Source organism: Pseudomonas sp. E315, assembly GCF_055406205.1.
In genome coordinates this window covers 1-56,871 of record NZ_JBUZPJ010000014.1, presented here as the reverse complement: position 1 = coordinate 56,871, position 56,871 = coordinate 1, and the positions used below count along the sequence as shown (strand labels likewise).

General features: G+C 55.6%; 52 protein-coding genes (1 of these 52 only partly in view). 40 read left to right on the top strand and 12 right to left on the bottom strand.

Going from position 1 to position 56,871, the window contains the following annotated elements; all coding sequences use genetic code 11:
• Both ACZRJQ_RS18055 and purT read left to right on the top strand, forming a co-directional pair.
• A protein-coding gene (locus tag ACZRJQ_RS18055) for a preQ0 transporter (protein ID WP_463979692.1) crosses the window boundary here: on the top strand, window positions 1–117 show its end. It extends 354 nt beyond the left edge of the window; the window shows 117 of its 471 coding nt (coding positions 355–471); its start codon lies off the left edge, out of view; its stop codon occupies window positions 115–117.
• A 91-nt stretch (window positions 118–208) separates the two neighbouring features.
• Window positions 209–1,390: a formate-dependent phosphoribosylglycinamide formyltransferase gene (purT, locus tag ACZRJQ_RS18050; RefSeq protein ID WP_463979691.1), complete on the top strand. Its 1,182-nt coding sequence runs from the start codon at window positions 209–211 to the stop codon at window positions 1,388–1,390.
• 92 nt (window positions 1,391–1,482) lie between these two features.
• Here purT and ACZRJQ_RS18045 read toward each other — a convergent pair whose 3' ends face one another.
• The 3 genes from ACZRJQ_RS18045 to ACZRJQ_RS18035 all read right to left on the bottom strand — a co-directional run bounded on the left by ACZRJQ_RS18045 (window position 1,483) and on the right by ACZRJQ_RS18035 (window position 5,125).
• Window positions 1,483–2,799, bottom strand: coding sequence for an MFS transporter (locus tag ACZRJQ_RS18045; protein ID WP_463979690.1), 1,317 nt, complete (start codon window positions 2,797–2,799; stop codon window positions 1,483–1,485).
• Between the two features lie 259 nt (window positions 2,800–3,058).
• Window positions 3,059–4,300: a transporter associated domain-containing protein gene (locus ACZRJQ_RS18040; RefSeq protein ID WP_463979689.1), complete on the bottom strand. Its 1,242-nt coding sequence runs from the start codon at window positions 4,298–4,300 to the stop codon at window positions 3,059–3,061.
• Window positions 4,301–4,312: 12 nt separating this feature from the next.
• A complete protein-coding gene (locus tag ACZRJQ_RS18035) occupies window positions 4,313–5,125 on the bottom strand; it encodes a cytochrome C assembly family protein (protein WP_463979688.1) in 813 nt (270 codons plus the stop codon).
• 209 nt (window positions 5,126–5,334) lie between these two features.
• Here ACZRJQ_RS18035 and ffh point away from each other — a divergent pair, with 209 nt between their 5' ends.
• From ffh to ACZRJQ_RS18005, 6 genes are all read left to right on the top strand, one after another.
• Window positions 5,335–6,711 (top strand): signal recognition particle protein, encoded by a 1,377-nt coding sequence (ffh, locus tag ACZRJQ_RS18030; RefSeq protein ID WP_463979687.1) that lies wholly within the window; start codon window positions 5,335–5,337, stop codon window positions 6,709–6,711.
• Between the two features lie 249 nt (window positions 6,712–6,960).
• Window positions 6,961–7,212 carry a 30S ribosomal protein S16 gene (gene rpsP, locus ACZRJQ_RS18025; RefSeq protein WP_019411651.1) on the top strand — a complete coding sequence of 84 codons (252 nt, stop codon included), beginning with the start codon at window positions 6,961–6,963 and terminating at the stop codon, window positions 7,210–7,212.
• Window positions 7,213–7,217: 5 nt separating this feature from the next.
• Entirely contained in the window at window positions 7,218–7,757 is a 540-nt protein-coding gene (rimM, locus tag ACZRJQ_RS18020) for a ribosome maturation factor RimM (RefSeq protein ID WP_463979686.1), read from the top strand.
• A gap of 2 nt (window positions 7,758–7,759) precedes the next feature.
• A complete protein-coding gene (trmD, locus tag ACZRJQ_RS18015; protein WP_463979685.1) occupies window positions 7,760–8,512 on the top strand; it encodes a tRNA (guanosine(37)-N1)-methyltransferase TrmD in 753 nt (250 codons plus the stop codon).
• Window positions 8,513–8,557: 45 nt separating this feature from the next.
• Window positions 8,558–8,908: a 50S ribosomal protein L19 gene (gene rplS, locus ACZRJQ_RS18010; protein WP_003440273.1), complete on the top strand. Its 351-nt coding sequence runs from the start codon at window positions 8,558–8,560 to the stop codon at window positions 8,906–8,908.
• Window positions 8,909–9,003: 95 nt separating this feature from the next.
• Window positions 9,004–9,417 carry an acyl-CoA thioesterase gene (locus ACZRJQ_RS18005; protein WP_463979684.1) on the top strand — a complete coding sequence of 138 codons (414 nt, stop codon included), beginning with the start codon at window positions 9,004–9,006 and terminating at the stop codon, window positions 9,415–9,417.
• Window positions 9,418–9,480: 63 nt separating this feature from the next.
• On the opposite strand, the gene ACZRJQ_RS18000 is transcribed toward ACZRJQ_RS18005, so the two are convergent.
• Complete coding sequence (locus tag ACZRJQ_RS18000) at window positions 9,481–11,289, bottom strand: cation:proton antiporter (protein WP_463979683.1); 1,809 nt, start codon at window positions 11,287–11,289, stop codon at window positions 9,481–9,483.
• A 120-nt stretch (window positions 11,290–11,409) separates the two neighbouring features.
• Here ACZRJQ_RS18000 and xerD point away from each other — a divergent pair, with 120 nt between their 5' ends.
• The 6 genes from xerD to ACZRJQ_RS17970 all read left to right on the top strand — a co-directional run bounded on the left by xerD (window position 11,410) and on the right by ACZRJQ_RS17970 (window position 18,891).
• On the top strand, window positions 11,410–12,306 hold the full coding sequence (gene xerD / locus ACZRJQ_RS17995; protein ID WP_463979682.1) for a site-specific tyrosine recombinase XerD: 897 nt from the start codon (window positions 11,410–11,412) through the stop codon (window positions 12,304–12,306).
• Window positions 12,307–12,450: 144 nt separating this feature from the next.
• Window positions 12,451–13,182: a thioredoxin fold domain-containing protein gene (locus ACZRJQ_RS17990; RefSeq protein WP_463979681.1), complete on the top strand. Its 732-nt coding sequence runs from the start codon at window positions 12,451–12,453 to the stop codon at window positions 13,180–13,182.
• 136 nt (window positions 13,183–13,318) lie between these two features.
• The gene (locus ACZRJQ_RS17985) at window positions 13,319–14,623 is read left to right on the top strand and encodes a homoserine dehydrogenase (RefSeq protein ID WP_463979680.1); all 1,305 of its coding nucleotides are present in this window, start codon (window positions 13,319–13,321) and stop codon (window positions 14,621–14,623) included.
• Window positions 14,624–14,699: 76 nt separating this feature from the next.
• Window positions 14,700–16,109: a threonine synthase gene (thrC, locus tag ACZRJQ_RS17980; RefSeq protein WP_463979679.1), complete on the top strand. Its 1,410-nt coding sequence runs from the start codon at window positions 14,700–14,702 to the stop codon at window positions 16,107–16,109.
• Between the two features lie 118 nt (window positions 16,110–16,227).
• Window positions 16,228–18,330, top strand: coding sequence for a transporter substrate-binding domain-containing protein (locus tag ACZRJQ_RS17975; protein ID WP_463979678.1), 2,103 nt, complete (start codon window positions 16,228–16,230; stop codon window positions 18,328–18,330).
• 147 nt (window positions 18,331–18,477) lie between these two features.
• Entirely contained in the window at window positions 18,478–18,891 is a 414-nt protein-coding gene (locus ACZRJQ_RS17970) for a response regulator (protein WP_463979677.1), read from the top strand.
• 176 nt (window positions 18,892–19,067) lie between these two features.
• Here the strand turns inward: ACZRJQ_RS17970 and ACZRJQ_RS17965 are convergent, their stop codons facing one another.
• Together ACZRJQ_RS17965 and ACZRJQ_RS17960 are read right to left on the bottom strand one after the other, a co-directional pair.
• A complete protein-coding gene (locus ACZRJQ_RS17965) occupies window positions 19,068–19,883 on the bottom strand; it encodes a TIGR02285 family protein (RefSeq protein WP_463979676.1) in 816 nt (271 codons plus the stop codon).
• Between the two features lie 89 nt (window positions 19,884–19,972).
• On the bottom strand, window positions 19,973–21,172 hold the full coding sequence (locus ACZRJQ_RS17960; RefSeq protein WP_463979675.1) for a CaiB/BaiF CoA transferase family protein: 1,200 nt from the start codon (window positions 21,170–21,172) through the stop codon (window positions 19,973–19,975).
• A gap of 142 nt (window positions 21,173–21,314) precedes the next feature.
• On the opposite strand from ACZRJQ_RS17960, the gene ACZRJQ_RS17955 reads away from it, so the two are divergent.
• From ACZRJQ_RS17955 to ACZRJQ_RS17870, 18 genes are all read left to right on the top strand, one after another.
• Window positions 21,315–21,857 (top strand): YaeQ family protein, encoded by a 543-nt coding sequence (locus ACZRJQ_RS17955; RefSeq protein WP_059764439.1) that lies wholly within the window; start codon window positions 21,315–21,317, stop codon window positions 21,855–21,857.
• Between the two features lie 54 nt (window positions 21,858–21,911).
• Window positions 21,912–23,621, top strand: coding sequence for a single-stranded-DNA-specific exonuclease RecJ (recJ, locus tag ACZRJQ_RS17950; protein WP_463979674.1), 1,710 nt, complete (start codon window positions 21,912–21,914; stop codon window positions 23,619–23,621).
• Between the two features lie 191 nt (window positions 23,622–23,812).
• Window positions 23,813–24,919, top strand: coding sequence for an NADH:flavin oxidoreductase/NADH oxidase (locus ACZRJQ_RS17945; RefSeq protein WP_463979673.1), 1,107 nt, complete (start codon window positions 23,813–23,815; stop codon window positions 24,917–24,919).
• Window positions 24,920–25,076: 157 nt separating this feature from the next.
• On the top strand, window positions 25,077–25,796 hold the full coding sequence (locus ACZRJQ_RS17940) for a tellurite resistance TerB family protein (RefSeq protein ID WP_463979672.1): 720 nt from the start codon (window positions 25,077–25,079) through the stop codon (window positions 25,794–25,796).
• Window positions 25,797–26,000: 204 nt separating this feature from the next.
• The gene (locus tag ACZRJQ_RS17935; protein WP_463979671.1) at window positions 26,001–27,623 is read left to right on the top strand and encodes a methyl-accepting chemotaxis protein; all 1,623 of its coding nucleotides are present in this window, start codon (window positions 26,001–26,003) and stop codon (window positions 27,621–27,623) included.
• Entirely contained in the window at window positions 27,623–28,156 is a 534-nt protein-coding gene (locus ACZRJQ_RS17930) for a chemotaxis protein CheW (protein WP_463979670.1), read from the top strand. Before ACZRJQ_RS17935 ends, ACZRJQ_RS17930 begins: the two co-directional genes overlap by 1 nt.
• Window positions 28,153–29,433, top strand: coding sequence for a CheR family methyltransferase (locus tag ACZRJQ_RS17925; RefSeq protein WP_463979669.1), 1,281 nt, complete (start codon window positions 28,153–28,155; stop codon window positions 29,431–29,433). Before ACZRJQ_RS17930 ends, ACZRJQ_RS17925 begins: the two co-directional genes overlap by 4 nt.
• The gene (locus ACZRJQ_RS17920; protein WP_463979668.1) at window positions 29,430–30,113 is read left to right on the top strand and encodes a chemotaxis protein CheW; all 684 of its coding nucleotides are present in this window, start codon (window positions 29,430–29,432) and stop codon (window positions 30,111–30,113) included. Before ACZRJQ_RS17925 ends, ACZRJQ_RS17920 begins: the two co-directional genes overlap by 4 nt.
• A complete protein-coding gene (locus ACZRJQ_RS17915) occupies window positions 30,110–32,422 on the top strand; it encodes a response regulator (RefSeq protein ID WP_463979667.1) in 2,313 nt (770 codons plus the stop codon). The genes ACZRJQ_RS17920 and ACZRJQ_RS17915 overlap by 4 nt, the downstream gene beginning before the upstream one ends.
• A complete protein-coding gene (gene cheB / locus ACZRJQ_RS17910) occupies window positions 32,419–33,429 on the top strand; it encodes a chemotaxis-specific protein-glutamate methyltransferase CheB (protein WP_463979666.1) in 1,011 nt (336 codons plus the stop codon). The genes ACZRJQ_RS17915 and cheB overlap by 4 nt, the downstream gene beginning before the upstream one ends.
• Before the next feature lie 52 nt (window positions 33,430–33,481).
• The gene (locus ACZRJQ_RS17905) at window positions 33,482–34,483 is read left to right on the top strand and encodes a diguanylate cyclase (protein WP_463979665.1); all 1,002 of its coding nucleotides are present in this window, start codon (window positions 33,482–33,484) and stop codon (window positions 34,481–34,483) included.
• A gap of 271 nt (window positions 34,484–34,754) precedes the next feature.
• Window positions 34,755–35,850 (top strand): peptide chain release factor 2 gene (gene prfB, locus ACZRJQ_RS17900; RefSeq protein ID WP_463979664.1). Its coding sequence is split into 2 segments (ribosomal slippage): window positions 34,755–34,826 and window positions 34,828–35,850, totalling 1,095 coding nucleotides; the frame shifts between segments, so codons are not numbered across the junction.
• Between the two features lie 124 nt (window positions 35,851–35,974).
• Complete coding sequence (gene lysS / locus ACZRJQ_RS17895; RefSeq protein WP_463979663.1) at window positions 35,975–37,477, top strand: lysine--tRNA ligase; 1,503 nt, start codon at window positions 35,975–35,977, stop codon at window positions 37,475–37,477.
• A 146-nt stretch (window positions 37,478–37,623) separates the two neighbouring features.
• The gene (locus ACZRJQ_RS17890; protein ID WP_463979662.1) at window positions 37,624–38,340 is read left to right on the top strand and encodes a TetR/AcrR family transcriptional regulator; all 717 of its coding nucleotides are present in this window, start codon (window positions 37,624–37,626) and stop codon (window positions 38,338–38,340) included.
• A 12-nt stretch (window positions 38,341–38,352) separates the two neighbouring features.
• Window positions 38,353–38,901, top strand: a complete 549-nt coding sequence (locus ACZRJQ_RS17885; protein ID WP_463979661.1) for a hypothetical protein — start codon at window positions 38,353–38,355, stop codon at window positions 38,899–38,901.
• Between the two features lie 24 nt (window positions 38,902–38,925).
• Window positions 38,926–40,203 carry a flavohemoglobin expression-modulating QEGLA motif protein gene (locus ACZRJQ_RS17880; protein ID WP_463979660.1) on the top strand — a complete coding sequence of 426 codons (1,278 nt, stop codon included), beginning with the start codon at window positions 38,926–38,928 and terminating at the stop codon, window positions 40,201–40,203.
• Between the two features lie 120 nt (window positions 40,204–40,323).
• The gene (locus ACZRJQ_RS17875) at window positions 40,324–41,229 is read left to right on the top strand and encodes an alpha/beta hydrolase (protein WP_463979659.1); all 906 of its coding nucleotides are present in this window, start codon (window positions 40,324–40,326) and stop codon (window positions 41,227–41,229) included.
• 2 nt (window positions 41,230–41,231) lie between these two features.
• Window positions 41,232–41,558: a hypothetical protein gene (locus tag ACZRJQ_RS17870; protein WP_463979658.1), complete on the top strand. Its 327-nt coding sequence runs from the start codon at window positions 41,232–41,234 to the stop codon at window positions 41,556–41,558.
• 75 nt (window positions 41,559–41,633) lie between these two features.
• Here the strand turns inward: ACZRJQ_RS17870 and lptF are convergent, their stop codons facing one another.
• Complete coding sequence (gene lptF / locus ACZRJQ_RS17865; RefSeq protein ID WP_463979657.1) at window positions 41,634–42,413, bottom strand: lipotoxin F family OmpA-related lipoprotein LptF; 780 nt, start codon at window positions 42,411–42,413, stop codon at window positions 41,634–41,636.
• Window positions 42,414–42,478: 65 nt separating this feature from the next.
• Entirely contained in the window at window positions 42,479–42,892 is a 414-nt protein-coding gene (locus tag ACZRJQ_RS17860) for a DUF4398 domain-containing protein (RefSeq protein WP_048363326.1), read from the bottom strand.
• A 428-nt stretch (window positions 42,893–43,320) separates the two neighbouring features.
• Here ACZRJQ_RS17860 and ppc point away from each other — a divergent pair, with 428 nt between their 5' ends.
• The 5 genes from ppc to ACZRJQ_RS17835 all read left to right on the top strand — a co-directional run bounded on the left by ppc (window position 43,321) and on the right by ACZRJQ_RS17835 (window position 49,043).
• A complete protein-coding gene (gene ppc, locus ACZRJQ_RS17855; protein WP_463979656.1) occupies window positions 43,321–45,951 on the top strand; it encodes a phosphoenolpyruvate carboxylase in 2,631 nt (876 codons plus the stop codon).
• Window positions 45,952–46,237: 286 nt separating this feature from the next.
• A complete protein-coding gene (adk, locus tag ACZRJQ_RS17850) occupies window positions 46,238–46,885 on the top strand; it encodes an adenylate kinase (protein WP_463979655.1) in 648 nt (215 codons plus the stop codon).
• A 93-nt stretch (window positions 46,886–46,978) separates the two neighbouring features.
• The gene (tsaB, locus tag ACZRJQ_RS17845; RefSeq protein ID WP_463979654.1) at window positions 46,979–47,656 is read left to right on the top strand and encodes a tRNA (adenosine(37)-N6)-threonylcarbamoyltransferase complex dimerization subunit type 1 TsaB; all 678 of its coding nucleotides are present in this window, start codon (window positions 46,979–46,981) and stop codon (window positions 47,654–47,656) included.
• A 216-nt stretch (window positions 47,657–47,872) separates the two neighbouring features.
• The gene (locus ACZRJQ_RS17840; RefSeq protein ID WP_463979653.1) at window positions 47,873–48,169 is read left to right on the top strand and encodes a hypothetical protein; all 297 of its coding nucleotides are present in this window, start codon (window positions 47,873–47,875) and stop codon (window positions 48,167–48,169) included.
• Between the two features lie 4 nt (window positions 48,170–48,173).
• Window positions 48,174–49,043 (top strand): DUF72 domain-containing protein, encoded by an 870-nt coding sequence (locus ACZRJQ_RS17835; RefSeq protein WP_463979652.1) that lies wholly within the window; start codon window positions 48,174–48,176, stop codon window positions 49,041–49,043.
• Here the strand turns inward: ACZRJQ_RS17835 and ACZRJQ_RS17830 are convergent.
• On the bottom strand, window positions 49,040–49,660 hold the full coding sequence (locus ACZRJQ_RS17830) for an energy transducer TonB (RefSeq protein WP_463979651.1): 621 nt from the start codon (window positions 49,658–49,660) through the stop codon (window positions 49,040–49,042). The genes ACZRJQ_RS17835 and ACZRJQ_RS17830 overlap by 4 nt on opposite strands.
• 93 nt (window positions 49,661–49,753) lie before the next feature.
• Between ACZRJQ_RS17830 and ACZRJQ_RS17825 the strand changes: the two genes are divergently transcribed.
• Window positions 49,754–50,536 (top strand): class I SAM-dependent methyltransferase, encoded by a 783-nt coding sequence (locus ACZRJQ_RS17825; RefSeq protein ID WP_463979650.1) that lies wholly within the window; start codon window positions 49,754–49,756, stop codon window positions 50,534–50,536.
• Between the two features lie 41 nt (window positions 50,537–50,577).
• Here ACZRJQ_RS17825 and ACZRJQ_RS17820 read toward each other — a convergent pair whose 3' ends face one another.
• On the bottom strand, window positions 50,578–51,219 hold the full coding sequence (locus ACZRJQ_RS17820; RefSeq protein WP_463979649.1) for a TetR/AcrR family transcriptional regulator: 642 nt from the start codon (window positions 51,217–51,219) through the stop codon (window positions 50,578–50,580).
• A 90-nt stretch (window positions 51,220–51,309) separates the two neighbouring features.
• On the opposite strand from ACZRJQ_RS17820, the gene ACZRJQ_RS17815 reads away from it, so the two are divergent.
• Together ACZRJQ_RS17815 and ACZRJQ_RS17810 are read left to right on the top strand one after the other, a co-directional pair.
• Window positions 51,310–52,410, top strand: coding sequence for an efflux RND transporter periplasmic adaptor subunit (locus ACZRJQ_RS17815; RefSeq protein WP_463979648.1), 1,101 nt, complete (start codon window positions 51,310–51,312; stop codon window positions 52,408–52,410).
• Window positions 52,411–52,415: 5 nt separating this feature from the next.
• Entirely contained in the window at window positions 52,416–55,481 is a 3,066-nt protein-coding gene (locus tag ACZRJQ_RS17810) for an efflux RND transporter permease subunit (RefSeq protein WP_463979647.1), read from the top strand.
• A gap of 124 nt (window positions 55,482–55,605) precedes the next feature.
• On the opposite strand, the gene ACZRJQ_RS17805 is transcribed toward ACZRJQ_RS17810, so the two are convergent.
• Window positions 55,606–55,980 (bottom strand): YbaY family lipoprotein, encoded by a 375-nt coding sequence (locus tag ACZRJQ_RS17805; protein ID WP_463979646.1) that lies wholly within the window; start codon window positions 55,978–55,980, stop codon window positions 55,606–55,608.
• A 184-nt stretch (window positions 55,981–56,164) separates the two neighbouring features.
• Entirely contained in the window at window positions 56,165–56,566 is a 402-nt protein-coding gene (locus ACZRJQ_RS17800) for a YbaY family lipoprotein (protein WP_463979645.1), read from the bottom strand.
• Between the last annotated feature and the right edge of the window lie 305 nt (window positions 56,567–56,871).

Genomic DNA, 56,871 nt, shown 5'->3' with positions numbered 1-56,871 from the left:
GACGCCTTCACCCCAGGTGTGATTCTCACGGCGATGGCTTCTAAGTTCGCCGGAGTGACCTGTGTGTGGCTGGCAATGGCCTGGCGTTTGCGCAAAGCCAACCAGGTGAAGGTCTGAGGCGTCAGATCATGTAAAATGCCGGCCTTTCTCCCCAGCAGGCGCTGGCTTGGCGAGCGCCTTCGATGATTTGTTTCCTTGAGGACCTGAAATGACCCGTATCGGAACTCCACTGTCGCCGACCGCGACCCGCGTATTGCTGTGTGGCTGCGGCGAGCTGGGTAAAGAAGTCGTCATCGAATTGCAGCGATTGGGCGTCGAAGTGATCGCCGTTGATCGCTACGCAAACGCGCCAGCCATGCAGGTTGCCCATCGCAGCCATGTGATTAACATGCTCGACGGCGCGGCGTTACGCGCAGTGATCGAAGCGGAAAAACCGCACTTTATCGTTCCCGAAATCGAAGCCATCGCCACGGCCACGCTGGTTGAGCTGGAAGCTGAAGGCTTCACTGTCATTCCAACAGCCCGTGCAACCTCATTGACCATGAACCGCGAAGGCATCCGCCGTTTGGCTGCTGAAGAGCTTGACCTGCCGACCTCGCCGTATCACTTCGCTGACACCTTCGAGGACTACAGCAAAGCGGTGCAAGACCTCGGTTTTCCGTGTGTAGTCAAACCAGTCATGAGCTCGTCAGGCAAAGGTCAAAGCCTGCTGCGCAGTGCTGACGATGTGCAAAAAGCGTGGGATTACGCGCAAGAAGGCGGCCGCGCGGGCAAAGGTCGAGTCATCATCGAAGGCTTCATCGACTTCGACTATGAAATTACCTTGCTGACAGTGCGCCACGTCGGCGGCACAACGTTCTGCGCGCCAGTGGGGCATCGTCAAGAGAAGGGCGATTATCAAGAGTCCTGGCAGCCGCAGGCGATGAGCCCGATTGCACTGGCTGAGTCCGAGCGAGTGGCTAAGGCGGTCACTGAGGCGCTGGGCGGTCGTGGTTTGTTTGGCGTTGAGCTGTTTATCAAGGGCGACCAAGTATGGTTCAGCGAAGTGTCGCCGCGCCCTCATGACACAGGCCTGGTGACGTTGATCTCACAAGACTTGTCGCAGTTTGCCTTGCACGCACGCGCTATTCTGGGCTTGCCAATTCCATTGATCCGTCAGTTTGGCCCGTCGGCCTCGGCGGTGATTTTGGTTGAGGGGCAGTCGACCCAAACGGCATTCGCCAACTTGGGTGCTGCATTGAGCGAGCCAGACACCGCTTTGCGCTTGTTCGGTAAGCCAGAGGTCAACGGCCAACGCCGCATGGGCGTTGCCTTGGCCCGTGATGAGTCAATCGAAGCGGCCCGAGCTAAAGCAACCCGCGCCGCCAAAGCCGTCATCGTCGAACTGTAAATAACTGTAGTCGCTGCCGCAGGCTGCAAAGGGGGCGTAGCCGCCAGTTTTGTTGAAGGCCCTACGGCAGCGACTACAGGTTTTATAGGGCTTCAAACCACCTTATTCAGGTCGGCCTCTCTCGTTTCTTTCAGGCAGAGCACAGCAATCAAGCTGAGAATGGCTGCGCCTGACACATACCCACCCACCCAGCTCAGGCCACCCAGGGCGACCAACTTTTGGGCAAAAAACGGCGCCGCCGAAGCGCCAACAATGCCGCCCAAGTTGTAAGCAGCGGACGCACCGGTGTAGCGCACGCGGGTCGGGAACAGCTCAGGCAGCAGGGCGCCCATCGGTGCAAAGGTCACGCCCATCAAAAACAGCTCAATGCACAAGAACAACGCCACACCCCATGTTGTGCCGTGCGTGAGCAAAGGCTCCATCAAGAACCCGGACAAGATCGCCAGCACGCCGCCGACAATCAAAACAGGTTTGCGCCCGTAACGATCGCTTGCCCAAGCCGAAAGGGGGGTGGCTGCGGCCATGAACAACACGGCAAAGCACAGCAGGCCCAAGAACGTCTCACGGGTGTAGCCCAAGCTTGAGACGCCGTAGCTCAATGAAAATACCGTTGAGATATAGAACAGTGCGTAGCACACCACCATCGACGCCGCGCCCAACAGCATGGGTGCCCAGTATTGGCTGAACAGCTCAAGAATCGGCATTTTGACCCGTTCATGTTGGGCCACGGCTTTGGCGAAAACCGGTGTTTCTTCCAGTTTCAGGCGCACATACAGGCCCACCATGACCAGAGCGGCACTGAGCAGAAAAGGAATGCGCCAGCCCCATGAGCGGAATTGCTCATCGCTCAGCGTCATGGCCAAGACCAAAAACAAACCATTGGCCGCCAGAAAACCAATCGAGGGGCCCAACTGCGGAAACATGCCGAACCACGCACGCTTGCCTTTAGGGGCGTTTTCAGTCGCCAGCAACGCCGCGCCACCCCATTCGCCACCCAAACCCAGGCCCTGACCGAAGCGCAAAACGCAGAGCAGAATGGGCGCCCAAGCTCCAATAGTGGCGTAACCGGGCAGCACACCAATCAAGGTGGTACACACGCCCATCAACAACAATGAGGCCACGAGAGTTGATTTACGTCCCACCCGGTCGCCGAAGTGTCCGAACAGAAAGGAGCCCAAAGGGCGGGCTAAAAAGGCGATACCAAACGTCAGGAACGCCGAGAGCATTTGTGCAGTGCCAGACGTTTGGGGGAAAAATACCGGGCCGATGACCAGTGCCGCTGCCGTGGCGTACACGTAGAAATCGTAGAACTCAATGGCTGTGCCGATAAAGCTGGCTGTGGCGACGCGGGTCGCAGAGTTAACCGGTTTGTCTGGCGAAGCTTCGCTGTAAGTCGTGCTGGTGGTCATGCGCATATCCCTGACAGTTATGAGCTCGTTGGTCATTGCCCGCTATGCGGTACAGGTGCCAGAGCCGTTTTTATGGTCGTATAGCCCGAGGGATAAGGGCGGGGTACAGGCGTGGTTCGGGATGGGAACGCGCGCAGAGTGTGCGTAAAGCTACGCGTCGACAGCGCGGGGTGCGGGTAGCAAGCGTGTCGACGAGGCTTGGGTAAGCGCAGTGATTATAGGGAGCCCGGTTCGGATCGAACAAGGCCCAAGGCCGGGTTTAAACCGCAGGCTTGACGCTGTTGTGCCAGATCAGGACACGGCTGACGCGATTGTCTTCAGTGTCGAGAATTTCCAGGCGATAACGGCCAATTTTCAGACATACCGTGGTTTCTGGAATGGTTTCCAAGGCTTCTGTGACCAGCCCGTTGAGGGTTTTTGGTCCGTCACACGGCAGATGCCAACCGAGGCTTTTGTTCAGTTCACGAATTGAAGCCGCGCCGTCGACCACAAAGCGCCCGTCTGGCAGAGGCTCAATGTGCGGGTTATCAAGGTTTTGCTCGTCTTCAAAGTCCCCGACGATTTCTTCGAGAATATCTTCAAGCGTCACAATGCCTAGCACTTCGCCGTATTCGTCCACCACGACACCCATGCGCCGCTGTTGCTTGTGAAAGTTCAGCAATTGCAGTTGCAATGGGGTGCTTTCGGGAACGAAGTACGGTTCGTGACAGACCGCCAAAAGTGCCTCTTTGGTCAAGCTGGCATCAGGCAGCATGTGCTGAATATGGCGGGTGTTAAGGATGGCTTCGACTTGATTGATGTCGTTATGAAACACCGGCAGACGCGTACGTTTGGTCAGGCGTAGTTGCTCAATCAGCTCTTCAATTGAGTCATCAAGGTTGAGGCCTTCAACCTCGCTGCGTGGTACCAGAATGTCGTTGACCGTAATGTTGTCCAAGGCATGAATGCCTGACAGCAGGTGCGGTCGATTACTGAGCTGTTCGTCATCGGGCAGGGTGTCTTGATCAGCCGCTTCGGCTGCTTCTTCACTTTGTTTGACCGCGTTAGTTTTGCGGCTAAAGGGGCGCAGAAGCGTGTGAGCAATGCCATTGAGCAGCCAGGCCAGCGGGTAAATCAGCTTCAGGGGAATGCTGAGGAGTGCGTTGCCAAACGTCAGAGTGGCAGCGGGGTAGCGAGCAGCAAGGGTTCTGGGCAGGTAATCGGCAAGCACCAGCAGCGTACTGGTTATCCCGAGGCAGGCGATCCAAAAACCATGAAAGCCCCAGGCAGACAAGCAAAGCAGGGTGGCAATGATCACGCTCAGTACCCGGCACAAGGTATTGCACAGGATCAAGCTATTGAGCGGAAACCGGAGGCGGGCGGTGGGCGCATCGTTGGACCACGAGGGCGTGCGCCCGCCATTGAGTTGCCAGTGCGCCGCTTCGATCGCAGTAAACAGCCCCGACCATAAAACCAGCAGGGCCAACAGGGTAAGCAGCGGCCCGGGGGGCAAGCTATCCATAATCATCGCCCGTCAGATATGCAGAATGTATTCGCGAACCAGCTTGCTGCCGAAGTAAGCCAGCATCAGCAGGCAAAAACCGGCAAACGTCCAGCGGATGGCTTTGTGCCCACGCCAGCCAAGGTGATTGCGGCCCCACAACAGCACGCTGAACACCACCCATGCCACGCAAGCCAGCAAAGTTTTGTGTACCAGATGCTGGGCGAACAAATTGCCCAAAAACAACCAGCCAGAAATCAATGACAGAGACAGCAATGACCAGCCGGCCCATAGGAAGCCAAACAACAGGCTTTCCATGGTTTGCAGCGGCGGGAAGTTTTTGATCAGCCCTTTGGGGTGTTTGTGCTTGAGCTGATGGTTCTGCAAAGACAACAGCAAGGCCTGGAACACCGCGATGGTGAACATGCCGTAAGCCAGAATCGATAGCAGAATATGCGCCAGAATGCCGGGCTCTTCATTGATAACCTGAACCGTGCCGGGCGGAGCGAACTGGGACAGCAGCACCGTGAGCATGCCGAGCGGGTACAGCAGCAGGAGCAGGTTTTCGACCGGGATACGTGCGCAGGCAATGAGCGTAACCACGATCACCGCTGCGCCAATCAGACTGGCGGCACTGAAGAAGTCCAGCTCAAGGCCCGCAGGCGTCATCAGGTGAGTGAACAGGCTGCCCGCATGGGCAAGCACGGCAAGAATGCCGAGCGTCACCAACACACGTTTGTCTGCCTTGGCGCCTTGGCGCAGGCAAGTGCCTTGATAGAAGGTCGCAGCGGCATATAAGCAGGCGGCGGCGAGGCTGGGTAGCAAGCTGGGTGACAAGGGGAGCATAAATCCTGTTAGGCAAGCCCGAAAGGGCTGAGTTTGGCATACAACCGCCCATACACGAAAGTCCACATAAGCCGACGGCAAGGTGTCCGCGCAGGCCAGTCTTCGCTATAATCCGCGACCTGCCCACGCCGCAGGCTCGCCGAGCATCAGTTTTGACACGGGCTGGGCCGCAATAACCTCGGTCTACTTTGGGCCTGAAAGGATCGCGCATGTTTGAAAATTTAACCGATCGTCTCTCGCAGACGCTGCGCCATGTCACCGGCAAGGCCAAGCTGACCGAAGACAATATTAAAGACACCCTGCGTGAAGTGCGCATGGCGTTGCTGGAAGCCGACGTTGCTTTGCCAGTGGTCAAAGACTTCGTCAACGCGGTCAAAGAGCGCGCTGTGGGCACAGAAGTGTCGCGCAGCCTGACGCCGGGCCAGGCGTTTGTAAAAATTGTTCAGGCTGAACTCGAAAGCCTGATGGGCGCTGCCAACGAGGACTTGGTCCTCAATGTCACGCCGCCTGCTGTTGTATTGATGGCTGGCTTGCAGGGTGCGGGTAAAACCACCACTGCTGGCAAACTGGCGCGCTTCCTTAAAGAGCGCAAAAAGAAAACCGTCATGGTGGTGTCGGTCGACGTCTACCGTCCGGCCGCCATCAAGCAGCTTGAAACCCTGGCTGGCGAAGTGGGCGTTACCTTCTTCCCGTCCGACATCAGCCAGAAGCCGGTTGCCATCGCGCAAGCGGCTATAAATGAAGCCAAGCTCAAATTCATCGACGTGGTGATTGTCGATACCGCGGGCCGTCTGCACATCGACGCCGAGATGATGACCGAGATTCAGGATCTGCATGCGGCCATCAAGCCGGCAGAAACCCTGTTTGTGGTCGACGCCATGACGGGTCAGGATGCTGCCAATACGGCTAAAGCCTTTGGTGATGCGCTGCCGTTGACTGGCGTGATTTTGACCAAGGTCGATGGCGATGCTCGCGGCGGTGCTGCGCTGTCAGTTCGCTCCATCACTGGCAAGCCGATCAAGTTCATTGGTATGGGCGAAAAGAGCGATGCTCTTGAGCCTTTCCACCCTGACCGTATTGCGTCGCGCATTCTGGGCATGGGCGACGTGCTCAGCCTTATCGAGCAAGCTGAACAAACCCTCGATAAAGATAAAGCCGACAAGCTGGCCAAAAAGCTTAAAAAAGGTAAAGGCTTCGACCTCGAAGACTTCCGCGATCAACTGCAACAGATGAAAAACATGGGCGGCCTTGGCGGTCTCATGGACAAACTGCCGAACATGGGTGGTGTCAATCTGGCGCAAATGGGCAATGCCCAAGGCGCAGCAGAGAAGCAGTTCAAACAGATGGAAGCCATCATCAACTCCATGACGCCGGCAGAGCGCCGTGACCCTGACTTGATCAGTGGTTCGCGTAAGCGCCGTATTGCCATGGGTTCCGGCACTCAGGTGCAGGACATCGGTCGCTTGATCAAGCAGCACAAGCAGATGCAAAAGATGATGAAGAAGTTCTCCGCAAAAGGCGGAATGGCCAAAATGATGCGCGGCATGGGCGGAATGTTGCCCGGCGGCGGCATGCCGAAAATGTAAATTACCCGCCCGGATGCTTGCATCCGGGCAACTCGCAGTGATGCGAGACACCCGGCAAACCCGCACTGTGCGGGAGCCGACTTGTCGCCATTCGTGGCGGCCTTATAGCAAATCTTTATGGCATGTCGATAGGCGCCAGAAAAAGACATTTGCAAAAGTCCGGATATTCCTTAGAATATGCGGCCTTTCGGGCACCTATGCCCGCTGTGCATTTAGATTTGCAGCACCGACTACAGGAACGATGTTCACATGCTAACAATCCGTCTTGCCCTTGGCGGCTCCAAAAAGCGCCCGTTTTACCACTTGACCGTTACCGACAGCCGTAACCCACGTGACGGTTCCCACAAGGAACAAATTGGCTTCTTCAACCCGGTTGCTCGTGGTCAAGAAGTTCGTTTCTCCGTTAAAGAAGATCGCCTCGCTTACTGGTTGAGCGTTGGTGCACAACTGTCTGAGCGTGTTGCTCAGCTGGTTAAAGAAAACGCTAAGGCTGCGGCCTGAGCAATATGAGCGTGACGCCTGAAACTGCTGATGATTTGATCGTTATCGGCAAAATCTACTCGATTCACGGCGTGCGCGGCGAAGTGAAGGTTTATTCCTTTACGGATCCAATTGATAACCTGTTGGACTACAAAAAACTGACGCTTCGGCGCGGTAATGACGTACGACAGGCAGAGCTGGTCGGTGGCCGTTCACACAACGGTAAGTTTCTGGTTGTGAAGCTCAAAGGTCTTGATGACCGTGATGAAGCAGGTCTTCTTCGCGAATTCGAAATCTGTGTGCCTCGTAACCTGTTTCCTGAACTGACCGACGGCGAGTACTACTGGTACCAGCTGCAGGGCCTAAAAGTGACCAACCTCGAAGGGCAATTGCTCGGCAAGGTTGTTGATCTGATGGAAACTGGCTCGAACGATGTCATGGAAGTCAAACCTTGCCCAGGTAGCCTGGACGATCGTGATCGCTTGTTGCCCTATACAGAGCAATGTGTGCTGAGCATCGACCTTGAAGCGGGCGAGATGAAGGTGGATTGGGATGCGGACTTCTAAGCGTGGCTAATTTGCGCGTAGAAGTGATCAGTTTGTTTCCCGAAATGTTTTCTGCCATCAGCGACTACGGCATCACCAGTCGCGCGGTGAAACAAGGGCTCTTGCAGCTCACCTGTTGGAATCCGCGAGACTACACAACGGACCGACATCACACTGTGGACGATCGCCCATTTGGCGGTGGTCCGGGCATGGTGATGAAGATCAAGCCTCTGGAAGATGCGCTGGTTCAGGCCAGAGAAGCAGCCGGAGAGGCGGCGAAGGTTATTTACCTGTCGCCCCAAGGCCGTCAACTGAATCAGTCGGCGGTACGCGAACTGGCGAATGAGGAAGCATTAATCCTCATTGCAGGTCGCTATGAAGGCATTGACGAGCGCTTTATTGAGGCTCATGTCGATGAAGAGTGGTCGATTGGTGACTATGTACTCTCTGGTGGCGAGCTACCGGCGATGGTTCTGATTGATGCGGTTACACGACTGCTGCCCGGAGCTTTAGGGCATGCGGACTCCGCCGAGGAAGATTCCTTTACGGATGGTCTGCTGGATTGCCCGCACTACACCCGACCGGAGGTGTATGCGGATCAGCGTGTTCCCGACGTATTGCTTAGTGGCAATCATGCACACATCCGGCGTTGGCGTTTACAGCAGTCCCTTGGGCGGACCTATGAACGACGCGCCGATCTTCTGGAAAGCCGCTCGCTTTCTGGAGAAGAGAAGAAGCTGCTCGAGGAATACATCCTCGCGCGGGACGATAGTTAACAACGTATCGATGGTAGATCCGACGATCTACCTTAGGAGCACAGCATGACTAACAAAATCATCCTTGCACTCGAAGCAGAGCAGATGACTAAAGAGATCCCTCCTTTTGCCCCGGGCGACACCATTGTCGTTCAGGTGAAAGTGAAGGAAGGCGATCGTTCGCGTCTGCAAGCTTTCGAAGGTGTAGTGATTGCCAAGCGTAACCGTGGCGTGAACAGTGCTTTCACTGTTCGTAAAATCTCCAACGGTGTTGGCGTAGAGCGTACTTTCCAGACCTACAGCCCGCAAATCGACAGCATGGCAGTTAAGCGTCGCGGTGACGTTCGTAAAGCCAAGCTGTACTACCTGCGTGACCTGTCCGGTAAAGCAGCTCGCATCAAGGAAAAACTGGCTTAAGTCCAGCTTTCCGATGCAGAAAAAAGCAGCCTTCGGGCTGCTTTTTTGTTGTCTGAGATTTGTAAGACCTTTGTCCAGTTGTAGGTAGTAAAAGCATGACTTCGCGTGAGCAAGAGATTCAACGTCGTACAGAACTGTCTGTTACCCGAATCACCAAAGCGGTATTTCCTTCGACCACCAATCACCACAACACCCTGTTCGGCGGCACAGCGCTGGCCTGGATGGATGAGGTGTCGTTTATTGCAGCAACTCGCTTCTGCCGTCTGCCGTTGGTGACCGTTTCGACGGACCGGATCGACTTCAACCACCCGATTGCTGCTGGCTCCATTGTTGAGTTGATTGGGCGTGTGGTTAAAGTCGGCAACACCAGCCTCAAGGTTGAAGTGCAGGTGTACGTCGAAAGCATGAGCTGTGATGGCCGCGAACTGGCGATCCAAGGCTTGTTCAGTTTTGTGGCAATTGACGATGACAAGCGTCCCGTCCCAGTCCTGCCTGAGTTTGCGCAGTAAAACCTGGGCGCTGTGACAATTGCCGCAGGCTGCAATTTATTGATTGTCAGCCTGCGATGACACTTACTCTATTTGTGTGTTCTTGCTGATCAGCGCCAGCAGCGTCCAGCCGGCTTCGGGTTTCAAATCGCTTTGTGGTGTCACCACGTGTACCCAGCCGCTGCTGTCGCGAGCAAATAGCAGCGTCGCACGCTCGCCATGCAAGGCTTGGTAATCAGCCCAGCTAAAGGCTTCAGTCAGGTGGGTGTTGTAAATATCGGCCCCTTGATTCAGCTCGCTGATCAATTGGCCATAGGTCAACGCTGGGCTGCCCAGCGCCTGTCCTCGATGTTCGTGGCTAGCGCGATGCTTGTCGGTTCGACGGCTTTCCTGGCTGTTGACCAGTGCGTACAAGCGGTGAGGGCCGAACTCATGACGAAAACGTGTGACGGCCAGCGTATTCAGTTCACCAGACGGCGAAAGAGCAAGTAGGTGCCCCAAGCCCACCAAATCCAAGTGTGATTCGGCGTGCTCCGACGCTGGGTTGCCAAAGTAGGTGGGCAAATTTTCCATGCGTGCAGCGCGGATGTTTTCCCAGTTGGAGTCGGTCAGCAAGACGCGACTGCCCAGTTGTTGCAATGCCTTGGCGATAGTTCGGGCTGGGCCGTTAGCGCCTACGATCAAAAAGCCACTGGGTGCGGGCTCAGCTACTTTTAGCAGGCGTGCCAGCGGGCGAGCGGTGGCGCTTTGAAGTACGACAGTGCCAATGATCACTGCAAAGGTGAGAGGGACAAGCAGCAGCGCACCTTGATGCCCGGCTTCGTCCAGTCGAATCGCAAAAATGGCTGAAACGGCGGCTGCGACAATGCCTCGCGGTGCTATCCAGGCCAGTAGTGCGCGTTCACGCCAGTTGAGTTTTGAGCCGAAAGTTGAGAGCAATACGTTCAGTGGTCGGGCAATGAACTGAATAATCAGCAGTAACACCAGTACCACCGGGCCCAGCGCAATCATGGCGCTCAAGTCCAGTCGCGCCGCCAGCAGAATAAACAGGCCTGAAATCAAAAACAGGCTGAGGTTTTCTTTGAAGTGCAGGATGTTGCGCACATCCACGCCCTTCATATTGGCCATCCACATGCCCATCAACGTGACGGCCAAAAGGCCGGATTCATGCACCAGCACATTGGATGTAATAAAAACACCCAGCACCGCCGCCAGCGTGGCCAGGCTGTGTAGGTATTCCGGCAGCCATTGCTGGCGCACGATATGCCCCATCATCCAGCCGCCGACAATCCCAAGCACACTGCCGCACACAATCACTGCGGCAAAGGTCATTAAGCTTTGGCTCAGGCCGTCGCCCGAGCTTTGGGCGATGATAAAGCTGTAAACCACCACAGCAAGTAGCGCGCCAATCGGGTCGATGACGATGCCTTCCCAGCGAAGGATGTTGGCAATTGAGGCTTTGGGTCGAACCACGCGTAACATCGGCACTATCACGGTAGGCCCGGTGACCAGTGTCAGCGTGCCGAACAGCAAGGCCAACAACCAGTCAAAGCCCAGTAACCAGTGGGTTGCAAGCGTAATAACCGCCCAAGTCGAGAGAGCGCCAAGGGTGACCAGTCTGTGGACCACGCTGCCAATTTCGCGCCACTCAGACAGGTGCAGGGTCAAGCTGCCTTCGAACAGAATCAGAGCCACTGCCAGTGATACCAGCGGCATGAGCAGGGGGCCGAACAGCGCTTGAGGATCAAGCCAACCGAGCACGGGGCCGATCAGTATCCCAGCCAGCAACAAAAACAGAATGGCGGGGAGCTTCAGGCGCCAGGCAAGCCACTGGCAGATTAATGCAGCAACACCGATACCGCCAAAGGCCAGCAAAATCTGTTGTTCGGTCATGGAGAGGTTCTCGTTTAAGGCGGTTGTTTATTGAAGGGGGCGGCTATGAAAGACTAGCGCTCACTTTTGCACTTCACCTTTTATTTGTGCACGGCTTTGGCCTGTGCTTTTCGAGTACTAATGCCCGCTATCGACGACCCACTTATAGACCGCTTTCTGGACGCCCTTTGGTTAGAGAAGGGTCTTTCCGATAACACCCGTGATGCTTATCGCAGTGATTTGGCCTTATTCAATGGTTGGCTGCATGAGCGAGGCATAGAGTTGGCTAATGCCGGGCGCGAGCTGATTCTCGATCACTTGGCTTGGCGTCTTGAGCAGGGCTATAAGCCTCGGTCAACGGCGCGATTTTTATCTGGGGTGCGCGGTTTTTATCGTTATTTGTTGCGTGAAAAGTTGATCGCGGTTGACCCGACCCTACAGGTGGATATGCCTCAGTTGGGCAGGCCGCTGCCCAAGTCCCTGTCGGAAGCAGACGTTGACGCCTTACTCGCAGCACCTGATCTTGCGGATGCCATTGGTCAGCGTGATCGAGCCATGCTTGAGGTGTTGTATGCCTGCGGTTTGCGAGTGACTGAGCTGATTAGCTTGACGCTGGAGCAAGTCAACCTGCGTCAGGGCGTGTTGCGAGTGATGGGCAAAGGCAGCAAGGAGCGTTTAGTACCTATGGGGGAGGAGGCGATTGTCTGGGTTGAGCGATATATGCGCGATGCCCGTCAGGAGTTGCTCAGTGGTCGCCCGAGCGATGTGTTGTTCCCCAGCCAGCGGGGCGAGCAAATGACCCGGCAGACGTTTTGGCACCGCATCAAGCATCAGGCCAAAGTGGCGGGCATCGACAAGTCGCTTTCGCCTCATACGTTGCGTCATGCGTTTGCAACCCACTTGCTTAATCATGGCGCTGATTTGCGCGTGGTGCAGATGTTGCTGGGGCACAGTGATTTGTCCACGACCCAGATCTATACCCACGTTGCGCGTGCCCGTTTGCAGGACTTGCATGCTCGCCACCACCCTCGCGGCTAAGTCTACGATCAAAGGCTTACGTCAGCCACGGTCGGCCTCGGTAGCCATTTGTGGTAGGCTTCGCCGGTTTAGAAAGTGCGCCACCGAGCCTGTTTTCAGTTTGTGCTTCAGGTTTGGCCGCTTTGTCCGCCCTCAGGAGTTCTTATGCGCGTGACCCACATTTTCGCCGCCGCCGTTCTTGCGTTGGTCAGTACCTTTTCATTTGCCGATACCGCCGCTGAGCAAACCATTCGTAAAAGCCTCGAAACGCTCAAGCTTGATGTGCCTGTTGAGAGCATCAGTGCCAGCCCACTGGCCGGGCTGTACGAAGTGAAGCTCAAAGGCAGCCGAGTGCTGTATGCCAGCGCAGATGGTCAGTTCATCGTGCAAGGCTATATGTTTCAGCTCAAGGACGGTAAGCCGGTCAACCTGACTGAAGTCGCTGAGCGCGAAGGCGTGGCTAAATTGATTAACGGTATTCCGGTGGCAGAAACCGTCGTTTACCCTGCGGTCGGCGCAACCAAATCGCATATCACGGTTTTTACCGACACCACGTGCCCGTATTGCCACAAATTGCACGAAGAAGTGCCTGAACTGAACAAAATGGGCATCGAAGTGCGTTATGTTGCCTTCCCGCGTCAAGGTCTGGGTTCGCCGGGTGACCAGCAGTTGCAAGCTGTCTGGTGTTCCAAAGACAAGAAAAGCGCGATGGACAAAATGACTGATGGCAAAACAGTTGATGCGCCCAAGTGTGCCAACCCGGTGGCCAAGCAATTTGCAATGGGCCAGTCGATTGGTGTGAACGGCACGCCGGCCATTGTTCTGGCCGATGGTCAGGTCATTCCCGGTTATCAGCCTGCTGCACAGGTTGGCAAGCTGGCACTCAGTGTTAAATAATCCTGCATCGTCACGGTAAGCCTTTGACGATCATGGCCGGGCAATCCAACTGCCCGGCTATTAATAGAGAACCGTGGCAGTCCACGGTTGTTTTCCACGGCCGACCTTGAGTCGGCCGTTTTATGGGGAGTTCAGCGTGAATCCGGTCAAAGTAGGTATCTGTGGGCTCGGGACCGTCGGTGGCGGCACCTTTAACGTACTAAAGCGTAATGCCGAGGAAATTGCCCGCCGTGCCGGGCGTGGTATCCAGGTTGCGCAAATTGCCATGCGTACGCCAAACCCTCAGTGCGACATTGCCGGTACCCCCATTACCAACGATGTATTCGCTGTTGCAACCAACCCTGAAATTGACATTGTGATCGAGCTGATTGGTGGTTACACCATCGCTCGCGATCTGGTGCTCAAAGCCATCGAAAACGGCAAGCATGTGGTCACGGCCAACAAGGCGCTGATTGCAGTCCACGGCAACGAAATTTTTGCCAAGGCCCAAGAAAAGGGCGTGATCGTGGCGTTCGAGGCCGCGGTCGCGGGTGGTATTCCGGTTATCAAAGCCATTCGCGAAGGCCTGTCGGCCAACCGCATCAACTGGGTTGCGGGCATCATCAACGGCACTGGCAACTTCATCCTGACCGAGATGCGCGAAAAGGGCCGCACGTTTGAAGACGTGCTAGCTGAGGCGCAAGCGCTGGGCTATGCCGAAGCAGACCCCACCTTCGACGTTGAAGGGATTGATGCGGCGCACAAGCTGACCATTCTGGCGTCTATTGCATTTGGTATCCCGCTGCAATTCGATAAGGCCTACACCGAAGGCATCACCAAGCTGACAACAGCTGATGTGAATTACGCCGAAGCGTTGGGCTATCGCATCAAGCATCTGGGCGTGGCACGCAGCACCGCCAGCGGTATTGAGTTGCGGGTTCACCCGACGCTGATCCCGGCTGATCGCCTGATTGCCAACGTAAATGGCGTGATGAACGCGGTCATGGTCAATGGTGACGCCGCAGGCTCGACCTTGTTCTACGGCGCAGGCGCGGGCATGGAGCCAACGGCTTCGTCGGTGGTTGCAGACTTGGTGGACGTGGTACGTGCCATGACCTCCGACCCTGAGAACCGTGTGCCCCATTTGGCCTTCCAGCCAGACTCGCTGTCGGATCACCCGATCCTGCCGATCGAAGCCTGCGAAAGCGCTTACTACTTGCGTATTCAAGCCAAGGACCATCCGGGCGTGTTAGCTCAAGTGGCCAGCATCCTGTCGGAGCGTGGCATCAACATCGAATCGATCATGCAGAAAGAGGTCGAAGAACACGACGGTCTGGTGCCAATGATTTTGCTGACCCACCGCGTGCTTGAACAGCACATGAACGACGCCATCACTGCGCTGGAAGCCTTGCAGGGCGTGGTGGGTTCGGTGGTTCGCATCCGCGTTGAACATCTAAATTAATTTAGCCGCCAGGCTGCACGCAAAGCAGACAAGGCTTTAGTGTGCGGCTTGGTGCTCAAATCGAAGGTTTGCCCCAATGCGCTATATCAGCACCCGCGGCCAGGCACCGGCCCTGAATTTTGAAGATGTTCTCTTGGCTGGATTGGCCAGTGATGGTGGTTTGTACGTCCCGGAAAACCTGCCACGTTTTACTCAGGAAGAAATCGCTTCCTGGGCTGGGCTGCCTTATCACGAGCTGGCCTTCCGAGTGATGCGCCCATTCGTAACGGGCAGCATCCCCGATGCCGATTTCAAAAAAATCCTGGAAGAAACCTACGGCGCGTTCGCACACAGCTCTGTAGCACCTCTGCGCCAATTGAATGGCAACGAATGGGTGCTTGAGCTGTTCCACGGCCCGACGTTAGCGTTCAAGGACTTCGCCCTGCAATTGCTGGGTCGTTTGCTCGACTATGTGCTGGCCAAGCGCGGTGAGCGCGTTGTCATTGTTGGCGCAACCTCGGGCGATACAGGTTCGGCGGCGATTGAAGGCTGCAAGCACTGCGAAAACGTCGATATCTTCATCCTGCACCCGCACAACCGGGTGTCAGAAGTGCAGCGCCGTCAGATGACGACCCTGTTCGGCGACAACATTCACAACATCGCCATCGAAGGCAACTTCGATGACTGCCAAGAAATGGTCAAGGCGAGTTTCGCTGATCAAAGCTTCCTCAAAGGCACGCGTCTGGTGGCAGTCAACTCGATCAACTGGGCGCGGATCATGGCTCAGATCGTTTACTACTTCCATGCTGCATTGCAGTTGGGCGGGCCGCACCGCTCGGTGTCGTTCTCGGTGCCTACGGGTAATTTCGGCGATATTTTTGCGGGCTACCTGGCGCGCAACATGGGCTTGCCGATCAACCAACTGATCGTTGCCACCAACCGTAATGACATTCTTCACCGGTTCATGAGCGGTAACCAGTACGCCAAGGACACCCTGCATGCGACCTTGTCGCCATCGATGGACATCATGGTGTCCTCGAACTTCGAACGTTTGCTGTTTGATCTTCATGGGCGTAATGGCGCAGCTGTTGCGGGCCTGATGGATGCCTTCAAGCAAACCGGCAACTTCAGCGTTGAAGAAGATCGTTGGACTGAAGCACGTCGTTTGTTTGACTCGCTGGCGGTAGACGATACCCAAACCTGCGAAACCATTGCACAAGTGTTTGCTGAAACCGGCGAAGTTCTGGACCCGCATACCGCCATTGGCGTTAAGGCCGCGCGTGAATGCCGCCGTAGCCTGGATATTCCAATGGTTATTCTTGGGACAGCACACCCGGTCAAGTTTCCTGAAGCTGTTGAAAAAGCAGGCGTAGGAAAAGCTCTAGAACTGCCCGCACATCTTTCTGATTTGTTTGAGCGAGATGAGCGGTACACCGTTTTGGCCAATGACCTGAAAGCTGTACAGGCCTTTGTCAGCCAACATGGAAACCGAGGTCAGGCACTTTAAAGCGCTTTGTCTTACGCACTTAAGAGCCCGTCGTCTGACGGGCTTTTTTGTTTTTGCATGGCAAACTTGCTCCGTTTTCGCATTTGTATTTTGCGAGTAGTCGGTCAAGGAAGTAGCCATGTCGCGCTTTTGTCGTGCATTAGTAACAGGGATGTTGATGATGCTCACGTTCGGCTTGTTGAGCGTGCATCAATCAGTAATGGCGGCCCAGGGTTTTCCATTTCGACTCCCTCAAAGTTTTATCGAATCCAATGCTTTAAAGCTCGATAAGGTTGAGCGGGAGTGGTTGGCCGATCATGGGAAGTTACGTGTAGGTATTTCAATTGCCGACTACGAACCCATTGATATCACCACTGATCGTAATCGTTACCAAGGTATTAGCGCCGATTACCTTAGTCTCGTTAGAGACAAGCTCAGCGTACCCGTTGAGGTGCTGGGCTTCAGCAAGCGTGAAGATGCGGTGGCAGCGCTGCTGTCGGGCAAGATCGATGTTCTGACCAGTGCTAATGGTTATGAACGAGGCTTTGAAGGTCTGTTTTTTTCTGCTGACTATATGGTTGACCGCTCAGTTATTGTTGGGCGAGAAAACAACCGTGCTCACGATAGAAACTGGGCAGGTAAAAAAATAGGTTTTTTGGATGGCTATGTCGATGTTCATAGCGCGCATTCCTTTTACCCTGACAGTGAAATAATTCTGACGCCCAATTTAAACAGTGCTATGGAAGCGCTCGCCGAAGGCGATATAGATGCTTTTGTGGGCAATGAACTCATTGTCAGAGCATTTAAAGCTTTCCGACCTAATATGGGATTGTATGTGTTGGAAGACAGTGCATTACCCGACTTTGGGTTTGCATTTGCCACACGCCGTGATGACGCCTTGCTGGTTTCTTTAATTAATCGTGCCTTAAATACCGTCGATGCCTCTACACAACGGGTTATTTCATCTCGTTGGTCTGCGGACCTGACTGGCAGTATTGCTGCGCCCTATATCAAGCTGTCGCCTAGCGAAAATCAATGGATCCAAAAAAATCCAGTTGTCACACTTGCTACCCAGCAATACCCGCTTTATGCCTTCAAGAATGTAGATGGCAATTGGGAAGGCTTAAGCGTAGATATCCTGGAGCGTATTTCACGCATGACGGGATTGCAGTTTGTTCACAAAGAAAGCTTTTCCACAGTTCAAACCCTGAACATGCTTAAAACTGGCGAGGCACAAATGAACACCACCTTGTCAATGAACGCAGAGCGGAAAAAGTTTCTTAATTTTACGTATTCATATGGGGGCGCACCTTGGGTATTTGTTGTGCGTATGCAGGACTCTCGCTTGGGGTCATTGAGCCAACTGTCGGGAAAGGTTCTGGCGCTTCCTGCCCAGCACGTACTTGAACCTCTTATACGTCGTGAATACCCGGATATTATTTTGCGGACGGTTAGCAGTTTTGACCAAGCCCGCAAACTTGTCGAAAAAGGTGAGGCTTTAGCCACTATTCAGAACGAAACCCAAGCTTACTTATACCCGTCGGGCCATCTGAAAGTAGGGCGAAGTGTTGACGGTCGCTGGTCGGTGGACAGCTTTTCAGTGTCTAACCAGTCCCCCGAATTACTCGATATTTTAAATAAAGCGCTTGAGGCCATACCGATGGCGGAGGTTCGTTCCTTGCGGATCAAATGGTTGGAAGGGGCTGGCATTCTACCCGCAGGCAAAAAAAACGCTTCACCTGTTGTGTGGCTGTATGGTGCGTTGTTATTTCTCGTTTTAATCGTTGTATTGCTTGTTCTGTGGGTTCGTCACCTAAAGTTGCAACTAACGGATTCGCACGCTTCTGAGCATAAACTGCAGGAACAATTAGCGTTTCAACGAAGATTTTTAGATGGTATTCCAAGCCCTATTTTCGTCGTAGGCATTAAAGGGGAAATCATTACCTGCAACTGCACCTATGAAGAGCGACTCGCCACTCGGCTTGATCGTATTCATGGGCTCACCAGCCTGGAACTCAACCTCTACCCCAAAGCGTTGGCTGAGCAATTTCATGCTGAGCTCATGGAACTGATACAGAGCCGAAAACCCTACTACCGAAAGCGTTGGATATCGTTCCAGTCAGGCGATGTTGAGGTCTATCAGTGGACAGTGCCTTTTTACTCGGCGGATGGGGCTTTAGAAGGGTTGATCGGAGGCTGGTTTGAGCAGTTTGAGCATAAGCAGTGGGATTCATTGCGCTGACTGTAATTAGCAGCATGTGATTGGCGGATTTTCCTGTTTGTTCTTAGGACTTTTCCTATGTTTGTTGTTGTGCAATCGCTCTAAAGTCCTTCAGCTCTGCGAAAGCGTGTTTGATGGTTCACGAGGCTTGCGATGCGCCCTTTAAAAGTGTTGATTCTTCAGGACAATCCTTTCCAGCTCATGGTGCTGCATCAAATGCTGAATGCTTTTCGCATTTTTGATGTGTTGACAGCACAAAGCGTGGCCTCTGCACGTCAATCTTTGGTCAGGCGCGGCGCAATTGACGTCGCTATTTGCGAGCTTTTCAGGGAAGAGCTGCCAGGTCTGGAGTTGATTCGTGAACTGGCTATAAAACAGGAAGCACAGGCATTGATTATGCTCAGTTGCGCGCCGTCGCATGTAATTGAAACGGCAATGTCTCTGGCCCGCGAAGAAGGGCTCAAGGTGTTGGGCTGCTTGCCGAACCCTGTCACCCCGCAGGGGCTTGAGCTATTGCTGGCGTCATATCAAACGCCCAGTTTTCGTTCTTGTGGGGATATTTCCTACGATATGGCCACTTGAACGAAACTTTTGCAGACGGTATCTGTCAGATTTTTTGCCGGTGGGATCAAGCATTTTGCTCCGATGCTTGTCACCTATTGGTCTGGTCACACTGACCTTGTTAAAACCCGAGCTGACTCCCCACTGCTCGGGTTTTTTTTGTCTAAAAAAAGCCCGAACGTTCACCAATCCTGTGGCTAGCGTAACCCCGCAGAGTGCTCAGGCAACTGTGGTTCGGGCCATTGGTCTTGAAACTTGATCAAAGCGTCGCTTGGGATCGCTTCAAGTGCCTTGTTGATGCTGAGTATGGCTTGCTGGCCTTCAGGCGTATTGGTGCAACCGACATAAATGGTTTGGTAAGTGGGGGCGCCTTCAATGGGGTAAAAACTTAACGTTGCTGGTGCCAAGCCTTGCTGTCTGGCCATTGCCCAAGTCTCAGGCCAGTACCCCAACAAGGCTTGGACACGATCAGCCTGCTGCATTTGCAACAAGCTGGCGAACGCATCGTTGCCGTAATGAATCGACAACTGATTGATCGGGCTCAGCGACAGCTGGGTGTCTATCCATTCGCCGTAACTGCGCTGAGCTATCACGCCAAGCTTTAAGGTGTGCGCTTTGAGCAGAGCGCTCAAATTCACGGCGCCATTGTGGAGGTAAGGTTCAATCAGTGATTGATCGTGATGACGAATAATCAGGCCGTTGCTGTGTAACGCCATAACGGGGTTGGAATAAATAATCGAGTGCGCACGCGACGGGTTCCAGACCAGCGCCGGGTCGCAGGCTAACGAGGTGCTTTTGAGCATTTGTATAGCGCGTGCTCGATTAACCTTTACAACGACGTGCTGATAGTTCGGCATGCTCTCCATCAGTTGTGGCATGAGCTGATCGATGGCGCCCTGACCTTTCAGCGAACCACTGAGCACGGTCAGCGGTGGCAAGTCTCGTAGTAGCCATATGAGTTTGTCTGAGGCGAAGCTGCCAGGCGCGCAGAGTAAAAGCGCCGAAGTGATCATTCCCACCCAGATATTTCGCCACCTCGAGCGATAAATCATTGTGCTGGTGCCCCGTCTTTAGCCTTCCGTCAAGGTTGGATAAGGCTGATCTAGATCGCGCCTTTTAGTCGCAATTCAGCGATGGCGTCAGTGTCGTAACCCAAGGCTTGCAGGACTTCAAGGTTGTGCTCCCCCAACTCTGGCCCCACCCAGTCGGCCGAACCCGGCGTGTCAGAAAGTCTTGGCACAATGCCGGGCATTTTGAAGTCTTTGCCGTCAGGTAATTTGGCCTGCAAAAACATTTCGCGGGCTAAAAATTGCGGGTCACTGAACATGTCCTCCGCCGAAAAAATACGGCTGGCGGGCACTTGGGCGGCGTTGAGGTGTTGCAGCACGTTTTCAAGTGGGAGCGAGGCGACCCACCGATCTATGACGCCGTACAGTTCGTCGCGCCGCGTATCGCGGCCATCGTTGCTGGCCAATACGGGGTCATTGGCAAGGTCATCACGGCCAATAACGTGCATGAAACGTTTGAAAATAGCGTCGCCATTGGCCCCGATCTGTACGTGTTTGCCGTCCAGGCTGGTATGAATCGACGAAGGCGTGATGCCGGGCATGATGTTGCCCGTGCGCTCACGAATAAAACCGAACACATCAAACTCGGGCACCATGCTTTCCATCATCGCGAAAATGGCTTCGTACAGTGCAACATCCACGACTTGGCCCTGGCCGCCATTGACTTCGCGATGACGCAAAGCCATCAACGCCCCAATGACTCCCCACAACGCAGCGATTGAGTCGCCAATCGAAATGCCTGTGCGCACAGGCGGGCGGTCTTCAAAACCGGTGATGTAGCGCAACCCACCCATCGACTCACCCACGGCGCCAAACCCCGGTTGGTCTTTCATTGGCCCGGTTTGGCCGAAGCCCGACAAGCGAACCATCACCAGTTTCGGATTCAGGGCATGCAGCACGTCCCAGCCCAGCCCTAGCTTCTCCAGTACGCCGGGGCGAAAATTTTCGATCAGGATGTCTGCGTCAGCCAACAGCTGTTTGAGGATGTTCAGGCCGTCAGGATGTTTGAGGTTCAGTGTCAGGGATTTCTTGTTGCGCGCCTGGACGAACCACCACAGTGACGTGCCTTCATACAACTTGCGCCACTTGCGCAGGGGGTCGCCGCCATCCGGGGACTCCACCTTGATGACCTGAGCCCCGAACTCGGCGCAAATGCGCGATGCAAAGGGCCCTGCGATCAGGGTTCCAAGTTCGACCACTTTGAGGCCCGAAAGGGGTTTGGTTGCCAGTGGCATAAGTAATCCTTGTCCAGGGCGAGCGAGTACAGCCTTTTAACATAGGTCGCGCCTTGCATGAAGCTGATGGCGGTCAAGGATTCGTTGAATAGCGCCGTATCGGTTAGACTTGCCGCCTTTCTCAGCATCAAGAAGCCCGTTCATGGCACAGCCGTCCACGACCTACAAGTTTGAACTCAACCTCACCGATCTTGATCGCGGGGTTTATGAAAGCGTCAAACAGACCATCGCCCGTCACCCTTCGGAAACTGAAGAGCGTATGACCGTGCGCCTCCTGGCTTATGCCTTTTGGTACAACGAACAGTTGTCGTTTGGTCGCGGCCTGTCAGATGTAGACGAACCTGCCTTGTGGGAAAAAAGTCTGGATGATCGCGTGCTGCACTGGATCGAAGTCGGCCAGCCTGATGCAGACCGTCTGACCTGGTGCTCACGTCGTACCGAACGCACCAGTTTGCTGGCCTATGGCAGCTTGCGCGTGTGGGAAGGCAAAGTGATTCCTGCGATCAAAAACCTGAAAAACGTCAATGTGGCCGCCGTGCCTCAGGAAGTGTTGGAAACATTGGCCAAAGACATGCCCCGCGTTATCAAGTGGGACGTGATGATCAGCGAAGGCACCATTTTTGTGACCGATGATCGTGGCCAGCACGAAGTGCAGTTGCAGTGGCTCACGGGCGAGCGCGGCTGATTTTTAAGCCCTGTAATTTTTCATTCATTGTTAATAGAGACTCCTCACCCGCTTATGCGCATTGAACCTCGTCCACTGCCTGAAACCCTGCCTTTTCTGGGCGAAATGCCCACCTTGTTGACGCGTCTTTACGCGGCCCGAGGTGTGCAGTCGCAAGCTGAACTGGACAAGAGCCTGGCGCGGCTGATTCCGTATCAGCAGTTGAAGGGTATTGATGCGGCGGTCGATTTGCTGGTGGTCGCGCTTGAGCAGCATCAGCGCATTTTGATCGTGGGCGACTTTGACGCCGATGGGGCCACGGCCAGCACGGTTGGACTGCTCGGCCTGCGTTTGCTCGGCGCGACCCATGTTGACTACCTGGTGCCTAATCGCTTTGAGTATGGCTATGGCCTGACGCCTGAAATCGTCGAAGTCGCGTTGACCCGAACGCCTCAATTGTTGATTACGGTCGACAACGGTATTTCTAGCGTCGAAGGCGTGGCTGCGGCGAAAAAAGCGGGGCTGAAAGTGTTGGTCACTGACCACCACTTACCGGGCAATGAGCTGCCGGATGCCGATGCCATCGTTAACCCCAACCAGCCGGGCTGCGAGTTTCCGAGCAAGGCGCTGGCGGGCGTAGGGGTGATTTTCTATGTATTGATTGCCTTGCGTGCGCGCCTGAACAGCTTGGGGTGGTATCAAAACAGCAAGGCGCCGAACATTGCTGAACTGTTGGATTTAGTGGCGCTGGGCAGCGTCGCTGACGTGGTGCCGCTGGATGCCAATAACCGGATTTTGGTGCATCAGGGGCTTGAGCGTATTCGTGCCGGGCGGGCGCGTCCGGGGCTCAAGGCGATTCTTGAAGTTGCCAAGCGCGACCACTCGAAGATTACTTCGACGGACTTGGGGTTCATTCTTGGGCCGCGCTTGAATGCGGCAGGGCGGCTGGACGACATGAGTCTGGGCATCGAGTGCCTGCTGACCGATGACGCCAATGCGGCTCGCGAAATGGCTGCCCAGCTCGATGAAATGAACCAAGACCGAAAATCCATTGAGCAGGGCATGCAGCGTGAAGCGCTAGCCCAGCTTAAAGAGTTACCTGTGGATTCCATGCCGTTTGGCTTGTGCCTGTTTGACCCCGAATGGCACCAAGGGGTGATCGGTATTTTGGCTTCGCGCCTCAAGGAGCGTTATTTCCGGCCCACCATCGCCTTCGCCGATGCGGGCGACGGGATGCTCAAGGGCTCGGGGCGTTCGGTGCCCGGCTTTCACATTCGTGATGCGTTGAGTGTGGTGGCGGCGCAACATCCAGAGTTGATCAGCAAATATGGCGGCCACGCGATGGCGGCTGGCCTGACCTTGGCGCAGGACAATTTTCCTCTGTTTGCGCAAGCGTTTGATGCCGAAGTTCGCCGTCAACTGAGTGAAGAAGACCTGACCGGGCGGCTGTTGTCTGACGGCAGTTTGGCCGTTGAAGAGTTTCACCTGGAGCTGGCGCGTGCCTTGAGAAACGCAGGGCCTTGGGGGCAGCATTTCCCCGAGCCACTGTTTCATGGGGTGTTTCAGTTGGTAGAGCAGCGCATCGTCGGTGAGCGGCACTTAAAAGTTGTGCTCAAAACCGAATGCGGCAGCGTAAAGCTTGATGGCATTGCGTTCGGGATCGACCGCGAGGTGTGGCCTAACCCGACTATTCGCTGGGTCGAACTGGCCTACAAACTTGACCTCAACGAGTTTCGTGGCAACGAAACCGTGCAACTGATGATTGCCCACATCGAACCGCGTTAACCCTTGGTTCATTCAGGTACTTCGCAAGGCCTGAATGTACGATCAATGCGCATTTGGCTGCAGGCGTGGCAGCGACAGATTTGAACCCGCCTTGTTTCAGTGTTGTCGACTAGGCTCTAAGAACTGCTTGATAGGCCATGTGACTTTCAAACAGAACCCTGGAGCCTGCCCACTGGAATTAGAGGTGACCCATGAGTCTGCTGCTCGAACCCTATACCCTGCGCCAACTGACCCTTCTTAACCGCATCGCGGTTTCACCCATGTGCCAGTATTCCAGCGTTGATGGGCTGGCCAATGATTGGCATCTGGTTCACTTGGGCAGCCGTGCCGTAGGCGGCGCCGGGCTGGTGTTTACCGAAGCCACAGCTGTCACGGCTGATGGGCGGATCACGTCACAAGACCTTGGGCTGTGGAACGATGAACAGATCGAGCCGTTGCAACGCATCACGCGTTTCATTCGCGCTCAAGGCGCAGTGGCAGGGATTCAACTGGCCCATGCCGGGCGTAAAGCCAGTACGTACCGACCTTGGCTGGGCAAGCACGGCAGCGTCAAAGTAGAAGAGGGCGGCTGGATTCCTGTGGGGCCTTCGGCGATTGCCTTTGACCCGCAACACACAGCGCCCACTCAGTTGGATGAGGCGCAAATCAACGGGATCATTCACGCGTTTGTTGCCGCCGCAAAACGTGCGCTGGAGGCAGGCTTTTCGGTAGTTGAAGTGCATGCTGCCCACGGCTACTTGCTGCATCAGTTTCTGTCGCCGTTGAGCAACCAGCGCCGTGACCAATACGGTGGCTCTTTCGAAAATCGCATTCGTTTGGTGCTGCAAGTCACTGAGGCTGTTCGCGAAGTCTGGCCGCAAGAGCTGCCCTTGTTTGTGCGGGTATCGGCGACGGACTGGGTGGAAGACGGCTGGAACCCGGATGAAACGGTCGAGTTGGCACGACGCCTCAAAGCGTTGGGCGTTGATCTGATTGACGTGTCTTCGGGCGGCACTGCCGCCAATGCTGAAATTCCCGTAGGGCCAGGTTATCAAACGCGTTTTGCCGAGCGTGTGCGCAAGGAGTCTGGCATCGCTACTGGCACCGTGGGCATGATCACTGAGCCCGCGCAGGCTGAGCATATTTTGCGTACCGGGCAAGCGGACTTGATTCTATTAGCGCGCGAGTTGCTGCGTGACCCTTATTGGCCATTGCATGCTGACGATGATTTGGGCGGTAAGCAGTCGATTTGGGCGGCCCAGTATCAGCGTGCGACCCATCGCGATCAGCCCATCCATGAGTCGGACCTGCGAGATTGAAAGTAGGAAGTTTCACCGCAAGCCCGCCTGTTTGGCGGGTTTCGCGTTTTCGCAAGTATTGCGCAACATCTGGAAGCAATCGAACCGACAATCGCGCCTTGCAGCGATTTACTCTGTCGACCGATTTGGCCCTTAAACCTTTCGCTAGAGGCTGTGTATGAATACGCGTGGATTACTCGATCAGTTACTCAAGTCCGGCCAGCAAATGTTGCAGAATAAAACCGGCTCTCCAAACAGTGCTTCCACTGCCGACAAGGGCGCCTTGGGTGGTTTGCTCGGCGGCGCTGGTGGTTTGGGCAGTTTGCTTTCGGGGGCCGGAGGTGGCGCTTTGGCCGCCGGAGCGATGGGGTTGCTCATGGGCAACAAGAGCGCTCGAAAGATGGGGGGCAAAGCACTGACCTACGGCGGTTTGGCAGCCTTGGGCGTGCTGGCTTACAAAGCCTATGGCAATTGGCAGGCCAATCAGGGCACCGCGCCGCAAACAGAACCTCAAACCATTGACCGTATCCCGGCGCTGCAAGTTGAGCAGCACAGTCAGGCTATTCTCAAAGCGCTGGTCGCTGCTGCTAAGGCAGACGGTCATGTGGATGAGCGTGAACGTCAGTTGATCGAAGGTGAGTTCAGCAAACTCAATAATGACCCCGCCTTGCAACAATGGCTGCAAACTGAACTGAACAAACCGCTGGACCCTGTCGAAGTTGCCAGAGCGGCCAGCACGCCAGAAATAGCCGCTGAAATGTACATCGCCAGTTTGATCATGGTGGATGCCGAGCACTTCATGGAACGTGCTTATCTGGACGAGTTGGCCAAGCAGTTAAAACTGGAGCCCGGGCTAAAAACCGAGTTAGAAGCTCAAGTTAAACAGGCGGCGGTTTAATTGAGGCGCGCCACAACTTCGGCACGGAGTGTGGCGCGAACAACAGAAGTTCTTCCGGTTCGAAAAAATGTTCAAAGCAGATATGGGTTCATTTGTATGTAGGATTTTTAACCTGTAGCTGTGAGATTGCTCTCAACGACAGTGCGAATCATGGCGTACCCTCGGCTATACTCCCCAGCATTTGATTACCCCCGAGGATTGACTGTGAAGAACTGGACGTTGCGCCAACGCATTTTGGCGAGCTTTGCGGTAATCATTGCCATCATGTCGTTGATGGTTGTCGCGTCATACTCGCGTCTGGTTTCGATCGAAAGCAGTCAAGATCAGGTTCGAACCGACTCTATCCCCGGGCTTTTTCACAGTTCCATGATTCGCAGTGCCTGGGTCGACAGCTACGTCGAAACCCTGCACTTAATGAACGAACCTTCAGGTCGGCCACTGACCAAAGAAGAAGTCGCACTCTATAAGTCCTTTGATGAGCGGCTGGAAAAAGAACTGGCGGGTTATCGTTCCACCATCCATGAGAGCGATGACGAGTCGCTCTATGAAGAGTTTTTGGTACTGCGTAAAAAATACGAACAATCATTAAGTTCGGTGATTGGGCTGTTCGAAAAAAACGACATCGTTGAGGCGCGGCGTTTGTTAGGCGACCAGCTCACTGCTGACTGGAATGCCGGCCGTCAGCAACTGAATAAAGTGATTCAGGACAATCAAAACGCTGCAATTCAAGCCAGCATTCACATCTCGGATTCTGTATTGGCCGCTAAGGCCAGCATGCTTATTTCGCTACTGATTGCTGTTATCGCTGCTGGCTTGTGTGGCTTTTTGTTGATGCGCGCCATCATGTCGCCGATGCAACGCATTGTGTCGATTCTCGAGATCATGCGTTCGGGTGACTTGAGCAGCCGATTGAACCTGGAGCGCAAAGATGAATTTGGCGCGGTAGAAACCGGCTTTAACGACATGATGACCGAGCTGACGGCGCTGGTGTCTCAGGCCCAGCGCTCCTCGGTGCAAGTCACAACTTCGGTGACCGAAATCGCAGCGACCTCCAAGCAGCAGCAAGCGACCGCTACCGAAACAGCCGCGACCACTACCGAAATTGGCGCCACTTCTCGCGAAATTGCGGCAACCTCGCGTGATCTGGTACGCACCATGACCGAAGTGACGTCAGCTGCCGATCAAGCCTCGATTTTGGCAGGCTCTGGTCAGCAAGGCTTGGCGCGCATGGAAGAAACCATGCACCAAGTGATGGGCGCAGCAGATCTGGTAAACGCCAAGTTGGCCATTCTCAATGAGAAGGCCGGCAACATTAATCAGGTGGTGGTGACCATTGTTAAAGTGGCTGACCAAACCAACCTGCTGTCGCTCAACGCGGCCATCGAAGCTGAAAAGGCCGGTGAATATGGCCGCGGCTTTGCGGTGGTTGCCACTGAAGTTCGGCGTTTGGCTGACCAGACCGCCGTGGCCACCTACGACATTGAACAGATGGTGCGCGAGATACAGTCGGCTGTGTCGGCTGGCGTGATGGGCATGGACAAGTTCTCTGAAGAAGTACGCCGCGGGATGTCTGAGGTACAGGACGTAGGCGAGCAGCTGTCACAAATTATTCATCAGGTACAAGCATTGGCGCCTCGCGTGTTGATGGTCAATGAAGGCATGCAGGCCCAGGCCACTGGCGCTGAGCAAATCAACCATGCGTTGGTGCAACTGGGGGATGCCAGCAGCCAGACCGTCGAGTCCTTGCGTCAGGCCAGTTTCGCTATCGACGAACTCAGCCAGGTCGCGGTTGGACTGCGCAGTGGCGTTTCGCGTTTTAAAGTCTGATGAGCTTGCCTCCAGTCAAGCGCGAGGCCGGTATGGCAGCCAAAAACAGTCTGTTTTTGGTGTTCCATATCGGCCATGAGCGCTATGCCTTGCAGGCCACTGATGTGGTCGAAGTCTTGCCGCGTCTGGCCTTAAAGCCCATAGCCCATGCACCAGACTGGGTCGCTGGGGTGTTTGCGCACCGTGGTCAGATGGTGCCGGTCATCGACGTGAGTGCCTTGACCTTTGGTGAACCGGCCGTGGCGCGTACCAGCACGCGTTTGGTGTTGGTGAGCTACCGACCCCAAACCAGCCAGTCGCCTAAATTGTTGGGGCTGATTCTGGAGCAAGCCAGCAATACCCTGCGTTGCAACCCGCAAGATTTCCAGCCCTATGGCCTGGATAACCGCGATGCGCCTTACTTGGGGCCCGTGCGACAGGATGAACTCGGCTTGATCCAATGGGTTCGTGTCGACGACTTACTGAGCCCACAGGTTTGTGCGCTGTTGTTTCCTGAGCTGGCAGATGATGCGTGCGCGCAGGCCTCTGTATGAGTGCCGACCAACGGTTTTTTGATTTTTTGAAGCAACGTATCGGTCTTGATGTGGCCTCTGTCGGCCCGGCGATCATCGAACGGGCAGTGCGCCAGCGCTGTTCTGTATTGAACGTGGCGAATAACGATCTGTACTGGCAGCACTTGAACAGCTCTAAAGATGAGCAGCAGGCGCTGATTGAGTCCGTGATCGTGCCCGAAACGTGGTTTTTTCGTTACCCCGAATCGTTTGCGACCCTTGGACGGTTGGCCCGAGAGCGTTTGGCTGAGCTGAATAACCGTCGAGCGTTGCGGATATTGAGCCTGCCGTGTTCAACCGGCGAAGAGCCTTACTCGATTGCGATGGCCTTGTTTGATGCCGGCTGTACAGCCCATCAATTTAGTGTCGATGCGCTGGATATCAGTCCGCTTTCGGTACAGCGTGCTCAGCAAGCGCTGTACGGCAAAAACTCATTTCGCGGACAACAACTCGATTTTCGCGAGCGTTACTTCACCTTGGAAGATGACGGCTACCAGCTGGATGCACGGGTGCGCGAGCAGGTCACCTTTGAGGTGGGCAACGTACTCGCCCCAACGCTTGTCAACAGCCGGGTGCCTTATGACTTCGTGTTTTGCCGCAATCTGTTGATCTACTTCGATCTTAAGACCCAGCAGCAAGCGCTGGATGCGCTAAAGCGTCTAACCCGCGTAGACGGCGCGTTATTTATCGGCCCGGCCGAGGGCAGTTTGTTGGGCCGTTTGGGGATGCGTTCGATTGGCGTGCCGCAGTCGTTTGCGTTTTGCCACAGTGCCGATCCGCAACCTGTTATTAGCCCTGTTGTCACGCCTGTGTGGCCTGAGTTCAAGCCCGTGACACGCCCCGACCGACGTGTAGAAAAACCTGCCAGTCGCCCTTTTGCGTCCCGGGTTCCGGTGCCGGTAGTTGAGCGATCGTCCCCGCAAACGGATGAGCCAGGGTTGTTGCTGCAAAAAATTGCAGCGCTGGCCAACGAAGGTAAAAGCAGCGAAGCCCGTGCGGTCTGCGAGCAGTCATTGCAGCGCCATGGCCCGCAGGCGCAAGTGTTTTACTGGTTGGGTTTGCTCAGTGATGTCGAGGGCCAAACGGCGCAGGCTCAAGGGTTTTATCGCAAGGCTTTGTATCTTGAACCTCAGCACTCGGAGGCATTGGTGCATTTAGCGGCCTTATTGGCATCTCAGGGTGATGTTGCAGGCGCCCAGCGTTTGCAGGCGCGTGCTGTTCGCAGCGAGCGTTCTGTTAAGAGTGAGCGTAAACAATGAACCGTTCCGCCCAAAGCTTGATCCACCGCGAAGCAGAAGCCATTGATGACTGTTGGAACCGCATCGGGATCTATGGTGATAAAACCTGCCCATTGCTTGATGAGCACATCCATTGCCGTAATTGCACAGTGTATGCCGCTGCCGCAACGCGCTTGCTGGATCGCTATTCGTTTGAGCATGAACCGCTTGAGGGCAGTACGCCGCAAGAAGTTGAGCGAAAAGTCGCCTCACGCTCACTTACCGTCTTCCGTTTAGGGGGCGAATGGCTGGCGTTGGTCACGCGCTGTCTGGATGAAGTTGCCCCGCTGCAATCGATACATTCTTTGCCTCACCAGCGTTCGCGAGCCTTGCTGGGCGTTGCCAATGTGCGTGGCGCGCTTGTGCCGTGTTTGTCGCTGGTGGAGTTATTAGGGCTTGATCCGAGCGTGACCACAACCACGTCGGCGCGCATCATGCCGCGCATGTTGATCGTGGCAGCGCCGGGCGGGCCTGTGGTGCTGCCAGTGGATGAGGTGGATGGCATTCACGCCATTGAGGAGCGGGTGCTGAACAACGCATCGCTGTCGGGTGAGCAGGCGAGCGCCAAGTACACCCGCGGCGTATTGCAGTGGAAGACACGCAGCCTGCGCTGGCTGGATGAAGAGCAACTGTTGAGCGCAATCACCCGGAGCCTCACATGACCCCCGAGCAAATGCGCGATGCGTCGCTGCTTGAGTTGTTCAGCCTGGAAGCCGATGCTCAAACCCAAGTATTGAATGCGGGTTTGCTGGCGCTGGAGCGCAATCCCACTCAGGCCGATCAGTTGGAAGCCTGCATGCGTGCAGCCCACTCACTCAAAGGCGCGGCGCGGATTGTTGGTGTGGATGCCGGAGTCAGCGTGGCCCACGTCATGGAGGACTGTTTGGTCAGCGCTCAAGAAGGGCATTTGTACCTGCAACCCGAGCACATTGACGCCTTGTTGCAAGGCACTGACTTGTTGATGCGTATCGCCACTCCCGGCAGCGCCAACGTCGGCCCGGCAGACATTGACGCCTATGTCGCGCAAATGAATCGGCTGCTTGACCCTTCGGCGCCGTCCGTTTCACGGGTGGCTCCACCTGCGTTCGATATGTCCCAACTCTTGCTCAATGAAGCCCACTCAGCGCCACCCGTTTCTGAGCTCGCCCCCGAACCTGTAATCGCGACTGAACCAGAGATGGCCGCAGAACCTGCACGTCGCCCGCAACGCCTGAACGAAGGCGCAGAGCGGGTGCTTCGGGTCACAGCAGAGCGGCTAAACAGTTTGCTGGATCTGTCGAGTAAATCGTTGGTCGAAACCCAGCGACTTAAACCCTACTTGGTGGCCCTGCAACGTTTAAAGCGGATGCAGAGCAACAGCCTGCGTGCGTTGGACAGCCTCAGCGATCAGCTCAAAGTGACAGGCCTGACCCCAGAAGCCGAAGAGGCGTTGGCTGAAGCGAGGCGGGTGATGGCTGAGTCGCAGCACTTGCTTAGCGAGCAGACCGCCGAACTGGATGAGTTCGGTTGGCAGGCCAGCCAGCGCGCCCAATTGCTTTACGACACAGCGCTGGCTTGCCGTATGCGCCCGTTTGCCGATGTGCTGGTTGGGCAAGAGCGGATGGTTCGCGATTTGGGGCGCACGCTCGGTAAGTCGATCCGTTTGGAGATCGAGGGCGAAAAAACCCAGGTTGATCGCGATGTGCTTGAAAAACTTGAAGCGCCATTGACCCATTTGTTGCGCAACGCTGTCGATCACGGCATCGAAAGCCCTGAACAACGCCTGTTGGCCGGTAAACCCGCAGAAGGGTTGATCTGCTTGCGCGCCTCGCATCAAGCCGGTTTGTTAGTGGTTGAGCTGAGTGACGATGGCGCAGGGGTTGACCTTGAGCGCTTGCGCAAGACCATCGTTGAGCGGCAGCTGTCTACTGCGTCAACAGCAGCGCAGTTGAGCGAAGAAGAGCTGCTGACATTCCTGTTTTTGCCGGGTTTTAGCCTGCGAGACACCGTAACCGAAGTCTCTGGCCGGGGTGTCGGGCTGGACGCTGTGCAACACATGGTGCGCTTGTTACGCGGCGCCATCGTCCTGGAGCAGACCAAAGGGTTGGGCAGTCGCTTCCACTTGGAAGTGCCGTTGACCTTGTCTGTGGTGCGCAGCCTGGTGGTTGAGGTGGGCGACGAGGCTTACGCGTTCCCGTTGGCGCATATCGAGCGCATGCGCGACCTGCAACCCGACGAAATCGTACAGCTTGAAGGGCGGCAGCATTTTTGGCACGAAGGGCGCCATGTGGGATTGGTGGCGGCCAGCCAGCTGCTACATCGTCCGCCCAGTCAGAACGACGATGAAACCCTCAAAGTGGTGGTTATTCGTGAGCGCGACGCTGTGTACGGCGTGGCGGTTGAGCGTTTTGTCGGTGAGCGCACTTTGGTGGTATTGCCCCTCGACCCACGTTTGGGCAAGGTGCAGGATATTTCAGCGGGCGCGTTGCTGGACGATGGCCGGCCGGTATTGATTGTCGATGTTGAAGATATGTTGCGATCAGTCGATAAACTGCTCAACACCGGGCGTTTGGAGCGTATTGATCGACGTAATCGACACACTGCCGAGGTCGCACGCAAACGCATTTTGGTGGTGGATGACTCACTGACCGTGCGCGAGCTGCAACGCAAACTGCTGATCAATCGTGGTTATGACGTGGCGGTGGCCGTTGATGGCATGGATGGTTGGAACGCCTTGCGTGCAGAGCACTTTGACCTGCTCATTACAGACATTGATATGCCGCGTATGGATGGCATCGAATTGGTCACGTTATTGCGCCGTGACAACCGCTTGCAATCAATGCCCGTGATGGTTGTTTCTTATAAAGATCGTGAAGAAGACCGCCGGCGTGGTTTGGACGCTGGTGCCGACTACTATCTAGCTAAAGCCAGTTTCCATGACGATGCGCTGCTTGATGCAGTGGTGGAGCTCATTGGAGGAGCGCAAACATGAAGATTGCCATCGTCAACGACATGCCAATGGCGGTTGAGGCTTTGCGACGAGCCTTGGCGTTCGAACCTGCGCATCAAGTGATATGGGTCGCCAGCAATGGCGAAGAGGCGGTTCGCCAATGTGCAGACCACACGCCTGACCTGATCCTGATGGATCTGATCATGCCCGTGATGGACGGCGTAGAAGCCACGCGCCAAATCATGGCTCAGAGCCCATGCGCTATTGTGATTGTGACGGTCGATCGCGAGCAGAACGTTCACCGTGTTTTTGAAGCTATGGGTTTTGGTGCGCTGGATGTGGTCGACACCCCCGCGTTGGGCGCGGGTAACGCCAAAGAGGCCGCGGCTCCGCTGCTGCGTAAAATCCTCAATATTGGCTGGTTAATGGGCCAGACAGACAAGCGCGTACAAGCTGTAACAGCCTTGCCTCGAGAGCCAGGCAAGCGCCGGGGGTTGGTTGCTATTGGTTCCTCTGCGGGAGGCCCGGCCGCGCTCGAACTGCTACTCAAGGGGTTGCCGAGCGGATTTGAGACCGCCATTGTGCTGGTTCAGCATGTTGATCAGGTGTTTGCAGCCGGGATGGCAGAGTGGTTGAGCAGCTCTTGCGGGCTGAAGGTGCGCTTGGCCCGAGACGGGGAGGCTCCCCAACCGGGCACAGTCTTGCTGGCGGGCACCAACCATCACATCCGGCTCTTGAAAAACGGCACGCTGACCTATACGGCAGAGCCTGTGAATGAAATTTATCGACCCTCGATTGATGTTTTTTTCGAGAGTGTTGCCCGGTATTGGGATGGCGATGCCGTTGGGGTGTTGCTGACGGGCATGGGCCGCGATGGGGCGCAAGGCCTTAAGCTCATGCGCCAGCAAGGCTTCTTGACCATCGCCCAAGACCAGCAGAGCAGCTCGGTCTATGGTATGCCCAAAGCAGCAGCGGCCATTGACGCCGCTGTAGAAATTCGACCCTTGAACACGATTGCGCCACGCTTGCTGGAGATATTTGCCAAATGACTGACAAAAACCGGCAGGACTGGCTTGAAGGTAGTAATTCAGGTGAACGCGCATGAATGACTTGCAGATGGACGATGTGAAAACCGACGAAAACGCCGCGATGGTGTTACTGGTTGACGATCAGGCGATGATTGGTGAAGCCGTGCGCCGCGGGCTGGCGCTTGAGCAAAATATCGACTTTCACTTTTGTGCCGACCCCCATGAGGCGATTGCACAAGCGATACGGATCAAGCCGACGGTCATCCTGCAAGACCTCGTCATGCCGGGGCTCGACGGTCTGACGTTGGTACGTGAGTACCGTAATCACCCGGCGACGCAGAATATTCCAATCATCGTGCTGTCCACCAAAGAAGACCCGCTGATCAAAAGCGCGGCCTTTGCGGCGGGGGCCAACGATTACTTAGTCAAATTGCCGGATAACATCGAACTGGTGGCGCGTATTCGCTATCACTCGCGCTCCTACATGACCTTGTTACAGCGTGATGCGGCTTACCGTGCGCTGCGCGTTAGCCAGCAACAATTGCTCGACACCAACCTGGTACTGCAACGGCTAATGAACTCTGACGGCCTGACCGGGCTGTCCAATCGTCGCCACTTTGATGAATACCTTGAACTGGAGTGGCGCCGAGCGTTGCGCGATCAAAACCAGCTGTCGCTGCTGATGATTGATGTCGACTACTTCAAGTCGTTCAACGACAGCTTTGGCCATTTGGATGGCGATGAAGCCCTGCGAAAAGTGGCCAGCGCGATTCGAGACGCCAGCAGCCGACCGTCTGACTTGCCTGCCCGCTACGGCGGTGAAGAGTTCGCTATCGTCTTGCCCAACACCTCTCAAGGCGGGGCGCGGTTGGTGGCCGAAAAACTGCGTCAAGCAGTCGAAGCGCTGAAAATACCCCACATCTCACCGAGCGAGGGTTCAAGCCTGACCATCAGCATCGGCCTGGCCACCTTGACCCCGCAACACAGCGGTAACTGCCGCCAACTGATCTCGGCGGCGGACAAAGGGCTGTACCTGGCCAAGAAGAATGGGCGTAATCAGGTGGGGATCGAGTAGTTTTTGTCTGTGTATCCCTTTGATGCGTCACGGTGTTCTGGTGAGGGCGTCTTTTCGCAAGCCCCCAGCATTGGGCGTGCTAGCGACTGCGCTTATTAAGGGCTGAAATCGCCGATTTTGAGTCGGTGATATCGCCTGATACAGCCCTCAATAACAGCTACGAATTTTCGCTGGATATCCTGCTTATAACCCCGCCAGACGGGCTGCTGATATGAGCTGTTTACGGTATACTCCCCGGCTTTGTAAAAATCGCCTACGAGTGCCGCCAGCCATGGAAATTAACCCAATCCTTAATAGCATCAAGGACCTGTCAGAGCGCTCCGAAACCATTCGGGGGTATCTTTGACTACGATCAAAAGCATGAGCGTCTGACCGAAGTCAATCGCGAGCTTGAAGATCCGAGTGTCTGGAACAACCCTTCGTACGCCCAAGAGTTGGGGCGCGAGCGCTCCCTGCTGGCGCAGATCGTAGAAACCCTCGATGAGATGCACACAGGTCTGGCCGACGCCAAAGACCTGCTGTTGATGGCCGCAGAGGAAGAAGATCAGGCCGCTGTTGATGACGTTGCTGCTGAAGTGGAACGTCTGCGCGAAGCCCTTGAAAAACTCGAATTCCGCCGCATGTTTAGCGGTGAGATGGACGCCAATAACGCTTACCTGGACATTCAGGCAGGCTCTGGCGGTACCGAAGCGCAAGACTGGGCCAATATCCTGTTGCGGATGTATTTGCGCTGGGCCGACAAGCGCGGCTTCGATGCCACCATCATGGAGCTGTCTGCCGGTGAAGTTGCCGGGATCAAAGGTGCCACCGTTCACATCAAAGGCGAATACGCGTTTGGTTGGTTGCGCACTGAGATTGGCGTCCATCGTCTGGTACGTAAAAGCCCCTACGACTCGGGCAACCGTCGTCATACCTCGTTCTCGGCTGTTTTCGTATCGCCAGAGATCGACGACAACATCGAAATCGACATTAACCCTTCAGACCTGCGGATCGACACCTATCGTTCCTCCGGTGCGGGTGGTCAACACGTAAACACCACTGACTCGGCCGTGCGTATTACTCACGTCCCGTCCAACACGGTGGTGAGCTGCCAGAACGAACGTTCTCAGCATGCGAACAAAGACACTGCGATGAAAATGTTGCGGGCGCGTCTTTACGAGCAGGAAATACAGAAGCGTAATGCGGCTTCTCAGGCCCTGGAAGACACCAAGTCTGACATTGGCTGGGGCCACCAGATCCGCTCGTACGTACTCGACGCCTCGCGTATCAAGGATTTGCGTACCAACATCGAGCGCAGCGATTGCGACAAAGTGCTCGACGGCGATATCGACGAATACCTGATAGCCAGCCTCAAACAAGGGCTGTAAGTCGCGCAACCAAACGTGTGCGAAGCCAGTGCGCAGCTGACGCGATGCCTCAACGGCGCGCCAAAGCCCGCTTCCCCCTGCCGCAAGGCGGGGGCAACGAACCTGTGATGGAATTTTTAAAGACATGAGCGACCAACAACTCGACCCGCAAGACCTGCAACAGGAAGAAAACACTCTGATCGCCCTGCGCAAAGAAAAACTTGCAGCCGAGCGCGCCAAGGGTAATGCCTTCCCGAATGACTTCCGTCGCGACAGCTACTGCGATGACTTGCAGAAGAAGTACGCCGACAAGACCAAGGAAGAGCTCGCTGAAGCTGCCATCCCGGTCAAAGTTGCTGGTCGCATCATGCTTAACCGTGGCTCGTTCATGGTGATTCAGGACATGACTGGTCGCATTCAGGTCTACGTCAACCGCAAAACCCTGCCGGAAGAAACTCTGGCCGCGGTCAAAACCTGGGACCTGGGCGATATCATCGCTGCCGAAGGTACTCTGGCGCGCTCCGGTAAGGGCGACCTGTACGTTGAAATGACCAACGTGCGTTTGCTGACCAAATCTCTTCGTCCATTGCCAGACAAGCACCACGGTCTGACCGACACCGAGCAGCGCTATCGCCAGCGTTACGTTGACCTGATCGTTAACGAAGACGTGCGCCACACCTTCCGTGTGCGTTCGCAAGTGATTGCCCACATCCGTAACTTCCTGATGGCTCGCGATTTCCTTGAAGTTGAAACGCCAATGCTGCAAACCATTCCAGGCGGCGCGGCAGCCAAACCTTTTGAGACTCATCACAACGCGCTGGACATGGAAATGTTCCTGCGTATCGCGCCTGAGCTGTACCTCAAGCGCCTGGTGGTGGGTGGTTTCGAGAAAGTGTTTGAGATCAACCGTAACTTCCGTAACGAAGGTGTGTCCACGCGTCACAACCCAGAATTCACTATGTTGGAGTTCTACCAGGCTTACGCCGACTACGAAGACAACATGGACCTGACCGAGGAGCTGTTCCGTGAACTGGCTCAGCTTGTGCTCGGCAGCACTGACGTTCCGTATGGCGACAAGGTGTTCCACTTTGGCGAACCGTTCGTGCGCCTGTCGGTGTTCGACTCGATCCTCAAGTACAACCCTGAACTGACAGCCGATGACCTGCAAGACATCGACAAGGCTCGTGCCATTGCCAAGAAAGCTGGCGCCAAGGTGCTGGGCTTTGAGGGTCTGGGCAAGTTGCAGGTGATGATTTTCGAAGAGCTGGTTGAGCACAAGCTGGAACAGCCTCACTTCATCACTCAGTACCCATTTGAAGTGTCGCCACTGGCCCGTCGTAACGACGAAAACCCTAACGTGACCGACCGCTTTGAACTGTTCATCGGTGGCCGTGAAATCGCTAACGCCTACTCTGAGTTGAATGACGCAGAAGATCAGGCCGAGCGCTTCATGGCTCAGGTGGCAGACAAAGACGCGGGTGACGACGAAGCCATGCACTACGACGCTGACTTCGTTCGTGCGCTGGAGTACGGCATGCCGCCGACCGCTGGCGAAGGCATCGGCATTGACCGTCTGGTGATGTTGTTGACCAACTCGCCGTCGATTCGTGACGTGATTCTGTTCCCGCACATGCGCCCACAAGCGTAAAGTTGCTGAGTAAAAAGCCGCCGACTGAGGCGGCTTTTTATTGTCTGGCGAACGTGAGCATATTCTTGGTCTTTCGAACTCAATCGCAGCCTTCGCCAGCGACTACAAGAACGAGCCCCGTTTACCTTCAACCAAAGGAGACTCTCGTGAACATTGCCAAGGCTCAGGAAGGTGCAGCGCATGTCGCTACGGCGGTGGCCGAAAGCGTGCAATACCAAGGCCGTAAGGCCAGTCGTCATGGCAGTGAGCAGCGTCGACAATTAATTCTCGATGCTGCGATGCGAGTGGTGGTGCGCGAAGGTGTGCGCGGGGTTCGTCACCGAGCCGTTGCAGCAGAGGCGGGTGTGCCGTTGTCGGCGACGACCTATTACTTTAAAGACATCGATGACCTGCTAAACGATACGTTCGCCCAGTACGTGGAGCGCAGCGCGGCCTTTATGGCGCAATTGTGGCTTAACACAGAAGGTAAACTGCGTGAGCTGGTTGCCTATGGTGATGGCAGTTTGCAGTCTCGGGAGTATTTAGCCGATGAGATCGCGAAAATGGCCGCGCATTACGTTGAGCATCAAATACGGGCTCGACGTGACCATCTGATGGCAGAGCAGGCTTTCCTCCAAGCTGCACTGCTGAACCCAAGGCTGGCGCTATTGGTCAGGGCTCATGAGCAAATTTTATTGCAGGGCACCTGCCAGATCTTTCAGGTGCTAGGGTCTAAGCAGCCGTTACAAGATGCCAAAGTGTTGACGGCGATTATCGGTCAGATGGAATATCAGGCACTGCTCAGTGGCGTGCAGCCAGCAGCTGAAGAAGATCGGTTGGCTATGCTCACGCGTTATATGCACTTGGTCTTGGCGGCTCTATAGAAGGATGCAGGTATGAAAGGTTGGCGCGTAATGCTGATGGCATTGTCGTTTTTAATGTTGAACGGTTGTCTCGTCACCTTCACCCAAGCGCCGCTTGTTGCGCAGACAGCCCCTAAAGAGCTGCTGGGTAAGTGGACCAGCAAAGATGCTTGGGGGCAGGCGCGTCATTTGAATATCCGCGCCATCGACAAGTCCCGTTATCAGGCCGAGGTGTACCCCAAGGGTGAGCCCAAAGCTAAACAACGCTACACCTTTATCGTCGCCCGCCATGGCAGTCGCTGGTATGCGTCGGCTGCAATTGCTCCCAAGTTGGGAGGCAACTACACGCTCAACGGTTTTGAATTGGCCGACAACGGCGAGTTAGTCATCTACGACCTTGATCTTGAACAAATCCGCCAGGCCATAGGCCAAGCGGCCTTAAGCGGTGAAACTGTCGAAACCGCAGAAGGAACGGGCGTTCAGATCAACAGCCCTTCAGCTAAAGTCTTCGAATACCTCGACGACCCGGCCAACTCCGATGTGTTCGTCGAAGTGGCCCGTTATCAACCTGTCTCCAAGTAATACACCTCTTTAAAGGAGCACCGGGTGGACGATTACCAGCGCACGATACGCACACTGTCAGACCGCATCGTGCTGGCGCAAACGCCGATCCGCGTGTTGGATGCGGTGAAGTGGGACGACAGCATTCGCCAAGGGTTTCTCAAGGCCAAGGGCAAGGAAATGCCCGCTGTCAGTCGCGATTACTACTTGGGGCGGCCACTGTCTTTCGACTCTGGCGCAGTAAAGCTTGAGTTTCAGAACATTGAGCGCGATATCACCCGCCAACTGGGGCAGTTCAACCCCGTCGGGCAAATCATGCGGCGTATGTGCAAAGAGTACCGAATGGTGGTGCGCATGCTGGAGGCCCGTGGCACTGAAGATTTCGGGCTGATTTCTCAGGAGTTGTACGGGGCTGCCTCGGATGCGTTTCATGCCGGTGATCCGACGCTGGCCGATCTGGGGCTGATGATGTCTGACTATTTGGACAACATCGACGACCGTGGCGCCCTCAAGGATGAAGCCAAGACGCTGACTGCCAAAGACGCGGTGAGCCTGCTGCAAAGCCGTTTGAACAAGGTGTTCGGTGAGGCCGAAGAAACCATTCGTGTGTTTGAGTCTGATGGCATCGTTGCTGACGCGGCAGCAGGTGCCGATTACATCAAGATTCGCACCGATGCGATGTTCAACCAGCGCGACGTTCGTGCGTTGGAGGTTCACGAAGGGCTTGTACACGTGGGCACCACGCTCAATGGCTTAAATCAGCCGATCTGCACCTTCCTGGCAAAAGGCCCGCCGTCATCGACGGTCACTCAAGAGGGGCTGGCGATTTTGATGGAAATCATCACCTTTGCCTCGTACCCCAGCCGACTGCGTAAATTGACCAACCGCACACGCGCCATTCACATGGTGGAGGAGGGTGCTGACTTTATGCAGGTCTACGAGTTCTTCCGCGAGCAAGGCTTTGAAATGCCCGAAAGCTATGGCAACGCGAGCCGAGTCTTCCGCGGTTCGGTGCCTAATGGGCTGCCATTTACCAAAGACTTGTCCTACCTCAAGGGCTTCATCATGGTTTACAACTACATTCAGTTGGCCGTGCGTAAAGGCAAGCTGGAACAAGTGCCGCTGTTGTTCTGTGGCAAAACCACATTGGAAGACATGCGTACCCTGCGCCAGTTGGTAGATGAAGGTTTGGTGGTTGCCCCCAAATACCTGCCCGAGCAATTTCGCGACATGAACGCGCTGGCGGCCTGGATGTGCTTCTCCAACTTCCTTAACCACCTGAGCCTTGATCGGATCGAAGCGGATTACTCGAACATCTTATAGCCCCCGCAAACCCTATAGTCGCTGCCGAAGGCTGCGAAGGGGGGCGAAGCAAGCCGTTGCCTTGAAAAAACACCAACCCCTCGCAGCCTTTGGCAGCGACTCCATAGGGTGGCTAATTTTATGAAAACCCTGGCTGCACTCTGCCTGCTGCTAATACTCAGCGGATGCAGCTCACTGCTGTTTTATCCCGAGCCCGGCCAGCCGATCACCCCCAAAGTGGCAGGTCTGGATTATCGCGATGTCACGCTGACGGCGGCAGACGGCACGCGTTTGCATGGCTGGTGGTTGCCCGTCAAAAAAGGCGTGCCTCTTAAGGGCACGGTGCTGCACTTGCATGGCAACGGGGGCAATCTGGCGTACCACTTGGGCGCTACTGTGTGGTTACCAGAGCAGGGTTATCAGGTACTGATGATCGACTACCGCGGTTACGGCTTGTCAGAAGGTTCGCCCAGTTTGCCAGCGGTGTATCAGGACATCGACGCTGCGTTTGACTGGTTGGAACATGAGCCCAGCGCCCAAGGCCAGCCATTGATTGTGCTGGGGCAAAGTTTGGGTGGAGCGATGGCCATCCATTACTTAAGTGAACAGCCCGCGCAACGTGCCCGGCTCAAAGCTGTGGTGCTTGATGGTGTTCCTGCCAGTTATCAATCACTCGCGCAGTATGCGTTGAGCACATCATGGCTAACGTGGCCGTTGCAGGTGCCCTTGTCATGGTGGGTGCCGGACGCCGACAGCGCTGTTTACGCCATACCCAAACTCAAAGGCGTGCCCATGTTGGTGTTCCATAGTCTGGACGATACGATCGTGCCGCTTTCCAATGGCATCCGACTGTATCAAGCTGCGCCTCCGCCCAAGGTGCTGCAACTCACACGTGGTGGTCATGTGCAGACGTTTGCCGACCCGACATGGCGTCAGGTGATGCTGCGCTACCTGGATGACCCACAACACTTCAATGGCGTGCGGCGCTTGGGCGAAATCCCGAATTACCCCGCCTCACCGAATACAGACGTAGAACCAGAGAGCTAACAATGAGTGAAGAACGAAACGCCATCCCCCTGATCATTACCGGTATTTGCACCATCATCGGCACAGTCGGTGCCCTGTGGTACTACGGTTACCTGCATTTTGCCAAGCCTGAAGATGCGTTGTTGCTCAGCGACTACACCATGCTCAAGACCATCCCCGGCGAGGACTACAAAGTCTCGCTAACCCCGGCCAACCAAGTGGCCAAGTGCATTGATGGCATCATCGTGTTGTTCGACACCGAGCAAAAAGGCCTGACAGGCGTGCTGGTCAACAACAAGAAACAAGCCGTGCGCTGCCTGGGCGAAGAAACACCGAAGCTGCAACAGTAAATACGCCCGCGCCTGCGTCAACAAAAAGCCCCGCCTGATCACTCAGGCGGGGCTTTTGGTTTAACGCTTACAGACTTACTGCATCGACGAACGCGGCGCTACTGGCTGGTTGTCGTTGGAGATGGTCACTTCAACGCGACGGTTCTGAGCACGGCCCGAATCGGTAGCGTTGCTGGCAACCGGGTATTCCTTGCCATAACCCTGAGCCACGATGCGGGTTGGGTCGACGCCTTTACGAACCAGTGCGGTACGCACGGCGTTAGCACGACGCTCAGACAATGTCTGGTTGAAAGCTGCCGAACCTACGCTGTCGGTGTAACCCTCAACAATCACCTTGCGATCCGGGTTTTGGATCAGGTACTCAGCCAAGGTATTGATGTTGCGCATGCCGTTAGGCTGCAAATCAGATTTGCCGAACTGGAACAGCACGTCACCGAAGGTCACCAAGGTGCCGCGTTCGGTTTGCTTGGCGTTCATGCCTTGCAGTTGCTTGATCTGAGCATCACGGGCGTCCAACAGTGCCTGGGCACGGGCAGCGGCCGAGTTTTTCAGTTGCGCTTCAGCGGTGCGCAGCGCGATGGTTTGCTTGGCCACTTCAACACGTTGGTTGGTCAGGTAAGCCAACTGATCAACCTTGGACTCGTCTTCTTTATCCAAGTAGGCCTTTTGAGCCTTGTCCAGCCATTCGCTGGCGTCCTTGGTTTCCAGCGCAGCAACCTTGGTCGCTTCAGGGTTGGTTTGCAGCGCCGAGAAATTGGTCTTGGCGTTTTCCAGGTTAACGTTCGGCTGGCTTGAGCAAGCAGCCAGGCCAACGCTCAGGGCCAGCAGGGCAGGGATCAGTACTGTATTGCGCATAATATTTAGTCCTTTGTATCGATTAGGAATGCTGTGTCGCAGAAACAGTCAAAAAGGGGCGGCGTTTACTTAACGCTGCGCATGCCTTCCTGACGCAATTCCTGAACGGCTTTCTGAGCATCCTGAACGGCTTTCTCGGCTTTGGCGGCCTGAGCTTTGCGTTCGGCTACACGAGCGTCCCACTCAGCTTGCTCGGCCAAACGCTTGGCGTCCTTGTAGTTCTTGTCGTGCATGGCCAGCTCGGCCTGCTTGAGTTTGTCTTGAGCAGATTTCATTTCCACAGGGGCGTATTCAGTACCGCCAGCGCTCACAGCGTTGTTAACCGCCGATTGAGTCACCGCGTATTGCTCCGATGGAGGGTTGCCAGCACAGCCGGCCAAAACGAAGCTGGTACCGATTGCCAACGCAGCCAGTTTTAGCCCGCGCAGGCGAGGTGAGGTGGTTTTGACAGTGCGGGTCATCATGGTCTTCAACTCCATTAGGTAACTCCTAAAAAACATCAAATTCCATCACGATTGCGGCGCCACTGATCATTACCTGTGACGTCACCCTGAGTGTTAGTGCACAGGCTCTAAAGGTGATGGTTAATGGCTCTGACCGAAGCGTTTTTTGAATAGTTCAAAAAAAAAGATGGCAAATGGCCTAAAAGCTTTATGACCGAGCAGTCAGATGTTTTTGATGCTGGCACCTGCGTTCAAGGCTTCTGGCATGGGCTTTGTAGCCTTGGGCCAAGGTTTGCGGGGTGTTTGTTTGCATTCAGTCGGGGGCACCCGTGTGTTGCTGAAACGAGTCAGTCTTGCGTGGGGAGCGTTTAGTTTTTTTATCGCGCTCATGGCTTGCCACGGGCGACAGTTGCGACGCACTCTTGGGCACGAGCTGTCCCCGGATACCGCTGGAGAAATTGCTGATGACTGATATTGATGCGCGCTTGCGTGATGACGTTCACCTGCTGGGTGAGCTGTTGGGCAATACCATTCGTGACCAATATGGCGAAGCGTTCCTCGCCAAAATTGAACGCATTCGCCAAGGCGCCAAAGCCGATCGGCGCGGCACCACCGGCGAGGAGCTGAGTGAGATTCTCGATGCTTTGAGCGACGATGAAGTGCTGCCGGTAGCGCGCGCGTTCAACCAGTTTTTGAACCTGGCCAACATCGCCGAGCAATACGAACTCATCCACCGCCGCGAAGAAGGCAAGCCCGAACCCTTTGAAGCGTTGGTGTTGCCCACGTTGTTGGAGCGTTTACTGGCACAAGGTCACAACCCGGAATCACTGGCGCGACACATCAGCCGGTTGGACATTGAGCTGGTGCTCACCGCTCACCCCACTGAAGTCACGCGCCGCACATTGATTCAAAAATACGATGCCATTGCTGAGCAGTTGGCCGCTCAAGACCATCGTGATCTGACCCGCGCCGAAAAATCGCACATCGAACAGCGCCTGCAACGTTTGATTGCCGAGGCGTGGCATACCGAAGAAATCCGTCGCACCCGGCCCACTCCTGTGGATGAAGCCAAATGGGGTTTTGCAGTGATCGAGCATTCGTTATGGCAGGCCGTGCCAAACATGTTGCGCAAGGCAGACCAAGCGCTTCATGCTGCCACGGGCCTGCATTTGCCGCTCGAAGCCACACCCATTCGCTTTGCTTCATGGATGGGCGGCGACCGGGACGGCAACCCCAATGTCACCGCTAGCGTTACTCGCGAAGTGTTGCTGCTGGCACGCTGGATGGCGGCCGATTTGTACTTGCGTGATATCGACAAACTGGCCGCCGACTTGTCGATGCAGCAAGCCACACCGCAGCTGTTGGCGGTGGCGGGAGAGCGTGCAGAGCCTTATCGCGCGGTGCTTAAAAAGTTGCGTGATCGGCTGCGTATTACGCGCAACTGGGCGCACAGTTCATTGAGCACGACACAACCTGCCCCCGATGGTGTGCTGCATGACAACCGCGATCTGCTGGCACCTTTGCAGCTGTGTTATCAGTCGTTGCATGACTGTGGCATGGGCGTGATTGCTGATGGCCCGCTGCTTGATTTTCTGCGACGCGCTGTGACGTTTGGCCTGTTTTTGGTGCGCCTTGATGTGCGACAGGATGCGGCCCGACATGCTTCGGCAATGACCGAAATTACCGATTATCTCGGTTTGGGTCGTTACGAAGACTGGGACGAAGACCAACGCTTGGCGTTCCTGATGCGAGAGCTGGCCAACCGTCGCCCTTTGCTACCGGGGTATTTCAAGCCCGGCGCGGACACGGCCGAAGTGCTGGCCACCTGCCGAGAAGTAGCGGCTGCACCGGGCGCTTCGCTGGGGTCCTACGTGATCTCGATGGCGGGTGCGGCCTCGGATGTACTGGCCGTGCAGCTCTTGCTCAAAGAGGCTGGGCTCGAACGGCCAATGCGTGTGGTGCCACTGTTTGAAACCCTTGCTGACCTCGACAATGCGGGGCCGGTGATTGAGCGTTTGCTGCTGTTGCCTGGCTATCGCGCACGGCTGCATGGCCCGCAAGAAGTGATGATTGGTTACTCCGACTCGGCCAAAGATGCTGGCACCACGGCTGCTGCTTGGGCGCAATATCGAGCGCAAGAAACACTGGTCAATCTGTGTCGTGAGCAAGACGTTGAACTGCTGCTGTTTCATGGCCGTGGTGGCACTGTAGGTCGAGGCGGCGGCCCCGCTCACGCAGCCATCCTGTCTCAGCCACCGGGTTCGGTGGCGGGCCGTTTTCGCACCACAGAACAAGGGGAGATGATCCGCTTCAAGTTCGGCTTGCCTGACATTGCCGAGCAAAACCTCAACCTGTACCTGGCGGCTGTGCTGGAAGCGACCTTACTGCCGCCGCCATTGCCCGAGCCGGGCTGGCGCACATTGATGGACGAATTGGCTGAGGATGGGGTCAAGGCCTACCGCGCTGTCGTGCGGGACAACCCGCAGTTCGTCGAATACTTCCGCCAATCCACACCCGAGCAGGAGTTGGGGCGTTTGCCCTTGGGCAGTCGCCCGGCTAAACGCCGCGCCGGAGGCATTGAAAGTCTGCGCGCCATCCCGTGGATTTTTGGCTGGACTCAAACGCGCCTTATGTTGCCCGCCTGGCTGGGTTGGGAAACCGCCTTGAATAAAGCTTTGGCACGAGGAGAGGGCGAACAGTTGGCGCAAATGCGTGAGCAATGGCCGTTTTTTCGTACGCGCATCGACATGCTGGAGATGGTGCTGGCCAAGGCAGATGCCGATATTGCCCGCCTGTACGACGAGCGTTTGGTTGCCCCGCAGCTGCTGCCTTTAGGTGCACATTTACGCGACTTATTGTCGCAGGCGTGTGAAGTGGTATTGGGTTTGACCGGGCGGTCTCAGCTGATGGAGCACAGCCCGGAAACGCTTGAGTTCATTCGTTTGCGCAATACCTACCTTGACCCGCTGCATCTGTTGCAGGCTGAGTTGCTAGCGCGTTCTCGGCGACAACAAGGCGCACAAGGCAGCCCTCTGGAACAAGCGTTGCTGGTGACTGTGGCCGGTATTGCAGCAGGTTTGCGCAATACCGGCTAAGGGCGGCGTTGGGTAATGTGTCGCGTCAAAGCGCTTTAAGCCGATGCAGGTTACATGCCGACTTCAGCGCAGGCGCGACACATGAGTGTTGGGTTGCGACCTGTGACACCCGGCCGCAAGCGCTGGTTTGTCGCGGATTAATCATGCTTTGGCCTGCTTGTGTGGGTCGAGCCTGCTGTGTATCTTGATCAGCCCTTGGCCGTTTGGGCGGCCATCACCCGATTTTGAGATTGGCCCAAAGAGGCGAGTCTGTTGTCATTTAAATAAAAAGTTGAGGAGCACATCGATGCGCGTAATTCTGCTGGGAGCTCCCGGGGCCGGTAAAGGTACTCAGGCAAAGTTCATCACTGAAAAATTTGGCATCCCGCAAATCTCCACTGGCGACATGTTGCGTGCAGCGGTAAAAGCTGGCACTGAACTGGGCCTGATCGCTAAAAGCGTCATGGACAGCGGCGGTCTGGTTTCCGATGACTTGATCATCAACCTGGTTAAAGAACGCATCAGCCAGGACGATTGCAAAAACGGTTTCCTGTTCGACGGTTTCCCTCGCACCATTCCGCAAGCCGAAGCGCTGGTGAAAAACGGTGTTGAGCTGGACCACGTACTTGAAATCGCTGTTGAAGACGAAGAAATTGTTCAGCGCATCGCTGGCCGTCGTGTACACGATGCGTCGGGCCGCGTTTACCACATCGTCTACAACCCGCCGAAAGTAGAAGGCAAAGACGACGTCACCGGCGACGAGCTGGTACAGCGCAAAGACGACACCGAAGAAACTGTTCGTCATCGTCTGTCGGTTTACCACTCGCAAACCAAGCCGCTGGTGGAGTTCTACCAAAAGCTGTCTGCTGCGCAAGGCAAGCCTAAGTACAGCCACGTTGAAGGCGTTGGCTCGGTTGAGTCCATCACCGCCAAGGTGCTTGAAGCGCTGAGCTGATCATCGATTTGCTCTGATACAACAGCCCGCTTGCGGGCTGTTGTTGTTTATACTGCTGCACTTTTTTCCATTTTGATTCTGACGGGAACACCGATGAGCACCTTGCTGGCCCTGGATACCGCGACTGAAGCTTGCTCTGTTGCCTTGCTGCACGATGGCAAGGTCACGAGCCACTACGAGGTGATCCCGCGCCTGCACGCGCAAAAGCTGTTACCGATGATCAAAACCTTGTTGGCCGAAGCAGGTGTTGAACTGTCGGCAGTCCAAGCCATTGCCTTTGGTCGTGGCCCGGGTGCATTTACCGGCGTGCGCATTGCCATTGGCGTGGTTCAAGGCTTGGCGTTTGCACTGGAGCGCCCGGTGCTGCCAATTTCTAACCTGGCCGTATTGGCCCAGCGTGCGTATCGCGAACACGGTGCAACACAAGTTGCGGCGGCGATTGATGCACGCATGGACGAAGTCTATTGGGGTTGCTATCGCGAGGTGGCCGGCGAAATGCGCTTGGTCGGTGCTGAAGCGGTATTGGCACCCGAAGCCGCTAACTTGCCGGACGACGCCACTGGTGACTGGTTTGGCGCGGGCACCGGTTGGGGTTATGTCGAACGCTTGAGCCCCCAACCTTACGCAATGGACGCGGGCATGTTGCCCCACGCCGAAGACTTGCTGACCTTAGCGCGCTTTGCCTGGGCGCGAGGCGAAGCCATCGTTGCTGACGATGCACAGCCGGTGTACCTGCGCGACAAAGTCGCAACGCCTAAAGCCAAGGCGTGACAACCAAACCTTGTAGTCGCTGCCGCAGGCTGTGATGAGGGTCGCAAGGTTTTCAAGAAACGGGCTGCTGCGTATCCCTTCGCAGCCTGCGGCAGCGACTACAGTGTGGGTAGGCCTTAAACCTTTTTGTGTTTTTGCAGTCTAGTCATCACTTAGGCAATTGATTAGTTCGGCAGGTGCCGCTAAATTGCCATCATTGCTACCGGGCTTGTATGTATGCGCATAGACGGCTTTTCCTCACAGTCCTACCCGATCAAGCGCAAGCCGCGTAAAGGCAAGCTGCTGGTCGATGAGTCGGTTGAAGACAGCGAAATCGTTTTTGAGCACGCACCACAAGCCGCTCGTGCGCAAGGCTCCAGTGAGCGCATCAGCCAGTTGCCGGCTCGTCAGCAAGATATGATCTTCCAGCGTGCCATGAGCAAAAAAGTGGCCAGCGCATTGACCAGCTACCTGACCACAGCAGGTTTTGTTGACTGGGAAATAGAAGTGCTGGGGCTAGACCTGTACATTTGAGCGCATGACTGACGCTCACCTTCCTTATTTCTTGGGTTGCCCGTCCTGGAGTGAAAACGCCTGGCGCGAAGGGCTGTACCCGCAAAACGCTCGGCAGGCTGATTTTCTGAGCTTGTACGCGCAAGTCTTCAATGCTGTCGAAGGCAATACCACGTTTTACGCCAGGCCATTACTGAGCACGGTCGAACGCTGGGCTCAAAGCCTGCCCGAGCATTTTCGCTTTACCGCCAAGTTCCCGCGCGACATCAGTCACGGCGGTGACCTACGAGAACAAGGTCAGGCGGTAGAAAGCTTCCTACAGTTGTTGCGACCGCTTGGTGTGCGCGTAGCGCCACTTTGGCTGCAACTCCCGGCAAGCTTCGGTCCGCAGCGTTTAGCTGAGCTGGTGAGCTTTATAGACGCGCTGGAGCGTCCGTTGGCGATTGAAGTGCGTCACCCGGAGTTCTTTGCCAAGGGCGACGCTGAGCGCGTATTGAATCGGGTGCTGATGGATCGTGGGGTTGAACGCATTTGTCTCGATCCGCGAGCCTTGTTCAGTTGCACTTCAACGGCCCCTACTGTGCTGCATGCGCAAGCGAAAAAGCCTAAGGTGCCACCGCGCCCGGCCGCGTTTACGCAGTTCCCACAAGTGCGCTTTATTGGCCGCCCGGAGCTTGAGGCTAACGACCCGTTTTTAGTGCCGTGGGTTGAAAAAGTCGCGGGCTGGATCGAAGAAGGTCGTACGCCTTACGTGTTTTTGCACACGCCTGACAATCACCTTGCGCCTGAGCTGGCGCGGCGCTTTCATCAGCAGTTGAGCGAAAGGTTACCGGGGCTGCCCGAGTTGCCTGAATCACAGCCACCTCAAACCCACGAGCAATTGGGGCTGCTCTAGGCCGCTAGGCGCAGGTTGTTGACGATCAATGGACGTGCCCAGCCAAGGTCGAAATCCATCGCCCGTTGTTGTTCGATCAACGTTATGGCGTCAAACGGTTCGGCAGGTTTGTCTAGCAAGTCCATTTCAAACTCCGCAATCGGCAAGTGCAATGGACGCGGCTCAGGGGCAGGGCCTGGCTGTGGCAGCGGATGCCCGGCGGCCATCACTATTGGGCGTACCCAATTGCTGTCGAAGTCCTGCTGGTGTTGCTGGGCAAAAAGTTCGTCTGGCGGATAAGGCTTGGCGATTGGCGGCAGCAAGTCCAGCTCGAACTCGGCAATCGGCAAAAACAGGGCTTCAGGTGGGCGCAGTTCGGTGTCCTGAACATCGCAGTGGCGCTGAGTTACGATGCTGCTCAGCAGCTCACTACCGCCGCTAGGTTCAAGGCCTTCATCCACCACCAACGCTTGCGTATCGATCGGCGAAAATTCGTCAGTGCTGGACTGTTCTGCCAATGCTTGGGCGTAGAAGTCCTTCCACAGGTGATTGACGCTGCCTGTGATCTGCGAATTGTGTCGGCCAAAGGCGCCAATGGGCGCGATAAAACCTAACGATGTGGAATGAATGTCTGACATAGCTCTCGGTCGACGCCCAGCTCTGGCAAAATGCCGGATATTTCATTTATCGGCAGCGTTTGCCGATCATTAAATTTTTGAGCGTGTTTTTAAATGATTGAGCAAACAGCAGGCTGTCGTATCAAAGTTCAGGCGCTGGATGAGGCCTTTCAGGCCTTGGCTGAGCAATGGGCTGAACGCTTGGGCCTGCCTTTGAACGAGCCCGACGCAGAGTTCGCGTTGCAGGTGTCAGCGCAGGGTTTGCAGTTGCAGCAACTGGGGCCTGACGCGCCCGGCCCGGTGCGGGTCGACTTTGTAGAGGGCGGGGCGGCCCATCGGCGTTTGTTTGGTGGTGGCACCGGGCAGATGATCGCCAAAGCAGTGGGCATTCAACAAGGCGTGCGCCCACGGGTGCTGGATGCGACAGCGGGTTTGGGTAAGGACGCATTCGTGTTGGCGAGTCTGGGCTGTGAAATGAGCCTGATCGAACGCCAGCCACTGATCGGCGCGTTACTTGAGGACGGTCTGGCCCGTGGGTTGGACGACTTTGAAGTGGCTCCTATTGTGTCGCGCATGCACTTGCTCAAGGGCAACTCGATTGAGGTGATGCGCAATTGGGAAGGTGAGCCGCCGCAAGTGATCTACCTCGATCCGATGTTCCCGCATCGTGAGAAAACAGCGCTGGTTAAGAAAGAAATGCGCCTGTTCCGGCCATTGGTGGGTGATGACAACGACGCCCCGGCCTTGCTGGAAGCGGCTTTGGCCTTGGCCACTCACCGCGTGGTGGTCAAGCGTGCGCGCAAAGCGCCTTCTATTGCGGGGCCTAAGCCGAGCCACGCATTGGATGGTAAGTCGAGCCGTTACGACATTTACCCGAAAAAAGCGTTAAAACCCTGAGTCATCCATGCCCGTGGGAGTTGCCGTAGCTTGCGCCAACCCTACGGGTATGCGGTGTAAGCCCGTATAAACAGCCCAATCACTTCTTGTACATGGGCTTCGACGGCTTGTGCATTCAACGGTTCGCCGTAGCCATAGAGCAGCCGAAAATTAGGCGCGCCTTTGATCAGGCAAAAAAAGTGCTCGGCGGCGTTGTGTGGATTCGCAATACGCAGCGCACCGCTTTGATGAATCTCACCCAACAATCGACCCATTTCCGACAGCATTCGCTGCGGCCCGGCCTCGAAAAAAATCTGTGACAGTTTTGGGTCTTGGCTGCCCAAGTTGATCATCAGCCGGTGCAAGTTCAACGACTCTTCACTGTTGATCAGGGCATAAAAACCACGGGCGATGTTCAACAACACCGTCTCAATCGGCATGCCTTGGGGCAGCGCAAACAGTAAGCCCGGCAATTGCTCGGTGCATTTGGCCATAACTGCCGAGGAGAACAACGTCTCCTTGTCAGTGAAGTGGCTATAGACCGTCAGTTTTGACACCCCGGCCAGGTTAGCGACGGCGTCCATGCTGGTGCTGGCAAATCCTTTGCTCAAAAACAAATGTTTGGCCGCGTCCAGAATCGACTGGCGTTTGGCCATGTCTTTTGGGCGACCGGGGGCATTGGGGGCTAAAGGATGGTCAGACATTTCCGTTTATTACTGGACTGGTGAGTTTGGTATTAATAACATGCCGGCCAGTATAAATATTCCAAGCCTCATTAGCGAAAGGTCATCTCCATGTTGCGCCACGCCTTGCCCCGCGCTGTGCCTGTCTGTTTGGTGTTTTTGTTGGCTGCATGTGGCCATGAAGAGCCTGTGCACATCAACATTAGCCCTGCGATGGTGGTGCAACCCCAGCCTTCAGCGATGGCCAGCCAAAGTTACCCCGGTGAAGTCCGTGCGCGTTTTGACCCTCAGTTGGCGTTTCGTATTGGCGGCAAAGTCACTAAACGGCTGGTGGACGAAGGCGAGCGCGTCAAGGCCAATCAACCATTGGCCGAACTTGACCCTCAGGATGTGCGCCTGCAATTGGACGCCACGCGGGCTCAAGTTGCCGCCGCTCAAGCTAACCTGAACTTGGTGCGCTCGGAGCGTGATCGTTACAAAACGCTGCTGGATCGGCAGATGGTCAGTCGTTCGCAGTTCGACAATGCCGAAAACCTTTACCGCGCAGGGGAGGCCAAGCTGCAACAGCTTAAGGCTGAGCAGGATGTGGCCAGCAATCAGGCCAGTTATGCCGTTTTGCGTGCGCCACAAGATGGCGTGATCGCCCAGCGCCAAGTGGAAGTGGGGCAGGTAGTGGCAGCGGGGCAAACGGTATTTACCCTTGCTGCGGACGGTGATCGTGAAGTGCTGATAAGCCTGCCGGAGCAAGACTTTGGCCGTTTCAAAATGGGATTGCCGGTGTCGGTTGAGCTGTGGTCGCAACCCGAACAGCGCTTCAGCGGGCGCATTCGCGAGCTGTCCCCTGCGGCAGACCCTAAGTCGCGCACCTTTGCCGCGCGTATTGCTTTCACTGCGGGCAAGGTGCCGGCCGAGTTGGGCCAAAGTGCCAGAGTGTTTATCCAGAGCGAAGGCGTGAGCGCATTGTCTGTGCCGCTGTCGGCCCTGAGTGCTGAAAATGGAGCAGCCTACGTATGGCGAGTCGGGGCCGGTAACAAACTGGAGCAAGTCCCTGTGCGCGTTGGGCCGTATGGCGAAAAAACCGTGCCGGTATTGGAAGGGCTCGCGCCCGAAGACTGGATCGTCTCAGCCGGCGTGCATGTGTTGCACCAAGGGCAGGAGGTGCGACCAGTTGATCGTTCCAATCGAACGATCAACGTAGCGGCGAAGGAGTAATCCCGATGGGTTTTAACCTTTCTGCCTGGGCGTTGCGTAATCGCCAAATTGTGCTGTTTTTGATGTTGTTACTGGCCATTGTGGGCGGGCTTTCCTATACAAAACTGGGACAAAGCGAAGACCCTCCGTTCACGTTCAAAGCGATGGTAATCCGTACGTTGTGGCCGGGTGCCACTGCCGAAGAGGTTTCGCGCCAAGTCACTGAACGCATTGAAAAGAAGCTCATGGAAACCGGCGAGTACGAACGCATTGTTTCGTTTTCGCGCCCAGGCGAGTCGCAAGTGACCTTTATGGCCCGCGACTCCATGCACTCCAATGAAGTCCCGGAGCTGTGGTATCAGGTTCGCAAAAAGATCAGCGACATCCGACACACCTTGCCGCCCGGTATTCAGGGGCCGTTTTTCAACGACGAATTTGGCACCACGTTCGGCAATATCTACAGCCTGAGCGGCGAAGGTTACGACTATGCGGTGCTTAAGGATTACGCCGACCGTATCCAAATCCAGCTGCAACGGGTCAAAGATGTCGGCAAGGTCGAGTTGCTGGGCCTGCAAGACGAAAAAATCTGGATCGAACTCTCTAACCTCAAGCTAGCCACGTTGGGCTTACCGCTGGAGGCTGTTCAAAAAGCCCTGGAAGAACAAAACGCAGTCTCAACGGCCGGGTTCTTCGAGACACCCACCGAGCGTGTTCAATTGCGCGTGAGCGGTAATTTCAAAACAGTCGAAGAGATTGAGCGGTTCCCGATCAGGGTTGGCGAGCGCACGTTACGTATTGAAGACGTTGCCGATGTGCGCCGCGGTTTCAACGACCCACCCGCCCCGCGCATGCGTTTTATGGGGCAGGACGCGATTGGTCTGGCGGTGGCCATGAAAGATGGCGGTGACATTCTGGTTTTGGGCAAGGCGCTTGAGGCCGAGTTTGCCCGCATCCAAAAGAACCTGCCGGCCGGGATGCAACTGAGCAAGGTTTCAGACCAACCTGCAGCGGTAAAAACCAGCGTAGGCGAATTCGTGCAGGTGCTGGTGGAAGCGCTGGCGATTGTGCTGCTGGTGAGCTTCTTCTCGCTGGGTGTGCGTACCGGAATGGTGGTGGCCTTGACCATCCCGCTGGTGTTGGCGATGACCTTTGCCACCATGCACTACTTTGGCATTGGCCTGCACAAGATATCGTTAGGCGCGCTGGTGCTGGCGCTGGGGTTGCTGGTGGATGACGCCATCATCGCCGTTGAAATGATGGCGATCAAAATGGAACAGGGCTACGACCGGTTCAAGGCGGCTAGCTTTGCCTGGACGAGCACGGCGTTCCCGATGCTGACCGGGACGCTGATTACGGCGGCAGGTTTTTTGCCCATCGCTATGGCGCAATCAAGCACGGGTGAATACACGCGTTCGATTTTTCAGGTGGTTACCATTGCGCTGCTGGCGTCATGGATTGCCGCCGTGGTGTTTGTGCCGTATTTGGGGGCGTTGCTGCTGCCGGATCTGGCGAAGATTCATGCCGCTAAACATGGCGCTGGCGATGGCGCGCCCGACCCGTATGGCACGCCGTTTTACCAGCGCATTCGTCGGTTGGTTGAATGGTGCGTACGCCGCCGTAAAACCGTGATTGCACTGACCGCGTTGCTGTTTGTAGGGTCGGTGGTGCTGTTCAAGTTTGTACCGCAGCAGTTCTTTCCAGCATCGAGCCGACTGGAGCTGATGGTCGATTTAAAACTGGCCGAAGGCGCTTCATTGAGCAATACCACTGAGCAGGTTAAACGTCTGGAAGGTTTGCTCAAGGGGCACCCCGGTATCGTTAACTATGTGGCTTACGCCGGGACGGGTTCACCGCGCTATTACTTGCCGCTGGATCAGCAATTGCCTGCAGCAAGTTTTGCCCAGTTTGTGGTCTTGGCCCAGACCATCGAAGACCGCGAGCAACTGCGCACTTGGCTGATAGACACCCTGAACGAGCAATTTCCGACCATACGTTCGCGGGTCACGCGCTTGGAAAACGGCCCGCCAGTGGGCTATCCGGTGCAGTTTCGGGTGACGGGTGAGCACATCGAAGCAGTACGAGCGCTGGCACGTAAAGTGGCGACCAAGGTTCGGGAAAACCCTCACGTGGTTAACGTACACCTGGACTGGGAAGAACCGAGCAAGGTGGTGTATCTCAACGTCGATCAAGACCGCGCCCGCGCGTTGGGCGTGAGTACGGCAAACGTGTCGCGCTTTTTGCAGAGCACATTGTTGGGCTCCACCGTCAGCCAATATCGCGAAGACAATGAGTTGATCGAAATTCTGCTGCGCGGCACGCCCAACGAGCGTAGGGAGCTGGCGCTGCTGCCGAGTTTGTCGGTGCCCACGGACAATGGCAAAAGCGTGGCCTTGTCGCAAATTGCGACGCTGGAATATGGATTTGAAGAAGGCATTATCTGGCACCGCAATCGCTTACCTAACGTGACTGTCCGGGCGGACATTTATGGCAAGGAGCAACCTGCGACGCTGGTGCAGCAGATTCTTCCCACCCTTGAAGGTGTGCGTGCCGAGCTGCCAGATGGCTATTTGCTGGAGGTTGGCGGTACGGTTGAAGACTCAACCCGTGGGCAGAACTCGGTCAAGGCCGGGGTGCCGCTGTTTATTGTGGTGGTGCTGACATTGCTGATGGTGCAACTGCGCAGCTTCTCTCGTATGGCGATGGTGTTTCTGACTGCGCCCCTGGGCTTGATCGGTGTAACGCTGTTTTTGCTGGTGTTCAACCAGCCGTTCGGCTTTGTGGCGATGCTGGGCACTATCGCTTTGTCGGGCATGATCATGCGCAACTCGGTGATTTTGGTTGACCAAATCGAGCAGGACAAAGCAGCGGGGCTGGCGCCGTGGCAGGCGATTATTGAAGCGACGGTGCGCAGGTTTCGCCCGATTGTGCTGACCGCGCTGGCGGCAGTACTGGCGATGATTCCTCTGTCACGCAGCGTGTTCTTTGGCCCTATGGCCGTAGCAATCATGGGCGGGCTGATCGTGGCAACGGCGTTGACCTTGCTGTTTTTGCCAGCGCTGTACGCAGCGTGGTTCAAGGTGAAGAAGGCATAAGGTAGTTAACGCATAACAGTGGGACTGTCGAGGCGCGAAGGTTGCGAGTTCTTGCCCTTAATGGGTAAGTGTTTAGATCAAAAGATCGCAGCCTTCGTGCCTCGACAGCTCCTACGGGCAGTGCTTAGTGAGCGACCTGATCCATACGCAAACGCAGCGGTTGCGAGGTGTGGTCATTGAGATCAACGCCGTTGTGTTCGGTGGTGATAAACAGCAGTTGGCCGTTATCTTCGATCTGCGCGCTCACTGCATACGTGTGGCCCGGTTTGATTTGGCTGGGGTCGTACGTTAAGTGAAACGGCAGTGGCACTTGGCCTTTGATCTGGCCGCTCTGCTTGGCCAGTGTGATTGCCGAAGCATCCGCCAGCGATACATCTTGCAGCCTCACCTCCAAGATGGCGGTGGGTGGCAGCGCGATACGTTGCAGGTAGAACACTTCGCCGTTAAGCAGCGCTTGGGGAGTACCAGTCGGAGTATTGGAGTTTTTTTCGTGGGTCATTTTAGATTTCCTTATCTTTGTTTTATCTAATGTGGGTGTATTACCAAAGTTGGTATACATCCAACACTAGCTCCTTTGTGAACGACAATATCAACTCAAGACGCATCCGTGCGTCTTTGAGGAAATACCCTGTAGATCGTTAAGGTCTTATCCTACAAAACGGTCGAAATCACCGTTTTTATAGTCAATGAGCGACCTGATCCACACGCAAGCGCAGCGGTTGTGGGGTGTGGTCATTGAGATCAACGCTGTTGTGTTCGGTGGTGATAAACAGCAGTTGGCCGTTATCTTCGATCCGCGCGCTCACTGAATACGTGTGGCCCGGTTTGATTTGGCTGGGGTCGTACGTTAAGTGAAACGGCAGTGGCACTTGGCCTTTGATCTGGCCGCTTTGCTTGGCCAGTGTGACTGCCGGAGCATCCGCCAGCGATACATCTTGCAGCCTCACCTCCAAGGTGGCGGTGGGTGGCAGGGCGATGCGTTGTAGGTAAAACACTTCGCCGTCCAGGCTTGCTTGTGGCGTGGAGTTCACCGAGCTACAGGCTCCGAGCAGGGCGGTCAGGCTGAGGATAAGAATTTTTTTCATTGGGATACTCCGTTTCGTTTTCCGAGTACGAGGTTTCATACAAGGACATGGAAAGGATTCTAACAATGAAGTTCCTGAAGAATAGCCTTTGAGTGATTTGAAGCTCAGGCTAGATACCGCAGTTTAGACTGCAGCGAAGATGAACGGATGGCTCCCCTTGGCTTCGCTGCAACACTTAAATCTTAATTGTTTGGCTTGACGCCATTGCCGCCTTGAGCGCCGCCAGTTTGTGGCTTGACGCCATTGCCACCATGAACGCCATGCTCAGTAACTACCAAAAAGGAGCCGTCACTGCCGCCTTGAGC

Excerpts from the sequence above, each read along its gene's own strand:
- ACZRJQ_RS17820 (WP_463979649.1), bottom strand. The coding sequence starts at position 51,219 with ATGTCTGACCATCCTTTAGCCCCCAATGCCCCCGGTCGCCCAAAAGAC.
- lysS (WP_463979663.1), top strand. The coding sequence starts at position 35,975 with ATGAGCGACCAACAACTCGACCCGCAAGACCTGCAACAGGAAGAAAAC.
- ACZRJQ_RS17835 (WP_463979652.1), top strand. The coding sequence starts at position 48,174 with ATGACTGACGCTCACCTTCCTTATTTCTTGGGTTGCCCGTCCTGGAGT.
- ACZRJQ_RS17860 (WP_048363326.1), bottom strand. The coding sequence starts at position 42,892 with ATGGAGTTGAAGACCATGATGACCCGCACTGTCAAAACCACCTCACCT.
- ACZRJQ_RS17885 (WP_463979661.1), top strand. The coding sequence starts at position 38,353 with ATGAAAGGTTGGCGCGTAATGCTGATGGCATTGTCGTTTTTAATGTTG.
- recJ (WP_463979674.1), top strand. The coding sequence starts at position 21,912 with ATGCGCATTGAACCTCGTCCACTGCCTGAAACCCTGCCTTTTCTGGGC.
- adk (WP_463979655.1), top strand. The coding sequence starts at position 46,238 with ATGCGCGTAATTCTGCTGGGAGCTCCCGGGGCCGGTAAAGGTACTCAG.
- ACZRJQ_RS17920 (WP_463979668.1), top strand. The coding sequence starts at position 29,430 with ATGAACCGTTCCGCCCAAAGCTTGATCCACCGCGAAGCAGAAGCCATT.
- ACZRJQ_RS17870 (WP_463979658.1), top strand. The coding sequence starts at position 41,232 with ATGAGTGAAGAACGAAACGCCATCCCCCTGATCATTACCGGTATTTGC.
- rimM (WP_463979686.1), top strand. The coding sequence starts at position 7,218 with ATGAGCGTGACGCCTGAAACTGCTGATGATTTGATCGTTATCGGCAAA.
- ACZRJQ_RS17905 (WP_463979665.1), top strand. The coding sequence starts at position 33,482 with ATGAATGACTTGCAGATGGACGATGTGAAAACCGACGAAAACGCCGCG.
- ACZRJQ_RS18040 (WP_463979689.1), bottom strand. The coding sequence starts at position 4,300 with ATGGATAGCTTGCCCCCCGGGCCGCTGCTTACCCTGTTGGCCCTGCTG.
- ACZRJQ_RS17805 (WP_463979646.1), bottom strand. The coding sequence starts at position 55,980 with ATGACCCACGAAAAAAACTCCAATACTCCGACTGGTACTCCCCAAGCG.
- purT (WP_463979691.1), top strand. The coding sequence starts at position 209 with ATGACCCGTATCGGAACTCCACTGTCGCCGACCGCGACCCGCGTATTG.
- ACZRJQ_RS17955 (WP_059764439.1), top strand. The coding sequence starts at position 21,315 with ATGGCACAGCCGTCCACGACCTACAAGTTTGAACTCAACCTCACCGAT.
- ACZRJQ_RS18045 (WP_463979690.1), bottom strand. The coding sequence starts at position 2,799 with ATGACCACCAGCACGACTTACAGCGAAGCTTCGCCAGACAAACCGGTT.
- ACZRJQ_RS17810 (WP_463979647.1), top strand. The coding sequence starts at position 52,416 with ATGGGTTTTAACCTTTCTGCCTGGGCGTTGCGTAATCGCCAAATTGTG.
- tsaB (WP_463979654.1), top strand. The coding sequence starts at position 46,979 with ATGAGCACCTTGCTGGCCCTGGATACCGCGACTGAAGCTTGCTCTGTT.
- ACZRJQ_RS18000 (WP_463979683.1), bottom strand. The coding sequence starts at position 11,289 with ATGACCGAACAACAGATTTTGCTGGCCTTTGGCGGTATCGGTGTTGCT.
- ACZRJQ_RS17840 (WP_463979653.1), top strand. The coding sequence starts at position 47,873 with ATGCGCATAGACGGCTTTTCCTCACAGTCCTACCCGATCAAGCGCAAG.
- rplS (WP_003440273.1), top strand. The coding sequence starts at position 8,558 with ATGACTAACAAAATCATCCTTGCACTCGAAGCAGAGCAGATGACTAAA.
- ACZRJQ_RS17830 (WP_463979651.1), bottom strand. The coding sequence starts at position 49,660 with ATGTCAGACATTCATTCCACATCGTTAGGTTTTATCGCGCCCATTGGC.
- ACZRJQ_RS17825 (WP_463979650.1), top strand. The coding sequence starts at position 49,754 with ATGATTGAGCAAACAGCAGGCTGTCGTATCAAAGTTCAGGCGCTGGAT.
- ACZRJQ_RS17815 (WP_463979648.1), top strand. The coding sequence starts at position 51,310 with ATGTTGCGCCACGCCTTGCCCCGCGCTGTGCCTGTCTGTTTGGTGTTT.
- ACZRJQ_RS17965 (WP_463979676.1), bottom strand. The coding sequence starts at position 19,883 with ATGATCACTTCGGCGCTTTTACTCTGCGCGCCTGGCAGCTTCGCCTCA.
- ACZRJQ_RS17990 (WP_463979681.1), top strand. The coding sequence starts at position 12,451 with ATGCGCGTGACCCACATTTTCGCCGCCGCCGTTCTTGCGTTGGTCAGT.
- ACZRJQ_RS17940 (WP_463979672.1), top strand. The coding sequence starts at position 25,077 with ATGAATACGCGTGGATTACTCGATCAGTTACTCAAGTCCGGCCAGCAA.
- rpsP (WP_019411651.1), top strand. The coding sequence starts at position 6,961 with ATGCTAACAATCCGTCTTGCCCTTGGCGGCTCCAAAAAGCGCCCGTTT.
- lptF (WP_463979657.1), bottom strand. The coding sequence starts at position 42,413 with ATGCGCAATACAGTACTGATCCCTGCCCTGCTGGCCCTGAGCGTTGGC.
- ACZRJQ_RS17945 (WP_463979673.1), top strand. The coding sequence starts at position 23,813 with ATGAGTCTGCTGCTCGAACCCTATACCCTGCGCCAACTGACCCTTCTT.
- ppc (WP_463979656.1), top strand. The coding sequence starts at position 43,321 with ATGACTGATATTGATGCGCGCTTGCGTGATGACGTTCACCTGCTGGGT.
- ACZRJQ_RS17925 (WP_463979669.1), top strand. The coding sequence starts at position 28,153 with ATGAGTGCCGACCAACGGTTTTTTGATTTTTTGAAGCAACGTATCGGT.
- ACZRJQ_RS17875 (WP_463979659.1), top strand. The coding sequence starts at position 40,324 with ATGAAAACCCTGGCTGCACTCTGCCTGCTGCTAATACTCAGCGGATGC.
- thrC (WP_463979679.1), top strand. The coding sequence starts at position 14,700 with ATGCGCTATATCAGCACCCGCGGCCAGGCACCGGCCCTGAATTTTGAA.
- xerD (WP_463979682.1), top strand. The coding sequence starts at position 11,410 with ATGCCCGCTATCGACGACCCACTTATAGACCGCTTTCTGGACGCCCTT.
- cheB (WP_463979666.1), top strand. The coding sequence starts at position 32,419 with ATGAAGATTGCCATCGTCAACGACATGCCAATGGCGGTTGAGGCTTTG.
- ffh (WP_463979687.1), top strand. The coding sequence starts at position 5,335 with ATGTTTGAAAATTTAACCGATCGTCTCTCGCAGACGCTGCGCCATGTC.
- ACZRJQ_RS17975 (WP_463979678.1), top strand. The coding sequence starts at position 16,228 with ATGTCGCGCTTTTGTCGTGCATTAGTAACAGGGATGTTGATGATGCTC.
- ACZRJQ_RS18005 (WP_463979684.1), top strand. The coding sequence starts at position 9,004 with ATGACTTCGCGTGAGCAAGAGATTCAACGTCGTACAGAACTGTCTGTT.
- ACZRJQ_RS18035 (WP_463979688.1), bottom strand. The coding sequence starts at position 5,125 with ATGCTCCCCTTGTCACCCAGCTTGCTACCCAGCCTCGCCGCCGCCTGC.
- ACZRJQ_RS17960 (WP_463979675.1), bottom strand. The coding sequence starts at position 21,172 with ATGCCACTGGCAACCAAACCCCTTTCGGGCCTCAAAGTGGTCGAACTT.
- ACZRJQ_RS17915 (WP_463979667.1), top strand. The coding sequence starts at position 30,110 with ATGACCCCCGAGCAAATGCGCGATGCGTCGCTGCTTGAGTTGTTCAGC.
- ACZRJQ_RS17930 (WP_463979670.1), top strand. The coding sequence starts at position 27,623 with ATGAGCTTGCCTCCAGTCAAGCGCGAGGCCGGTATGGCAGCCAAAAAC.
- ACZRJQ_RS17800 (WP_463979645.1), bottom strand. The coding sequence starts at position 56,566 with ATGAAAAAAATTCTTATCCTCAGCCTGACCGCCCTGCTCGGAGCCTGT.